Source organism: Nocardia grenadensis, from assembly GCF_050942415.1.
Lineage (GTDB): Bacteria > Actinomycetota > Actinomycetes > Mycobacteriales > Mycobacteriaceae > Nocardia > Nocardia grenadensis.
On sequence record NZ_CP192054.1, the window covers coordinates 2002645 to 2060002 of the forward strand.

At 68.2% G+C, this 57358-nt stretch carries 50 protein-coding genes, 1 tRNA gene and 1 pseudogene; 37 read left to right on the forward strand and 15 right to left on the reverse strand.

Annotated features, from left to right (window positions below):
* Nucleotides 1-142: 142 nt before the first annotated feature.
* Complete coding sequence (locus ACQPYS_RS09020) at nt 143-1711, reverse strand: serine/threonine-protein kinase (protein ID WP_433492285.1); 1569 nt, start codon at nt 1709-1711, stop codon at nt 143-145.
* 289 nt (nt 1712-2000) lie between these two features.
* Between ACQPYS_RS09020 and priA the strand changes: the two genes are divergently transcribed.
* From priA to hisI, 4 genes are all read left to right on the forward strand, one after another.
* Nucleotides 2001-2732, forward strand: a complete 732-nt coding sequence (priA, locus tag ACQPYS_RS09025; RefSeq protein WP_063036425.1) for a bifunctional 1-(5-phosphoribosyl)-5-((5-phosphoribosylamino)methylideneamino)imidazole-4-carboxamide isomerase/phosphoribosylanthranilate isomerase PriA — start codon at nt 2001-2003, stop codon at nt 2730-2732.
* A 25-nt stretch (nt 2733-2757) separates the two neighbouring features.
* On the forward strand, nt 2758-3624 hold the full coding sequence (locus tag ACQPYS_RS09030; protein WP_084480813.1) for an inositol monophosphatase family protein: 867 nt from the start codon (nt 2758-2760) through the stop codon (nt 3622-3624).
* Nucleotides 3625-3688: 64 nt separating this feature from the next.
* Nucleotides 3689-4462 (forward strand): imidazole glycerol phosphate synthase subunit HisF, encoded by a 774-nt coding sequence (gene hisF, locus ACQPYS_RS09035; RefSeq protein ID WP_433492286.1) that lies wholly within the window; start codon nt 3689-3691, stop codon nt 4460-4462.
* Nucleotides 4462-4812: a phosphoribosyl-AMP cyclohydrolase gene (hisI, locus tag ACQPYS_RS09040; RefSeq protein ID WP_063036423.1), complete on the forward strand. Its 351-nt coding sequence runs from the start codon at nt 4462-4464 to the stop codon at nt 4810-4812. Before hisF ends, hisI begins: the two co-directional genes overlap by 1 nt.
* Before the next feature lie 9 nt (nt 4813-4821).
* Here the strand turns inward: hisI and ACQPYS_RS09045 are convergent, their stop codons facing one another.
* Entirely contained in the window at nt 4822-5313 is a 492-nt protein-coding gene (locus ACQPYS_RS09045; protein ID WP_063036422.1) for a MarR family winged helix-turn-helix transcriptional regulator, read from the reverse strand.
* Between the two features lie 147 nt (nt 5314-5460).
* Nucleotides 5461-5925: a peroxiredoxin gene (locus ACQPYS_RS09050; protein ID WP_431940906.1), complete on the reverse strand. Its 465-nt coding sequence runs from the start codon at nt 5923-5925 to the stop codon at nt 5461-5463.
* Nucleotides 5926-6003: 78 nt separating this feature from the next.
* Between ACQPYS_RS09050 and ACQPYS_RS09055 the strand changes: the two genes are divergently transcribed.
* From ACQPYS_RS09055 to ACQPYS_RS09095, 9 genes are all read left to right on the forward strand, one after another.
* Complete coding sequence (locus tag ACQPYS_RS09055) at nt 6004-7602, forward strand: anthranilate synthase component I (RefSeq protein ID WP_431940905.1); 1599 nt, start codon at nt 6004-6006, stop codon at nt 7600-7602.
* Nucleotides 7599-8498, forward strand: a complete 900-nt coding sequence (locus ACQPYS_RS09060; RefSeq protein WP_433492287.1) for a TIGR02234 family membrane protein — start codon at nt 7599-7601, stop codon at nt 8496-8498. Before ACQPYS_RS09055 ends, ACQPYS_RS09060 begins: the two co-directional genes overlap by 4 nt.
* A 143-nt stretch (nt 8499-8641) precedes the next feature.
* A complete protein-coding gene (gene trpC / locus ACQPYS_RS09065; protein ID WP_030523755.1) occupies nt 8642-9460 on the forward strand; it encodes an indole-3-glycerol phosphate synthase TrpC in 819 nt (272 codons plus the stop codon).
* Nucleotides 9457-10752 carry a tryptophan synthase subunit beta gene (gene trpB, locus ACQPYS_RS09070; protein WP_157107240.1) on the forward strand — a complete coding sequence of 432 codons (1296 nt, stop codon included), beginning with the start codon at nt 9457-9459 and terminating at the stop codon, nt 10750-10752. The genes trpC and trpB overlap by 4 nt, the downstream gene beginning before the upstream one ends.
* A complete protein-coding gene (gene trpA, locus ACQPYS_RS09075; RefSeq protein ID WP_063036419.1) occupies nt 10749-11549 on the forward strand; it encodes a tryptophan synthase subunit alpha in 801 nt (266 codons plus the stop codon). The genes trpB and trpA overlap by 4 nt, the downstream gene beginning before the upstream one ends.
* 150 nt (nt 11550-11699) lie before the next feature.
* A complete protein-coding gene (gene lgt / locus ACQPYS_RS09080) occupies nt 11700-12926 on the forward strand; it encodes a prolipoprotein diacylglyceryl transferase (protein WP_433493002.1) in 1227 nt (408 codons plus the stop codon).
* A gap of 103 nt (nt 12927-13029) precedes the next feature.
* Nucleotides 13030-13551 (forward strand): TM2 domain-containing protein, encoded by a 522-nt coding sequence (locus ACQPYS_RS09085; protein ID WP_063036418.1) that lies wholly within the window; start codon nt 13030-13032, stop codon nt 13549-13551.
* A gap of 288 nt (nt 13552-13839) precedes the next feature.
* Nucleotides 13840-15258, forward strand: coding sequence for a pyruvate kinase (gene pyk / locus ACQPYS_RS09090; RefSeq protein WP_084480807.1), 1419 nt, complete (start codon nt 13840-13842; stop codon nt 15256-15258).
* 25 nt (nt 15259-15283) lie between these two features.
* Nucleotides 15284-16177 (forward strand): acyl-CoA thioesterase, encoded by an 894-nt coding sequence (locus ACQPYS_RS09095; protein ID WP_433492288.1) that lies wholly within the window; start codon nt 15284-15286, stop codon nt 16175-16177.
* Nucleotides 16178-16196: 19 nt separating this feature from the next.
* Here the strand turns inward: ACQPYS_RS09095 and ACQPYS_RS09100 are convergent, their stop codons facing one another.
* Nucleotides 16197-16565 carry a hypothetical protein gene (locus ACQPYS_RS09100; RefSeq protein ID WP_433492289.1) on the reverse strand — a complete coding sequence of 123 codons (369 nt, stop codon included), beginning with the start codon at nt 16563-16565 and terminating at the stop codon, nt 16197-16199.
* Nucleotides 16566-16823: 258 nt separating this feature from the next.
* Nucleotides 16824-17453, reverse strand: coding sequence for a low molecular weight phosphatase family protein (locus ACQPYS_RS09105; RefSeq protein WP_431940901.1), 630 nt, complete (start codon nt 17451-17453; stop codon nt 16824-16826).
* 232 nt (nt 17454-17685) lie between these two features.
* Between ACQPYS_RS09105 and ACQPYS_RS09110 the strand changes: the two genes are divergently transcribed.
* Together ACQPYS_RS09110 and ACQPYS_RS09115 are read left to right on the forward strand one after the other, a co-directional pair.
* Entirely contained in the window at nt 17686-18861 is a 1176-nt protein-coding gene (locus ACQPYS_RS09110) for an FAD-binding oxidoreductase (RefSeq protein WP_433492290.1), read from the forward strand.
* Nucleotides 18862-19037: 176 nt separating this feature from the next.
* Nucleotides 19038-20402, forward strand: a complete 1365-nt coding sequence (locus ACQPYS_RS09115) for a DUF1214 domain-containing protein (RefSeq protein ID WP_433492291.1) — start codon at nt 19038-19040, stop codon at nt 20400-20402.
* A 152-nt stretch (nt 20403-20554) separates the two neighbouring features.
* Here ACQPYS_RS09115 and ACQPYS_RS09120 read toward each other — a convergent pair.
* Nucleotides 20555-20641 (reverse strand) — tRNA-Leu (locus tag ACQPYS_RS09120).
* 221 nt (nt 20642-20862) lie between these two features.
* On the opposite strand from ACQPYS_RS09120, the gene ACQPYS_RS09125 reads away from it, so the two are divergent.
* The 9 genes from ACQPYS_RS09125 (at nt 20863) to ACQPYS_RS09165 (ending at nt 32442) form a co-directional block, all read left to right on the forward strand.
* Nucleotides 20863-21459 (forward strand): ANTAR domain-containing response regulator, encoded by a 597-nt coding sequence (locus ACQPYS_RS09125; RefSeq protein ID WP_433492292.1) that lies wholly within the window; start codon nt 20863-20865, stop codon nt 21457-21459.
* 242 nt (nt 21460-21701) lie between these two features.
* Nucleotides 21702-22892: a branched-chain amino acid ABC transporter substrate-binding protein gene (locus ACQPYS_RS09130; RefSeq protein ID WP_084480845.1), complete on the forward strand. Its 1191-nt coding sequence runs from the start codon at nt 21702-21704 to the stop codon at nt 22890-22892.
* A gap of 93 nt (nt 22893-22985) precedes the next feature.
* Nucleotides 22986-24023, forward strand: coding sequence for a branched-chain amino acid ABC transporter permease (locus tag ACQPYS_RS09135; protein WP_063036413.1), 1038 nt, complete (start codon nt 22986-22988; stop codon nt 24021-24023).
* Nucleotides 24020-25414 carry a branched-chain amino acid ABC transporter permease gene (locus ACQPYS_RS09140; protein WP_433492293.1) on the forward strand — a complete coding sequence of 465 codons (1395 nt, stop codon included), beginning with the start codon at nt 24020-24022 and terminating at the stop codon, nt 25412-25414. The genes ACQPYS_RS09135 and ACQPYS_RS09140 overlap by 4 nt, the downstream gene beginning before the upstream one ends.
* A gap of 95 nt (nt 25415-25509) precedes the next feature.
* On the forward strand, nt 25510-26457 hold the full coding sequence (locus tag ACQPYS_RS09145; protein WP_433493003.1) for an ABC transporter ATP-binding protein: 948 nt from the start codon (nt 25510-25512) through the stop codon (nt 26455-26457).
* On the forward strand, nt 26454-27215 hold the full coding sequence (locus tag ACQPYS_RS09150) for an ABC transporter ATP-binding protein (RefSeq protein WP_063036411.1): 762 nt from the start codon (nt 26454-26456) through the stop codon (nt 27213-27215). Before ACQPYS_RS09145 ends, ACQPYS_RS09150 begins: the two co-directional genes overlap by 4 nt.
* 151 nt (nt 27216-27366) lie before the next feature.
* Entirely contained in the window at nt 27367-30108 is a 2742-nt protein-coding gene (polA, locus tag ACQPYS_RS09155; RefSeq protein ID WP_431940897.1) for a DNA polymerase I, read from the forward strand.
* 362 nt (nt 30109-30470) lie between these two features.
* Nucleotides 30471-31298 (forward strand): MspA family porin, encoded by an 828-nt coding sequence (locus ACQPYS_RS09160; protein ID WP_433492294.1) that lies wholly within the window; start codon nt 30471-30473, stop codon nt 31296-31298.
* 703 nt (nt 31299-32001) lie between these two features.
* Entirely contained in the window at nt 32002-32442 is a 441-nt protein-coding gene (locus ACQPYS_RS09165) for an alpha-isopropylmalate synthase regulatory domain-containing protein (RefSeq protein ID WP_063036408.1), read from the forward strand.
* 88 nt (nt 32443-32530) lie between these two features.
* On the opposite strand, the gene trxA is transcribed toward ACQPYS_RS09165, so the two are convergent.
* Nucleotides 32531-32914: a thioredoxin gene (gene trxA / locus ACQPYS_RS09170; protein ID WP_063036407.1), complete on the reverse strand. Its 384-nt coding sequence runs from the start codon at nt 32912-32914 to the stop codon at nt 32531-32533.
* Between the two features lie 122 nt (nt 32915-33036).
* Nucleotides 33037-33570, reverse strand: coding sequence for a 2'-5' RNA ligase family protein (locus ACQPYS_RS09175; protein ID WP_431940895.1), 534 nt, complete (start codon nt 33568-33570; stop codon nt 33037-33039).
* Between the two features lie 205 nt (nt 33571-33775).
* Between ACQPYS_RS09175 and ACQPYS_RS09180 the strand changes: the two genes are divergently transcribed.
* The 3 genes from ACQPYS_RS09180 to ACQPYS_RS09190 are packed head-to-tail and all read left to right on the forward strand — an operon-like array spanning nt 33776 to nt 36341.
* Nucleotides 33776-34657 carry an ABC transporter substrate-binding protein gene (locus tag ACQPYS_RS09180; RefSeq protein WP_433493004.1) on the forward strand — a complete coding sequence of 294 codons (882 nt, stop codon included), beginning with the start codon at nt 33776-33778 and terminating at the stop codon, nt 34655-34657.
* Nucleotides 34654-35574 (forward strand): amino acid ABC transporter permease, encoded by a 921-nt coding sequence (locus ACQPYS_RS09185; RefSeq protein WP_431940894.1) that lies wholly within the window; start codon nt 34654-34656, stop codon nt 35572-35574. Before ACQPYS_RS09180 ends, ACQPYS_RS09185 begins: the two co-directional genes overlap by 4 nt.
* Entirely contained in the window at nt 35571-36341 is a 771-nt protein-coding gene (locus ACQPYS_RS09190; RefSeq protein WP_063036404.1) for an amino acid ABC transporter ATP-binding protein, read from the forward strand. Before ACQPYS_RS09185 ends, ACQPYS_RS09190 begins: the two co-directional genes overlap by 4 nt.
* Before the next feature lie 29 nt (nt 36342-36370).
* Here the strand turns inward: ACQPYS_RS09190 and ACQPYS_RS09195 are convergent.
* Nucleotides 36371-37455, reverse strand: a pseudogene (locus tag ACQPYS_RS09195) (isocitrate/isopropylmalate dehydrogenase family protein).
* 130 nt (nt 37456-37585) lie between these two features.
* Here ACQPYS_RS09195 and ACQPYS_RS09200 point away from each other — a divergent pair.
* Nucleotides 37586-38470: an SPFH domain-containing protein gene (locus ACQPYS_RS09200; RefSeq protein ID WP_063036403.1), complete on the forward strand. Its 885-nt coding sequence runs from the start codon at nt 37586-37588 to the stop codon at nt 38468-38470.
* A complete protein-coding gene (locus ACQPYS_RS09205) occupies nt 38470-38643 on the forward strand; it encodes a hypothetical protein (protein ID WP_169811905.1) in 174 nt (57 codons plus the stop codon). Before ACQPYS_RS09200 ends, ACQPYS_RS09205 begins: the two co-directional genes overlap by 1 nt.
* Nucleotides 38644-38770: 127 nt before the next feature.
* On the opposite strand, the gene ACQPYS_RS09210 is transcribed toward ACQPYS_RS09205, so the two are convergent.
* Nucleotides 38771-39640, reverse strand: a complete 870-nt coding sequence (locus ACQPYS_RS09210) for a class I SAM-dependent methyltransferase (RefSeq protein ID WP_431941438.1) — start codon at nt 39638-39640, stop codon at nt 38771-38773.
* Nucleotides 39641-39807: 167 nt separating this feature from the next.
* On the opposite strand from ACQPYS_RS09210, the gene rpsA reads away from it, so the two are divergent.
* The gene (gene rpsA / locus ACQPYS_RS09215; RefSeq protein ID WP_063036401.1) at nt 39808-41274 is read left to right on the forward strand and encodes a 30S ribosomal protein S1; all 1467 of its coding nucleotides are present in this window, start codon (nt 39808-39810) and stop codon (nt 41272-41274) included.
* Nucleotides 41275-41447: 173 nt separating this feature from the next.
* Here rpsA and ACQPYS_RS09220 read toward each other — a convergent pair whose 3' ends face one another.
* Nucleotides 41448-41660: a hypothetical protein gene (locus ACQPYS_RS09220; RefSeq protein ID WP_084480794.1), complete on the reverse strand. Its 213-nt coding sequence runs from the start codon at nt 41658-41660 to the stop codon at nt 41448-41450.
* Between the two features lie 181 nt (nt 41661-41841).
* Here ACQPYS_RS09220 and coaE point away from each other — a divergent pair, with 181 nt between their 5' ends.
* A complete protein-coding gene (gene coaE / locus ACQPYS_RS09225) occupies nt 41842-43044 on the forward strand; it encodes a dephospho-CoA kinase (protein WP_433492295.1) in 1203 nt (400 codons plus the stop codon).
* A gap of 82 nt (nt 43045-43126) precedes the next feature.
* On the opposite strand, the gene ACQPYS_RS09230 is transcribed toward coaE, so the two are convergent.
* A complete protein-coding gene (locus tag ACQPYS_RS09230) occupies nt 43127-43651 on the reverse strand; it encodes a DUF402 domain-containing protein (protein ID WP_063036399.1) in 525 nt (174 codons plus the stop codon).
* 135 nt (nt 43652-43786) lie between these two features.
* Here ACQPYS_RS09230 and uvrB point away from each other — a divergent pair, with 135 nt between their 5' ends.
* Entirely contained in the window at nt 43787-45979 is a 2193-nt protein-coding gene (gene uvrB / locus ACQPYS_RS09235; RefSeq protein WP_431941440.1) for an excinuclease ABC subunit UvrB, read from the forward strand.
* Between the two features lie 29 nt (nt 45980-46008).
* On the opposite strand, the gene ACQPYS_RS09240 is transcribed toward uvrB, so the two are convergent.
* Nucleotides 46009-46479, reverse strand: a complete 471-nt coding sequence (locus tag ACQPYS_RS09240) for a VOC family protein (protein ID WP_431941441.1) — start codon at nt 46477-46479, stop codon at nt 46009-46011.
* A 91-nt stretch (nt 46480-46570) separates the two neighbouring features.
* Here ACQPYS_RS09240 and ACQPYS_RS09245 point away from each other — a divergent pair, with 91 nt between their 5' ends.
* From ACQPYS_RS09245 to ACQPYS_RS09255, 3 genes are all read left to right on the forward strand, one after another.
* Complete coding sequence (locus ACQPYS_RS09245) at nt 46571-47449, forward strand: DUF6597 domain-containing transcriptional factor (RefSeq protein WP_433492296.1); 879 nt, start codon at nt 46571-46573, stop codon at nt 47447-47449.
* Between the two features lie 57 nt (nt 47450-47506).
* Entirely contained in the window at nt 47507-47920 is a 414-nt protein-coding gene (locus ACQPYS_RS09250; protein ID WP_433492297.1) for a DoxX family protein, read from the forward strand.
* Nucleotides 47921-48252: 332 nt separating this feature from the next.
* Nucleotides 48253-48705 carry a universal stress protein gene (locus ACQPYS_RS09255; protein ID WP_063036397.1) on the forward strand — a complete coding sequence of 151 codons (453 nt, stop codon included), beginning with the start codon at nt 48253-48255 and terminating at the stop codon, nt 48703-48705.
* A 78-nt stretch (nt 48706-48783) separates the two neighbouring features.
* Here ACQPYS_RS09255 and ACQPYS_RS09260 read toward each other — a convergent pair whose 3' ends face one another.
* Both ACQPYS_RS09260 and ACQPYS_RS09265 read right to left on the reverse strand, forming a co-directional pair.
* Complete coding sequence (locus ACQPYS_RS09260; protein WP_433492298.1) at nt 48784-51114, reverse strand: HelD family protein; 2331 nt, start codon at nt 51112-51114, stop codon at nt 48784-48786.
* Nucleotides 51115-51240: 126 nt separating this feature from the next.
* Nucleotides 51241-52572, reverse strand: a complete 1332-nt coding sequence (locus ACQPYS_RS09265; protein WP_431941444.1) for a diguanylate cyclase domain-containing protein — start codon at nt 52570-52572, stop codon at nt 51241-51243.
* Between the two features lie 155 nt (nt 52573-52727).
* On the opposite strand from ACQPYS_RS09265, the gene ACQPYS_RS09270 reads away from it, so the two are divergent.
* Together ACQPYS_RS09270 and uvrA are read left to right on the forward strand one after the other, a co-directional pair.
* Nucleotides 52728-53900 carry a beta-ketoacyl synthase N-terminal-like domain-containing protein gene (locus ACQPYS_RS09270; protein WP_245664561.1) on the forward strand — a complete coding sequence of 391 codons (1173 nt, stop codon included), beginning with the start codon at nt 52728-52730 and terminating at the stop codon, nt 53898-53900.
* Nucleotides 53901-54273: 373 nt separating this feature from the next.
* Nucleotides 54274-57279 carry an excinuclease ABC subunit UvrA gene (gene uvrA, locus ACQPYS_RS09275; protein WP_433492299.1) on the forward strand — a complete coding sequence of 1002 codons (3006 nt, stop codon included), beginning with the start codon at nt 54274-54276 and terminating at the stop codon, nt 57277-57279.
* Nucleotides 57280-57358 lie beyond the last annotated feature (79 nt).

Below are 57358 nucleotides of genomic sequence, written 5' to 3' on the forward strand. Positions count from 1 at the left end.
ACGGGGTCGGCCGAGCGGGCGGCGGATGTCCTGCTGGTGTACGAGCAGATCGGCGAGACCGAGGCGGGCCACCGGCGCGATACCGAGCCGGGGCCGCGGCGAACTCCGCCAGCAGATCCGGTGTCCCGGAGCCGGCTGGCCGTCAGCGGGTATCGCTGTCGATCAGCAGATTGCCGCCGGAGCTGATGATCCGCAGGGTCGGGGTACGGGTCTGGCCGCCGTAACTGAGGTTGTTCACCCGCATATCCACCGAACCGTCGGGGTTGTTGCCCTTGAACGCCTCGATCCGGCTGAAGTTCTGCACCGTGCGGGTCGACCAGTACTGCTGGAAGTCCTGCTGGCTCCCGTACACCTGCTGGGCGGCGGGGGTCAGCAGCGACCAGGACCCGGTGGGATCCAGATAGAACTGCTCGATCAGCTGTCCGGCCTGCACCCATTCCACCGAGCCGGTGCTGGCCGTGGCACCCACCGTGGGACCGCTGGCCGCCGGGGTATCGGGCGAGTTCGAGACGGTGGCGCTGGTCGTGGTGTCCGCCCGAGCCGAACCGTTGTCACCGGAATCGGTGGAGTTGAAGAACAGCACACCGCCGACGACCGCGGCCCCGGCGATACCGCCGATGACCACTGCGCGTTTGACTCCGCCGTTACCGCCCGATTTCCCCGCGACCGGCTGGGTGCTCGTGGGCGGGTGGTTCGCCGGCCGGCGCGGCGGCCGCGACTCCTGCGCGTTGCGCCCGGCCGACCGCGGTTCCGGGCGGCGCCGCGGCGGGGCCTCCTCCGCCGGGCCGCCGTAGCGGCCGGGAGCCGACGATTCCATGGTGCTGACCGCGGCACCGCCGTGGCCGTTGCCGCCATTGCGATCGAAGGCTTCGCGCGCCGGTACGAAACCGCCGTGCTCGGCCGCGGAGTTCTCGAACCCGGCGAACCGGGTCAGCGCTTCCCGGGCCTCGCGCATGGTCGGCCGGTCCCGCGGATCCGAGCTGAGCAGATCCAGCACGAAATCGGTGGCGGGGCCCGCGTTCTGCGGTTCGCTCACCTGGCCGTTGGCCGCCGCGTAGAGCACCTTGAGCGGGTTGCCGGACCCGAACGGCGGCTCGCCTTCCAGCGCATGGAAAAGCGTGGCGCCCAGGGCGAACACGTCCGCGGCCGGTGTCGGATCGGCACCGCGCGCCACCTCCGGCGCGAGATACGCGGCGGTTCCGCAGATCAGGCCGGTTTCGGTGAGCGTGACATCGCCGGTGGCCCGGGAGATACCGAAGTCGGTGATCTTCACGGTGCCGTGATCGTCGAGCAGTACGTTGCCCGGTTTCACATCGCGGTGCACGATGCCGGCCTGGTGCGCCGCGATGAGCGCCGAGGCCACCTGTTCGCCGATCCGGGCGACCTGCGGTAGCGGAAGCGGTCCCTGCGCCGACAGCACCTGCGCCAGACTGCGGGATTGCATGTACTCCATCACCAGGCACGGATCGCCGCCGTGCTCGGTGATATCGAAGACCACGATGGCATTCGGATGCTGGAACCGGGCCGCGTTGCGGGCCTCCCGGGTCGCTCGCTGCCGGAGCACATCGCGCTCCGCGGGCGGCAGACTGGGTTTGATGTGGATCTGCTTGATCGCCACCGACCGTTGCAGACGCTCGTCGACGGCACGCCAGACCACGCCTGTGCCGCCGCTACCAATCTGCTCGACCAGGCGGTAGTGATCCGCGATCAACTGACCGGTATCGATGGCGCCTACTCCGAACCTTCTCGAAATCGTGACATGCCGCGTCCTTGACCACTCACGCGTTCGGGACGAGTGTAGCGGGCACCTCGACCGCCCCAGTGGGTGCTGTCACCTTAGCGCGCGGCCGATCGTCCGAGTGCGTCGGCCTGCGGGCGCTGGCCCGCGTCGCCGCGCGGGCCGGGCGAACACACGGCTAACCGGTCCGTCGTCTTCTCCGCCCGGTCGTGCGCGGACTGCGGATGGGGCGCGCCCGGCCGTACCTACTAGGCTGTTCCGAGTGAGTCTTGTGCTGCTGCCCGCTGTCGATGTCGCCAATGGAGAGGCCGTCCGCCTGGTACAGGGCGCGGCGGGCAGCGAAACCAGTTACGGTTCGCCCCGCGACGCGGCTCTGGCGTGGCAGGAGGACGGCGCCGAATGGGTCCATCTGGTCGATCTGGATGCCGCGTTCGGCCGTGGGTCCAATCGTGAACTGCTCGCCCGGGTCGTCGGCGAACTCGATGTCGCCGTCGAACTGTCCGGCGGGATCCGCGACGACGAATCGCTGAAGGCCGCGATGGCCACCGGATGCGCCCGGGTCAACCTCGGGACCGCCGCCCTCGAGGACCCGCAGTGGTGTGCGTCGGCCATCGCGGAGTACGGCGAGCGGGTCGCGGTCGGGCTGGATGTGCAGAAGGTCGACGGGGAGTACCGGCTGCGCGGGCGCGGCTGGGTCAGCGACGGCGGCGATCTGTGGGAGGTGCTCGAACGCCTGGAACGCGACGGCTGCTCCCGGTACGTCGTCACCGATGTCACCAAGGACGGCACCCTCACCGGACCGAATCTGGACCTGCTGCGCGAGGTGTGCATGGCCACCGACGCGCCGGTGATCGCCTCCGGCGGGGTGTCCGCTCTGGCCGACCTCACCGCGATCGCCGACCTGGTGCCCGACGGTGTGGAGGGAGCGATCGTGGGCAAGGCCCTGTACGCGGGCCGGTTCACCCTCCCCGAGGCGCTGGCCGCCGTCCGGTGAACCGCGACGATCGGGGGCCGAGACGATGACCGGAACAGACAGCGAACTGACCACTCTGCTGGCCACCGCCGCCGAGATCCTCGACGGGGTGAGCGGCCGTTTCCTCGAAGGCCGGGGCGCGCCCAGCGCGGTGGCCAAGGGGTCACGGGATTTCGCGACCGAACTGGATCTGGAACTCGAACGCACCGTCTCCGCCCGGCTCGTCGACCGGACCGGGATCGAGGTGCACGGCGAGGAGTTCGGCGGGCCCGCGCTCACCAGCGGTACCGCCTGGGTACTGGACCCCATCGACGGCACCTTCAACTACTCGAACGGGCACCCGCTCACCGGCACCCTGCTGGCGCTGGTGCGGGACGGGGAGCCGGTCCTGGGCCTGGCCTGGTTCCCGCCGCTGGGCCGCCGGTACGCAGCGGTCGCGGGTGGCCCGCTGCTGCTCGACGGCAAGCCGCAGCCGCCGCTGGCGCCGGCCGTGCTCGACGAGGCGATGATCGGTTTCGGGGCCTTCAACATCGAATCCACCGGGCGGGTACCGGGCCTGTTCCGGCATCGGGTGCTCGGGGCATTGAGCGCGCTGTCCTCGCGGGTGCGGATGCACGGGTCCACCGGTATCGATCTGGCCTTCACCGCCGAGGGCACGCTGGGCGGGGCGATCGTCTTCGGGCATCACCCGTGGGACAACGCGGCCGGGGCGCTCATGGTGCGCTGCGCGGGCGGCGTGGTCACCGACCTCGAAGGTGTGGACTGGACCATCGAATCCGGTTCGGTGCTGGCGGCCGCGCCGGGCGTGCACGCCGAACTGCTGGATATGATCGCCGCGACCCGGGGCAGCGGGTACACCGCCGTCTCGGACCGGGTCGATACGGCCGGCCCGCGCGGGGAGGGGAACCCATGACGCGATACCTCCGCCATCGCTGCGGCCGCCGCGGACCGCACCCCACAGCTTCGATGAGGAACCCATGACGCTTGCAACTCGGGTGATCCCCTGCCTGGACGTGGATGCCGGGCGGGTGGTCAAGGGCGTGAACTTCCAGAACCTGCGCGATGCCGGTGACCCGGTGGAGCTGGCGGCCGCCTACGACGCCCAGGGCGCCGACGAGCTCACCTTCCTCGACGTCACCGCCTCCAGCGGCGACCGCGGCACCATGCTCGACGTGGTGACCCGTACCGCCGAGCAGATCTTCATCCCGCTCACCGTCGGCGGCGGGGTCCGCACCGTCGAGGATGTGGACCGGCTGCTGCGCGCGGGAGCCGACAAGGTCTCGGTCAATACCGCCGCCATCGCACGTCCCGAGGTGCTGCGCGAGATGTCGCAGCGATTCGGGTCGCAGTGCATCGTGCTGTCGGTGGACGCCCGGACCGTGCCCGCGGGGGAGCCGGCCACTCCGTCGGGCTGGGAGGTCACTACGCACGGCGGGCGGCGCGGCACCGGTATCGACGCGGTCGAATGGGCGATCCGCGGCGCCGAACTCGGAGTGGGGGAGATCCTGCTCAATTCGATGGACGCCGACGGCACCAAGGCCGGTTTCGATCTGCGGATGATCGGCGCGGTGCGGGCCGCGGTCTCGATCCCGGTCATCGCCTCCGGTGGCGCGGGTGCGGTGGAACATTTCGCCCCGGCTGTGCAGGCCGGCGCGGACGCCGTCCTGGCCGCGAGCGTATTCCACTTCGGCGATCTGACCATCCCGCAGGTCAAGGACGCCATGCGGGCGGCGGATCTGGTGGTGCGGTGATGGACGAGATCCTCGATCCGGCGATCGCCGCCCGGCTCACACGTAACGAGGCCGGGCTGGTGGCCGCGGTCGCCCAGGAACGCGCCACCGGCGATGTGCTGATGATGGCCTGGATGGACGACCGGGCCCTGGCACGCACCCTGGCGACCCGCCGCGCCACCTACTATTCGCGGTCCCGGCAGCAGTACTGGGTGAAGGGCGAGACCTCGGGACACACCCAGTATGTGCACGAGGTGCGGCTGGACTGTGACGGCGACACCGTGCTGCTGATCGTCGACCAGGTGGGCGCGGCCTGCCATACCGGTACACACACCTGCTTCGACACCGACGTCCTGCAGGCCCGGGAGTAGACCGGCGGATCAGCGCCGCGAATCCGAGGTGGTGGGCCGGCCGGACCGCCCGAGCACCGTGCCCAGATGGGTGGTGAGGGTTTCGCCCAGATCGGCCAGGGCGGCGGTCTGTTCGGCGTCCAGGGCCTCGAACACCAGCCGGTGCACCACATCCATATAGCCGGGCGCCGCCTCCACGACCTTCTGCTGCCCCTCGTCGGTGAGCAGGGCCACCACCCCGCGCCGTCCGGTGGCCGCCGTGCGGGTCGCCCACCCCATGCGCTCGAGCTTGGACACCACATGCGACAGCCTGGATAGCGATGAGTTAGCTCTTTGCGCGAGTTCGCTCATCTGCAGCCGCCGGTCCGGCGCCTCCGAGAGGAGGGTGAGTACCCAGTACTCGAAATGAGTGACACCGGATTCGCGCTGCAGGTCCGTGTCCAGGGCCCCCGGCAGGCGGTTCAACAGTGCGACCACTGCGCGCCAGGCGCGTCCTTCGACCGGGTTCAGCCAATCCGTCACTTGTCCGCCTTCTCTCCACCCCGGCGACGATTGCGGCAGTGGTCGCTCGGCTATGGAGAGTTTGCCACGACTTCGCTCGGTCGTGTGGCATCTCGGAAACGAAGGTGAGTTCATTCACAGGGCCCCCGCGCCGGGCCCCGCGGCGGATCAGGCGCCGGTATGGCCGCGGAGGAACTCCAGCGCCTTGTCCGCGTGCACATTCGCGCGCAGTTCGCTGCTGATCACGGTCAGGAGCCGGCGGTCGGTACCGATTACGAAGGTATGCCGTTTCACCGGCATCAGTTTGCCCAGCAGGCCGCGTTTGACGCCGTATTCCTCGGCGACCGTGCCGTCGGCATCGGAGAGCAGCGGGTATTCCAGCCGCTGCGATCCCGCGAACCCGGCCTGCACATCCACCGCGTCGGCGCTGATCCCGGCGCAACTCGCGCCGAGCGCGGCGAATTCGGCGGTGAGATCGCGGAAATGGCAGGCCTCGGCGGTGCACACCGGGGTGTTCGCGGCGGGGTAGAAGAACAGGACCAGTGGCCCGTCGGCCAGCAGGGCGGCCAGGGAGCGGAGCGTGCCGCTCTGATCCGGGAGTTCGAACGAGGGCGCGAGCGAGCCGATCTTCATACCGGGACAGTACCCGTGGCGGCGGGTCACGCGGGGTGCGTCGTGACGCCGCGGACCGGAACTGGAAAGATGGGGCAAATGCACGGCGCGCCCACTCCCGCGACTACCTCCCGCGAACGATTCCTCGAACTCGCCGCCGAACACCGGGTCGTCCCCGTGACCCGGAAGGTGCTGGCGGATTCGGAGACCCCGCTGTCGGCCTACCGCAAACTCGCCGGTGACCGCGCGGGCACCTTCCTGTTCGAATCCGCGGAGAACGGCCGATCGTGGTCGCGCTGGTCGTTCATCGGCGCGGGCAGCCCGTCCGCGCTCACCGCCGTGGACGGCGCCGCCACCTGGCTCGGCGCCACGCCGGCGGGGGCGCCCTCGGGTGGCGATCCGCTCGCGGCGCTGCACGAGACCCTGGAACTGCTGCGCACCGAACGGCTGCCCGGTCTGCCGCCGCTCACCGGCGGCATGGTCGGTTATCTCGGCTACGACGCGGTGCGCCGCATGGAACGGCTGCCCGAGCACGCGCTCGACGATCTGCGGCTGCCGGAGATGGTGCTGCTGCTGGCCACCGATCTGGCCGCGTTCGATCACCACGAGGGCGCGATCACCCTCATCGCCAATGCGGTGAACTGGAACGGCACCTCCGAGAACGTCGACGCGGCCTACGACGACGCCGTCGCCCGGCTGGACCGGATGACCGCCGCGCTCGGCGCGCCCGCCCCCTCCACGGTGTCGGTGTTCGATCAGCCCGACCCGCAGTTCCGGCGGGCCCGCACCCCGGACGAGTTCGGGGCAGGCGTACGTCGCCTGGTCTCCGAGATCGAGGCCGGTGAGGCATTCCAGGTGGTGCTGTCGCAGCGGTTCGAGATGGACTACGGCGGCGCGCCGATCGATCTGTACCGCATGCTGCGCGCGGCCAATCCGAGCCCTTACATGTTCCTGCTGCACATCCCGGACGGCGACGGCAACACCGCGTTCTCCATCGTCGGATCCAGCCCTGAGGCGCTGGTGGCGGTGCAGGACGGGGTCGCGACCACGCATCCGATCGCGGGTACCCGGTGGCGCGGCGCCACCGAGGAGGACGATCTGCTGCTCGAGAAAGGTCTGCTGGCCGACGAGAAGGAGAACGCCGAACATCTCATGCTGGTCGATCTCGGCCGTAACGATCTGGGCCGGGTGTGCGTCCCGGGCACGGTGCGCGTCACCGAATACCGGCACGTCGAGCGGTACAGCCACGTGATGCACCTGGTCTCCACGGTCACCGGCCGGCTCGCCCCGGGCAAGATCGCCCTGGACGCGGTACGCGCGTGTTTCCCGGCGGGCACGCTCTCCGGGGCGCCCAAGGTCCGCGCCATGCAATTGATCGAGGAACTCGAACCCACCCGGCGCGGCGTGTACGGCGGGGTCGTCGGCTACCTCGATTTCGCCGGTGACGCCGATACCGCGATCGCCATCCGCACCGCGCTGCTCAAAGACGGTATCGCCTATGTGCAGGCCGGTGCCGGTGTGGTGGCCGACTCCGAGGCCGAGTACGAGGACACCGAATCCCGGAACAAGGCGATGGCCGTGCTGCGCGCGGTCGCCGCCGCCGGAACGGTGCGTGCCTTCGACGAGGGCACCGATGCCGACCCGCGCCGGGACGGGGATCGCGCATCCGCCGCCGCGGTGCCCGGCGGGGGCGTATGACGGCGCCCGGCGATCCGGCCGCCGGCTCCGGTCCCGGCGACACGCGTGGTGCCGTCCCGGGCGGTGCCGAAACCGGCGCGCCCCGGCCGGGGCCCGTCGACCGGGGCGACGCGGAACTACCCGCCACCGAGCCGGCCGGACCCGCTCCGGGCAGCCGGTACCCGGTGCCCGCGATCGGGTTGCTCGCCGTGGCCGCGGCCGCGCTGTGGGGGTCCTCGCGACTGACCTGGGTCTCCGTCACCTCGGCGGATGGACTCACCGAACCGCGCACCGACGAATTGAACGGTGGCGTCTGGTTCGGCGCGCTGACGCCGCTGGCGCTGGTGCTGCTGGCCGCGATCGCCGCGATCCTGGCGACCCGCGGGTGGGTGCGCCGGGTGGTGGGGGTCCTGGTGGCGTTGATCGCCGCGGTGACCGCTGTTCCGGCGCTGGCGCTGCTCACCGGATCCGGGGCCACCGAGCAGCGGGCGGCGACGCTGGCCGAACTGCCCGGCCGGGCGCAGGTCCAGGAGTTGGTGACGGCACCGGGGGCCGCCGTGCTCGCGCTGGCCGGGGCGGCGGCCGCGTTCGGCGCCGGACTGCTGCTGGCCCGGATGCCGACCGGCGCGAAACCGCTCTCCGGCAAATACGACGCACCCGCCGCCCGCAAGGCGGCGGCGACGCGGGCGGTCCAGGAGGGTACGGCGGTCGGGCCCCTGCCGGAACGAGTGCTCTGGGATGCCCTCGACGCCGGTGCCGACCCGACCGATACCGCGGCGGCACCGGGCGACACACCGGACACGCGCGGTACCCATCCCGAGATGCCGGGAAACATTTCCGGTGCGTCCGGCGGCGGCGAGAACCGCCCTGGTACGGCCGGGAAAGCGGATTCGAGGGAATCCGGCGACGTCCATTAGCAGGTCGGCCGGGGCGGTGTGATCCGCCCCCGGCGTCACGGCGCCGCGCGCTTCCATTTACTCTTGTTCAGCATCGGTGAGACATCGCCTGGGGGAATCCTGCAGGCAATAACTCGCGTCTCCCCAGAAAGGATTCGAGCCAGATGACGGTACTCGACTCGATTCTCGACGGGGTCCGCTCGGATGTAGCCGCTCGGGAAGCGGTGCTGGACTTCCCGGCAGTGAAGGCCGCGGCCGCCGCCGCGGCCCCGCCGCTCGATGCGAAGGCCGCCCTTCTCGAAGACGGTATCGGCGTGATCGCCGAGGTGAAGCGGGCCAGCCCCTCCAAGGGGGCGCTCGCCGAGATCATCGATCCGGCCAGTCTCGCCAAGGCCTACGAGGACGGTGGGGCGCGCGTGATCAGCGTGCTCACCGAAGGGCGCCGGTTCCACGGATCGCTCGACGATCTGGACGCGGTTCGGGCCAGTGTGAACATCCCGGTGCTGCGCAAGGATTTCGTCGTGGGTCCCTACCAGATCCACGAGGCCCGTGCCCACGGCGCCGATGTGATCCTGTTGATCGTCGCGGCGCTGGAGCAGGACACCCTGGCCTCGCTCATCGACCGCACCGAATCGCTCGGGATGACCGCGCTGGTCGAGGTGCACACCGAGGAGGAGGCCGATCGGGCGCTCACCGCGGGTGCGACGGTCATCGGGGTCAATGCTCGGAACCTCAAAACTCTCGAGGTCGATCGGGACTGCTTCTCCCGGATCGCCCCCGGCCTGCCCACCGAGGTCATCCGGATCGCCGAATCCGGGGTCCGCGGGACCGCCGATCTGCTCGCCTACGCCGGCGCCGGCGCGGACGCGGTACTGGTCGGGGAGGGGCTGGTCACCAGTGGTGATCCGCGCGCGGCGGTATCCGAACTGGTCACCGCGGGCACGCACCCCTCCTGCCCCAAACCGGCCCGGCGGGGGCGATGATGCCCGCGGGCGGCCCCTCGTCCACCAGTGCTCCGCTGCCCGCCGCCAGCCGGGGGGTCGCACAGCGTAGCGAGCACGAACCCGACGAGGGCGGCCATTTCGGCGTCTACGGCGGCCGGCATGTGCCCGAGGCGCTGATGGCCGTGATCGAGGAGGTCACCGCCGAATACGACAAGGCACGGCTGGACCCGGACTTCCTCGCCGAACTGGACCGGCTGCAGCGCGACTACACCGGCCGGCCCTCGCCGGTCTTCGAATGCGTGAACCTGGCCGAGCATGCCGGGGGTGCGCGGATCCTGCTCAAACGCGAGGATCTGAACCACACCGGCTCCCACAAGATCAACAATGTGCTGGGCCAGGCACTGCTCGCCAAGCGGATGGGCAAGACCCGGATCATCGCCGAAACGGGCGCCGGGCAGCACGGTGTCGCCACTGCTACCGCGTGCGCGCTGCTGGGCCTGAAGTGCATCGTCTATATGGGCGCGGTGGATACCGCGCGGCAGGCGCTCAATGTGGCCCGGATGCGGTTGCTCGGTGCCGAGGTCATCTCGGTGACCCTGGGCTCGAAGACGCTCAAGGACGCGATCAACGAGGCGCTGCGTGACTGGGTCACCAATGCCGACGACACCTACTACTGCTTCGGTACCGCCGCCGGACCCCACCCCTTCCCGGTGATGGTTCGCGATTTTCAGCGGGTCGTCGGACTCGAGGCCCGCGCCCAGGTGCAGTCGCTGACCGGGCGCCTCCCCGATGCGGTGACCGCCTGTGTGGGCGGTGGCTCCAATGCCATCGGGATCTTCCACGCCTTCATCGACGACCCCGGGGTCCGGCTGATCGGCTACGAAGCGGCCGGTGACGGTGTGGAGACCGGACGGCACGCGGCCACTTTCGCCGGCGGCTCGCCGGGTGCCTTCCAGGGCGCCTACTCGTACCTGCTGCAGGACGAGGACGGCCAGACCATCGACTCGCATTCCATCTCCGCCGGGCTGGACTACCCCGGGGTCGGCCCGGAGCACGCCTTCCTGAAGGATATCGGCCGCGCCGAGTATCTCCCGGTCACCGATACCGCCGCGATGGACGCCCTCCTGCTGCTGAGCCGCGCCGAGGGCATCATCCCGGCCATCGAATCGGCGCACGCGGTCGCCGGGGCGATCGAACTCGGCCGGGAACTCGGCGAGGGTGCGATCATCCTGGTGAACCTGTCCGGTCGCGGGGACAAGGATATGGACACCGCCGCCCGCTGGTTCGGGCTCTTCGACGATCCGGATACCGGCAAGGAGAACGGTCAGTGAGTTCCGATTCCCGACTCGGCCCCACCTTCGCCGCCTGCCGGGCCGAAAACCGGGCCGCGCTCATCGGATATCTGCCCGCCGGATACCCGGATCTCGAAGGATCGCGCCGGGTCGTGCGCGCGATGGTCGAATCCGGTTGCGATATCGTCGAAGTCGGCGTCGCCTACTCCGATCCGGTGATGGACGGGCCCACCATCCAGGCCGCGGCCGATCAGGCGCTGCGCGGCGGGGTCCGGGTGCGCGATGTGTTCTCCGTGGTCGAGTCCGTGACGAGCGCGGGCGCGCAGGCCGTGGTGATGACCTACTGGAACCCGGTGCTCAAGTACGGTGTGGACCGTTTCGCCCGCGATCTGGCCGCGGCCGGCGGCGCCGGGCTGATCACCCCGAACCTGATCCCGGAGGAGGCCGGTGATTGGTTCGCTGCCTCCGAGGCCCATCATCTCGACCGGATCTTCCTGGTCGCCCCGTCCTCTACCGAGGAGCGGCTGGCGTCCACGCTCGAGGCCGGCTCCGGTTTCGTCTATGCCGCGTCGACCATGGGTGTCACCGGCGCCCGGGACGCCGTCTCGACGATGGCGCCCGCCCTGTGTGCCCGGATCCGCGAGCACAGCGAGATTCCGATCGGTGTGGGCCTGGGAGTGCGCTCCGGCGCGCAAGCCGCCGAGATCGCCGCGTACGCCGACGGCGTGATCGTCGGGTCCGCCCTCGTCACGGCGGCCGCGCAGGGTCTGGACGCGGTCCGCGCCCTGACCGGCGAGCTGGCCGGCGGGGTCCGCGGGGCGGCTGTCGCGTCCTGATCGGCGTGCGGCCCGGGACACACGGGTGGAGCCCGTACTTGCCTGGATAACCGGCTCGACTACGGTTGCCCCGTGACCGTTATCGCCGCACCGGAAACCGTCGCGACCGCCGGAACCCCCGGCGGCGCCGTACCGCACGCCGCCGATCTACTGGCCTATCTGCCCAGTCCGCCGCAGGGTGTCTGGGAAATCGGGCCGTTCCCGCTGCGGGCGTATGCGATCTGCATCATCATCGGCATCATCGTCGCCATCTGGTGGGGCGAGAAACGCTGGCAGGCCCGCGGCGGCGAAGCCGGCACCGTGCTGGATGTCGCGGTCTTCGCCGTCCCGTTCGGGCTGATCGGTGGACGCCTCTACCACGTCGCCACCGACTGGCAGAAGTACTTCGGCGCCGACGGCAACCCGATGGACGCGCTGAAGATCTATCAGGGCGGGCTCGGCATCTGGGGCGCGGTCTTCTTCGGCGCCATCGGTGCGTGGATCGCCTGCCGGATCTACAAGATCCCGTTGCCCGCCCTCGGCGACGCCGTCGCCCCGGCGATTCTGCTGGCACAGGCCATCGGGCGGCTCGGCAACTACTTCAACCAGGAGCTCTACGGCCGGGAAACCGATCTGCCGTGGGGCCTGGAGATCTATCTCCGGTTCGATGATTCCGGCCGGCTCGACATGATGAACGGTGTCTCCTCCGGCGAGGTGTATTCGATCGTGCATCCCACGTTCCTCTACGAGCTGATCTGGAACGTGCTGGTGGTCGTCGCGCTGGTGCTGATCGATCGGCGTTTCCGTATCGGCCACGGCCGGCTGTTCGCTCTGTACGTGGCCGGCTACTGCTTCGGCCGGTTCTTCGTCGAACTCATGCGGGACGACGAGGCCACCCAGATCGCGGGTATCCGGATCAACTCGTTCACCTCTGGTTTGGTGTTCCTCGCCGCGATCGCCTATGTCCTGTTCGCGACCAAGGGCCGTGAAACCCCTGAGCAGCTGAGCCCGGTCGCGGCCCCCCGGCCGTGGCCGTGGCAGCTGGGTGCCATGCGGGCGGCGGCAGCCGCCGGCGGGGCGGGTCCGGCGGACGGGCCCATCGACGCGGCGGACGAGGACCGCACGGGTGACGCGGCCGACGCCGTCGCGCCGGAGGAGGCCGCGGATACCGGAACCGCCGGTGCCGCATCGCCTTCCGAGCCGATGGTCGACAACGAAGCGTCCGGCGAGCCCGGGAAGACCGACTCGGGCAGCGCGGACTCCGGTGCGGCGGAGGCGAAGCCCGATTCCGGCGCGACCGCGGCGGAATCGGCGGCGACCGCGACCGAGTCATCCGATGATTCTGTGGCGGAGCAGGACGGCGAAGCGGCCGAATCCGCTGCCCCGCGAGGCAAATAGGACTCCGTTCGGCGGTCGGTGCGGGCGTCTGGCAGCATCTTGTCGCAGGGGAGGCGACATCAGGTTGTCTTCCGCTGCCGGGGGCACCGACCAAGGAGGAACGATGACCGATCCGTATCAGCAGGGCGGGCCGCAGTACGGCCCACCGGGAACCGGGCCGGACCTGAGTAAATCGCCCGGTGCGCCGGGCTACCCGTCGCAGCCACAACCGCAGCCCTACCAGTCCTACCCGTCGCAGCCGCAGCCGTATCCGTCGCAGCCGTACCCGCCGCAGGGCGGCCAGTACGGTGCCCCTCCCGGCTACGGCCAGCCGCCGGCGGGCTACGGCCCTCCGATGGGCCCCGGCGGATACAACCCGATGGACCCCGAGGCGCCCTACGGCCGGGATATGAACGGTGTGCCATACTCGGACAAGCAGAAACTGACAGCCGGCCTGCTGCAGATCTTCCTGGGCGCGTTCGGTGCGGGCCGCTTCTACATCGGCGATACCGGTATCGCGATCGCCCAGATCGCGGTCACTTGGCTCACCTGCGGTTTCGGCGGGATCTGGCCGCTCATCGACGGCATCATGATGCTCACCGGCAGCGTGCAGGATCCGCAGGGACGCCCGCTGCGCGAGAACTGACCCGTCACACACTTTCCACAGACCCCCGGCACCCCGGGGGTCTGTTCCGTTTCCCGGGCGGCTCGCGTATCGCGATGCGGCGGGGCCGCGGCCCCGCCCGGGATGCACCCGCGGGTAGGCCGATTCCGGGTGCCGTAGCGTGGGGTTCACCATTCTGTAGCAATGCAGTTAAATCCATATGGCAGACTTAGCTTCCCAGGTCTGCCCGCTGATTCGCCGTATGCTGTGGCCGGCGGATCGCCCGGGGGCGGACGGAACGGGACAACTCGGCAGGATTAGGCTCGACACGTGATGCGACGGACGAAGATTGTGTGCACCCTCGGCCCGGCCACTGCCACCGAGGAACGTATTCGAGAGCTCGTCGAGAGTGGTATGGATGTCGCCCGGCTCAATTTCAGCCACGGTGAGCATTCCGATCACGCCGAAAACTACAAGAAGGTGCGGCAGGCCTGCGACGATCTCGGCCGCGCCGTCGGCATACTCGCCGATCTGCAAGGCCCCAAGATCCGGTTGGGTCGCTTCGCCGAGGACAAGACGGTCTGGGCGACCGGTGAGACGGTGCGTATCACCGTCGACGATATCGTCGGCAGTCACGACCGCGTCTCCACCACCTACAAGCAGCTCGCCGACGACGCCAAATCCGGCGACCGGCTGCTGGTCGACGACGGCAAGGTCGGGCTCGAGGTCATTCGCGTCGAGGGCAACGACGTGGTCTGCGAAGTGACCGAGGGCGGCCCGGTCAGCAACAACAAGGGTGTTTCGCTGCCGGGTATGGATGTCTCGGTGCCCGCGCTGTCCGACAAGGACATCGAAGATCTGGAATTCGCCCTCAACCTGGGCGTGGACTTCATCGCACTGTCGTTCGTGCGCTCGCCCTCGGATATCGAACTCGTCCACGATGTGATGGACCGGGTCGGCCGCCGGGTGCCGGTGATCGGCAAATTGGAGAAGCCCGAGGCCATCGACAATCTCGAGGCCGTGGTTCTGGCGTTCGACGCGGTGATGGTGGCCCGCGGCGACCTCGGTGTGGAACTGCCGCTCGAGCAGGTGCCGATCGTGCAGAAGCGGGCGATCCAGATGGCGCGGGAGAACGCCAAACCGGTCATCGTGGCCACTCAGATGCTCGAATCGATGATCGAGAACTCCCGGCCCACCCGCGCGGAGGCCTCGGATGTGGCGAACGCGGTGCTCGACGGCGCGGATGCGGTCATGCTGTCCGGGGAGACCTCGGTCGGTAAGTACCCGATCGAAACCGTGCGCACCATGGCCCGCATCGTGCACGCGGTGGAGACCGAATCCACCAATGTCCCGCCGCTCACCCACACCCCGCGGACCAAACGCGGAGTGATCTCCTACGCGGCCCGCGATATCGGGGAACGTCTCAACGCCAAGGCGCTGGTGGCCTTCACCCAGTCCGGTGACACGGTGCGCCGGCTGGCCCGGTTGCACACGCCGCTGCCGCTGCTCGCGTTCACCCCCCTTCCGGAAGTGCGCAGCCAGCTGGCGCTGACATGGGGTACCGAAACCTTCATCGTGCCCACCGTGGACAGCACCGACGCCATGATCAAACAGGTCGATCAGGCGCTGCTGAGCATGAACCGATACCGCAAGGGCGACCTCGTGGTCATCGTCGCGGGCTCTCCCCCCGGTACCGTCGGTTCCACCAACCTGATCCATGTGCACCGCATCGGCGAGGAGGACCACTGATGACCGAGGATCGCGGAGCCGCCCGGTGAGCGCGCCGGTCGACGAAACGGAGACGGACAACCACACCGATCTCGACACCCTGCTGGAACTGCTGGATCTCGACGAGGTGTCCGAGGACGTCTTCCTCGGGCACCACCCGGAGAAGGTGTCCAGCCGGACCTTCGGCGGCCAGCTCGTCTCCCAGGCGGTGATCGCGGCGGGCCGGACCGCCGGACATCGCCCGATCCACGCGCTGAACGCTCATTTCGTGCGTGGCGGCGATGTGAAGAAGCCGATCAAGTACCACGTGGAGCGGCATCGCGACGGCCGGGCATTCGCCAACCGCACGGTCACCGCCACCCAGGACGGCCAGGAACTGTTCGTCATGCTGGCCTCGTTCCAGGAATGGGGTAAAGGCCTCGAGCACGCGCACGAGCGGCCCGAGGTGCCCGATCCGGAGACCCTGCCGCGGATCCAGGAGAGTTTCGCCGGCTTCGAGGACAAACTCGAGATGTTCGTGAACGCCCCGCATCCGATCGATATGCGGTACACGAACGATCCGGCCTGGATTCTCAAGGGCACCGGGGCAAAGCTCAACCACAACCGGGTGTGGATGCGTGCCGACGGCACCCTGCCCGACGATCCGCTGATCCATGTCGCGGCACTGAGCTATTCCTCCGACACCACCGTGCTCGATTCGATCCTCACCACGCACGGTCTGTCGTGGGGCCTGGACCGGATCGTGGCCGCCACGGTGAACCATTCCATCTGGTTCCACCGGCCGTTCCGTTTCGACGACTGGGCGCTGTACGCCACCGAGTCCCCGGTCGCCGCGGGATCGCGTGGGCTGGCCACCGGCCGGTTCTACTCCCGCACGGGTGACCTGCTGGCCACCACCGTGCAGGAGGGCGTGATCCGGCACTTCCCGGCCCGCCGCTGAGTGGACGCGAACTGCCGGGTCAGAGCCGCTCCGGCAGCAGCGGCTCCCATTCGAGGTCGGTGCGCTGTTCGGCCCTGAAGGTGAACGGTGCGCCGGGGCCGTGCGCGTCCAGGCCGCGGAGCAGCCGGTGTTCGAGGGCGGCGAGATAGCCGTCGGTGAGTTCGGCCGGATCGCCGGCCAGACTCAGCGCGATCTCGAAGGTGGCGTGCCCCTGCGGTTGCGCCCCCGGATTCGCGGTGCGCCAGCGATTGTCGAACTCGCGGTGCCGGGAATCGTCCTCGGCGACGGGCAGGGTGAAGCGCCACGCGCAGATATCACCGTCGCCCAGATGCTCGTCCAGTTCCGCTCTGACGGTGTCGACGAGATCGTCCAGGATTTCCGGTGTCACATAAACATGAAGCGAAACATCCGAAATGCGTTTCGGCATGCCTGATTCCTGTCGTGTGTCGAAACTCAGGGATCGGATTCTTCGGATCGGTGGTCCGGTTGGCGAGTGTAGTGCCCGGACCATGGAAAGTCAGGACCCGTGTCGTATTCGTAGCCGTCCGCGGACGGCGGCGGTCCGGCCGGGGCCTCGCGGCGCTCGATATGCCGCTGTCCGGTGGGGGCCCGCGCGCCGCTCAGACCGCTATCCGGGCTCGAGTTCTCATGCGTACCAGCCGGTGTGCTGGGCCGCGACCAGCGGTGAGAGCCGGGGCGTGGCGGCATTCGGCTGGACCACCACCGCCGGCCGGCCCCACTGCCGATCTCCGGGCGTGGCGGTGGGGGCCAGGGCGACCAGCAGCGGTACCAGCGCATCAGCGATCCGGTCACCGACCTCGCAGTACGCCTCGGCCGACAGGCCCACGGGGTCGGCGATGTTCTCCCGCCCGACCCGGGACAGGTTGTGCCGGTGGCGATGCAGGTCTGCCACGGTGCGGGCGCCGGTGACGCGGGCGACCCGGTAGGCCTCGAGCAGGGTGAAGGTTCGTGAGTTCGAACGGGCCGCCGTGTCGCCCACTTCGTCGCGAATGTTCTCGGTCATGGTGAGTACGAGATCCGCGCGGTCGATATGCTCGGGCCTGAGTTTGCGAGCACGGAAACCGCCGGGATCCCCACCGAGCCCGGTGATGGCCTCGGCCGCCCGCGGTTCCACCGGAAACCCCACCAGGGCCCGGGTGCCGGCACTTTCGGCGGTGATGCCGGTGAGTCGGTATTCGACCGCGATGGAACGGGTGAGCCGTTCGGCGATCGCCGATCGGCACACGTTTCCATTGCAGACGAACAGGATATGCATAGCGCAAAGGTAATTCGCGCTGCCTGCGTCGAGCACCGGTCTCTGTGCAATCTCACAGCACTTCGGGTGTTAATTCATCCGCGTGTAGCGTGCCGTACACGAATCCCGCCCGAGTTTTCCGTGTGGTACAGAAAATGTTTCAGACGAATCCACCAGCTGCGAGGTTCCCATAGACGAGTTCGCTACCGACTTCGGCGGCAGTCGGCGCATTACCCCGCGCGTCGTGCACCGTATGCCCACCGCGTTCCCCTCCGCCGTGCTCGGGGCCGGTCGCCCATTGACGCTGCGTGGCGCCGGACATTCCTGCGACGGGCAGACCGTCGCCGGAAACGAGCTCCTCGTCACCTACGATCCGGCCGGTACCGAACACCAGGTCCGGGAAGTCGGCGAAGACGCGGTCGAAGTGCCGGCCGGAACCAGCTGGCGTCTGGTGGAGCGATATCTGAATGCCCGCGGACGGACTGTTCCTGTCCTGACCGATCACCTTCCGGTGAGTGTGGGCGGAACCCTGTCGGTAGGTGGTCTGGGCGCCACCTCGCTGCGGTACGGCATGCAGGTGGACCAGGTGGAGCGGATCCAGTTGACCGACGGCGCCGGGGTCAGCCGGTGGTGTTCGCGCACCGAACATTCCGAGCTCTTTCGCTTCGCGCTGGGCGGACTGGGCACTCTCGGTTTGATCGAGCGAGCCGTGCTGCGCACAGTGCCCTTGCCGCGGACCCCCCGTCTGCACCGCCGATCGTATCCTCGGCTCGACGACCTCGTCGCGTACACCGAGCAGATCGCCGCGCGCGACGATGTCGACAGCTTCTGTGCTTCGCTACGGCGGGGCGAGCTCTCCTCGACCATCGGGCTGCCCGACGCCTTTTCTCGATCCCGTGGCGATCGGTGGGCGACGGTCCGTCACACGGCGCGTGCGGAGCTTGCTCATGGGCGTCCGGTCGCGCCACCCGACGGCTGGGTCCGCATGTGGTCGGACTATGTGGTGCCCGCCGGGCGGCTCGCGCCGCTGGTCGGGGTACTACGATCGCGCGTACCGCTGGCTCGCCTTCCCGTCATGCTGTACTTCCTCGTCCTGCGTCGTCCGGCCGATGCGACGGCCTTCGCCTTCGCCCCGATCGGTGCCGCCGAGGTCTCCATCGGAATGGGCGTGTACATGTCGGTGCGCCGGACCCCGGCCGCGGTCGAGTCCGCCCGGCGGGTGTTCGGCGCCCTGCTGGAAGCATGCGCGGAACTGGGTGGGCGGCCCTATCTCTACGGCGTGCACGATTTCGAGGGTTCGCTCGTCGAGCGGCTCTACGGACCGGATCCGGCGCGGCTCGCGCAGTTGCGATCCGCCTACGGCCTGGAGCATGTCAACGCACATCTGCCCCTCGTCCGCGCCGCGGTGTCTGCGGCAGGGCAGCGGTGAGAGTGGCGTGCAAAAGCGGTACCAGGTCCGACGGTGAGCCGGCCGGTGCACTTCGAGCGGCGTACGAGCAGTCACCCGGTTCACCCGATCCGGGTGACTCGGGGTTCCCGATCCGCGGCGTACGGTCGGCGCAGTACGCCCGGAGAAACTGCCGACCGAGGGAGAGGAGACCGCTGGTGGCCGATTCCGGCGCCCCGGTTCGTGGTGTGACTCCGGCGTACGCGCGGACGGTGGCGCGGACGGCGTACCTGTGGGGCTGGCCGCTGGTCAATATGCACAATCGCCGCGTCGCGATGAATCAGCTCGCCGAGCCCGGGCTGATGGCCGGGGTTGTGCCCGCCGGCCCGCCCGGCACGCTGAGCATGCTGGGCGATTACCTCCGGCCCGAGGAACGGCTGGTCGCGTGCCCGGATCAGGACGTGGTCCACGGGTTCGGAGTATTGGACGCGCGGCTGGAGCCCGCGGTGGTGCAGGTGCCCGAATTCGGTGACCGGTTCTGGGTGTATCGGGCGGTGGATCAGCGCACCGATTCGTTCGCCCGGTTCGGTGCCGTGTACCGGACCGCGCCCGGGTTCTACCTGCTCGCCCATGAATCGTGGACGGGTACGGTGCCCGCCGGAATCACCGAGGTCTTCCGCTACGACACCCGCTGCGCGGCGGTGCTCCCCCGGGTCTTCCTCGACGACACCGCGCGTGACCGTGCGCTGATCGCGCCGCTGGTGGACCGGATCACCATGTATCCGCTGTCGGAGTTCGACGGGAGGGTTCGAATCGCCGACCGGTCGTCGGCGCCCGCCTTCGGCGCCGGTTCCGTGACCCGCGGCCGGCATGAGCGGCAGTGGGTGGATCCGGAACAGTTCTTCTGCGTCCTCGGTGAGGTGCTCGACGAGGTGCCGGCGCGGCCGGGCGAGCAGGGCCTGTACGCGCGGTTTCGCGCAGTGCTCGCCGCGGCCGCGCACGGTCGCGCGATCGCGGAGGTGCTACGCGAGGCGGCGGTCGATACCGATGCGGTGGTGGGAGAGCTGTTCGAATTCCGCAATATCGGGATCCCGGTGGCCGCGCACTGGACCACTCCGCACAACGGCGCGGCGTTCGGGGCCGACTACCTGTCCCGGACCGCGCTGGCGAAAACGGATATCTTCGCCGGCCCCCTGAACGAAACCGCCTATTTCTACCAGGATCTCGATGCCGTCGGCGATCGCCTGCACGGTGGCCGCGCCTACACGGTGCACTTTCCTGCCGGGCAGCTGCCACCGGTCCGGGGTATCTGGTCGTTGACGGTCTACAACAGCCGGCACTTCCTCCACTCGAACGAACTGGACCGGTATTCGCTGGGAACCAGGAATCAGGACCTCACCCACGGCGACGACGGGTCACTCACCCTCATCGTCGGTGGCGCGGGCCCCAGCGATCCGAAACAGCTCGCCAACTGGCTACCCGCGCCTGATGGCCACTTCTCGCTCGTCCTGCGCGCCTACTGGCCCGTATCCGGCATTCTCGATGGCAGCTGGTCGCCGCCCGCGGTCACGCCGCAGATCTGACCGCCCTTCCCGGCACCGGCGGGTCTGTCACCGTGTGGTGGCCGCATCTCCCCGCCCCTTATCGCGGTAGCAACCTGGTAGGCAGCTGCGGACCACCGCGGACCGTGCGTGATGGAGGGGAATGAGCCGGATTAGGAATTACCGTCCGACCTTGGTGCCGAGTGTGGGACTCGAACCCACACGTCCTTTCGGACAACGGTTTTTGAGACCGTCGCGTCTGCCAGTTCCGCCAACTCGGCGCACCGGGTGCATATAGTATCCGCTGCTCGCCCGGAACACCCAATCGCGGGGGCCGCGATCACGGCGGAACCCGGTTACGCAGGGTATATGCACCGTCTATGACGGTGAAAGGTAGTCTTTACACCACCCGATCGCGTGACGGCGGATCGACGGCCGTGCCCCGGCCGGGATCCGTCGTCCGTGCTCTCGGGACGAGGCATCGGAACCAGAGGGGTCGTTTATGAGCACAGGTGCGGACGCCGCGGCGAAACGCGTGGTCGTCGCCGAAGACGAGGCGTTGATCCGGATGGATCTGGTCGAGATGCTGACCGAAGAGGGCTACCAGGTGGTGGGGGAGGCCGGGGACGGTCAGCAGGCGGTGGACCTCGCGGTGGAGCATCGGCCGGATCTGGTCATCATGGATGTGAAGATGCCGCGCCGGGACGGGATCGACGCCGCGGCCGAGATCGCCTCCAAACGTGTTGCCCCCGTGGTCATCCTGACCGCGTTCAGTCAGCGCGATCTGGTGGAGCGGGCGCGCGACGCCGGTGCGATGGCCTACCTCGTGAAACCGTTCACCAAATCCGATCTCGTTCCGGCGATCGAACTGGCGGCCAGCCGCTTCCACGAGATCACCGCGCTGGAGAGCGAGGTCGCCGGCCTGTCCGAGCGGTTGGAGACACGTAAACTCGTCGAACGGGCCAAGGGCGTGCTCATGCAGACGCAGGGGCTCAGTGAACCGCAGGCCTTCAAGTGGATCCAGCGCACTGCCATGGACCGTCGCACCACGATGAAGGCGGTGGCCGAGGTCGTTCTGGAGAACCTTACCCCGCAGTGAGCCCGCGGCGGGCGCGTACCGGCCTTAACAACCCGGAAACACAAGCCGGAAAATAATTTGCGACGACATCATCCCGATGATCCGAATGTGACACGGGATCAACATGCCGGAGTTATGTTTCTCACGAGTCGGAGTCTTCGGCTCCCTCGGCCGGCCGAGGTTGATGAGGAACATAGGGGTAGATCGTGCTCGGTTCGATATGGCTGTCGGGTGCCCCCCGACGCGGACGCACGGTACGCGGAATACTGAGTGTCGGGGCTGCCGCCGTGCTGGTCCTGACCGGTTGCGGTGACAAGACCACAGACAACACGGAGACGTCGGGAGCGGGGGGACTGTCCATCCAGCCGCTGATGCAGATCGACTCGGCGGGTAGGGAAGTTCCGGCCGCCGATACCGGCGCCGCGGCCGATCCGGCCGGGAACGGGGCGGCGACCTGCCCACCGACCACCACCATCGCCATGGCCGGCGCGCTGACCGGCCCCGACGCGGCGCTGGGCATCAATATCGTCAATGGCGTAAAACTGGCCCTCGACCAGCACAACAAGGCGAATCCGGGCTGCCGGATCAAGCTGAAGGAATACGACACCGAGGGCGATCCGCAGAAGGCCAGCCAGGTGATCCCGCAGATCGTGAACGATCCGTCGGTGCTCGGCGTGGTCGGTCCGGCGTTCTCCGGGGAGACCAAGGCCACCGGTCAGATCCTCAGCGATGCCGGCCTGGTCGCGGTCTCCTCTTCGGCCACCAATGCCACCCTGACCAAGAACGGCTGGAAGACCTTCTTCCGCGGCCTCGCCAATGACGACGTGCAGGGCCCGTCGGTGGCGAAGTACCTGGTCGGCACGGCCGGCTACAAGAAGGTGTGCGTGGTCCGGGACAACACCGATTACGGAGTGGGCCTGGCCCAGAGCATCACCGCCGGCCTGGGCGCGGCCGCCGATCCGGCCTGCGCGGCCAGTATCAAGAAGGGCGACAAGGACTTCTCCGCCACCGTCACCAAGATCTCCGGCGCCCAGCCGGACGCGATCTTCTACTCCGGGTATTACGCCGAGGCGGCACCGCTGGTACAGCAGTTGCGGTCCGGTGGAGTGGACGCGACCTTCGTCTCCGCCGACGGCACCAACGATCCGCAGTTCGTCTCCCAGGCGGGCGGCTCCTCGGAGGGCGCGCTGCTGTCGTGCCCGTGCGGTCCCGGTCCGGACGAGTTCGCGCGGGCCTACGAGGAACTGAACGGCCAGGCGCCGGGCGTGTACTCGGTGGAGGGCTACGACCTGGCCACCATCCTCGCGGCCGGTATCGATGCCGGCAAACTCACCCGCCCCGACCTGCTGGAGTTCGTCCGCGGGTACAGCGGTGACGGCCTGGCCCGGCACTACCAGTGGAATGCCGACGGGGAACTGTCCGCCGCGCTGATCTGGGTCTACAAGGTCGGCTAACGGCCGGCGGGCGGTACGCGCCCCGGCATTCGCCGGGGCGCGTACCGCCCGCTGCTCGGGTGAGGGTCCGATGACGATGAGGGCGGATTTCCAATGACAGCATCCTTGCCGGCCGCCGCGGCCGTTCTCGCGCAGGGATCGATCGACTTCAACTACCAGGGTGTTATCGATCAGTTCTGGCGGCTCACGGTCGACGGTTTGTCCTACGGTGCGATATATGCGCTGGTGGCGGTGGGGTACACCCTGGTCTACGGGGTACTCCGGTTGATCAATTTCGCGCATTCCGAGGTGTTCATGCTCGGTATGTTCGGACAGTACGTGGGCCTGATGCTGCTGGGGTTCGCGCCCAGCGGCAATGTCTACAGCCAGGGCGTGATCCTCACGGTGACCTATATGGGCCTGGCGATGATCTTCGGAATGGCGGTGTCGGGCGCGGCCGCGGTCGGATTGGAGCGCGCGGCCTATCGGCCGCTGCGCCGCCGCGGTGCCAAACCGTTGACCTTCCTGATCACCGCGATCGGAATGTCCTTCGTACTCCAGGAATTCGTGCACTTCGTGCTGCCGAAGCTGTGGCCGGACCTGGGCGGTACCAATGCGCAGCAGCCGATCATGCTGGTCGAACCGACGGTGCAGTTCACCATCGGCGGCGCCGACGTCACCAATGTGACGTTGGTGATCGTGGTGTCGGCGGTGACACTGGCGGTCCTGGCCGAGGTGCTCATCAACCGCACCCGGTTCGGACGCGGTATCCGCGCGGTGGCCCAGGATCCCGATACCGCCACACTGATGGGGGTTTCGCGGGAACGGGTCATCATGTTGACGTTCCTCATCGGCGGTCTGCTGGCCGGTGCCGCCGCGATGCTGTACGTGATGAAGATCCCCAACGCCATCATCTTCTCCGGCGGGTTCGTGCTCGGTATCAAGGCGTTCAGCGCCGCGGTGCTGGGTGGTATCGGGAACCTGCGCGGTGCCCTGCTCGGTGGTCTGCTGCTCGGTCTGGTCGAGAGCTACGGCCAGATGCTGTTCGGCACCGAATGGCGGGATGTGGTGGCGTTCGTGGTGCTGGTGCTGGTGTTGTTCTTCCGGCCCACCGGCATTCTCGGCGAAAGTCTCGGGAGGGCCCGCACATGAGCACGGTGCAGATCGAGAAAACCGCGGGGCACGGCCTGGGCGACGAGATCCGTGCCTGGTGGGCCGGGCTGAGCCGCCCGGCGCAGTGGGCGGTGGGTATCCCCGCCCTCACGGTGCTGGCGCTGCTGCCACTGTTCCCGCCGCCGCTGCTGGACACGCCGGGGACCAGTTTCGGCGGGGTCATGGCACAGTTCGCCATGTACGCCCTGATCGCCATCGGCCTGAACGTGGTGGTCGGCCAGGCCGGGTTGCTGGATCTCGGCTATGTCGGCTTCTACGCGGTCGGCGCCTATACCGTCGGCCTACTGACCAGCCCGAACAGTCCGTGGAACCAGACCGACGGCGGTTGGCTGCACTCCGATTGGGCGTGGCTGGCCTGTGTTCCGCTGGCCATTCTCGTCACCGCGGTCTCCGGGTTGATCCTCGGTTCGCCGACACTGCGGCTGCGCGGGGACTATCTGGCCATCGTGACCCTCGGCTTCGGTGAGATCGTCCGGCTGCTGGCCGACAACCTGGGTGAACTCACCAACGGCAGCCTGGGCCTGTCCGGGATCGCCTATCCGCATATCGGCGAATCGGAAGCCCGGCCCAACGGTGTGTTCTCGGCCGGTAACGTCGGCGATCCGAACAGTTCCGACCTGGTCGACCGCGCCAATTCCGGGACCTGGTGGTACTGGGTCGGCATGCTCGCCGTGGTGGCGGTGCTGCTGGTGGTCGGCAACCTGGAACGCAGCCGGGTCGGCCGGGCGTGGGTGGCGATCCGCGAGGACGAGGATGCCGCGGAGATCATGGGTGTACCCACCTTCAAGTTCAAACTGTGGGCGTTCATGATCGGCGCCGGGATCGGCGGCCTGTCCGGCGCCCTGTTCGCGGGACAGGTGCAGTTCATCAACCCGACCGGCTTCAACATCATCAACTCGATGCTGTTCCTGTGCGCGGTGGTGATCGGCGGCCAGGGCAATAAACTCGGCGTGATCGTCGGGGCCTTCCTGGTGGTGTACCTGCCGAACCGGTTGATGTCGGTGGAGATCACCGATGACGAGACCACCGGATACGTCCAGCTCGTGGTCGCGCTCGTGATGGTCGCGGCACTGCTGGTGGGCTGGCGGCTGCGGGCCCGCGAGCTGGCCGGCCCGTGGCGCTGGGTGTATCTCGCGGTGACCGTGCCGGCGGCGGTGTACGCCGTGCTGCTGCTGAGCGGTGTGCTCGTGTTCTACTCCGGCGGCGCGCAGAGTCTCGGTGACCTCAAATATCTCTACTTCGGAATCGCACTGGTGGTGATGATGATCCTGCGACCCCAGGGCCTGTTCCCGGTCCGGCAGAAACTGCTCGCCTACGGCCGGCAGATCGTGCGGGCCGTCCGCCGGCCCATCGCGGAGGTGACGTCGTGACCGGGCCGAACGCGGGGGACGCGCTGTTCGACAACGAGGATCTGGCCGCCGGATACGCGGCCGGGCAACCGGTCGAATCGTCCGGTGAGGTCGACGTGACCGCTGTCGATCCGGCGCTGGCCGACGCCGCGACGGTGGCCGAGGTGGTGGCCGCGCACCGGGAGATCCGGACCGAGGTCGGGGCGCCGCTGCTGCGTACCGAGAACCTCACCGTGAAGTTCGGTGGGCTCACCGCCCTCGAGGCGGTGAGTTTCGAGATCCGGCGCGGCGAGATCCTGGGCCTCATCGGCCCCAACGGTGCCGGGAAGACGACCTGTTTCAACGCGATCACCGGGGTGTACCGGCCCGCGGCCGGCGCGGTGTACTTCGACGGGCAACCGCTCACCAAGAGCAAACGTAACGCGATCACCCGGCTCGGGATCGCCCGGACATTCCAGAACGTGCGGCTCTTCGGCGAGATGACCGCGCTGGAGAACGTGGTGGTGGGCACTGACGCCCGGCATCGGACCTCGGTGCCGGGGGCGATCCTGCGGACGCGGCGGCATCGCCGGGAGGAACGCGACGCGCTCGAACGCGGGATGGCACTGCTGGAATTCGTGGGGATCGCCCCGCGCGCGGTGGAGAAGGCCCGCAATCTCTCCTACGGCGATCAACGGCGCCTCGAGATCGCGCGGGCGCTGGCGACCGAACCGAAACTGCTGTGTCTGGACGAGCCGGCCGCCGGGTTCAATCCGAGCGAGAAATCCGCGCTCATGGACCTGATCCGCAAGATCCGCGACGATGGGTTCACCGTGTTGCTGATCGAGCACGATATGCGGCTGGTGATGGGGGTCACCGATCGGATCGTGGTGCTGGAGTTCGGGCGCAAGATCGCCGACGGCCTGCCCGAGCAGATCCGTACCGATCCCGCGGTCATCGCCGCCTACCTGGGCGTACCGGATGAGGAACTGACGGCGGCTGATCTCGCGACCTCTACGGCGGCGGTACGGGCGGAGCAGGACGCGGCGGGTGACGCCGGGCACGGAGCGGAGGAGCGGGGATGACCACGGCACCGGACCAGTTCACGCCGGATACCGGCACCGAGCCGCTGCTCGAGGTCACCGATATGGTCGTCGGCTATGGCAGAATTCAAGCCCTGCACGGTATTTCGCTGCGGGTCGCCCCCGGGGAACTGGTTACCCTGCTGGGTGCGAACGGCGCCGGGAAGACCACCACCATGCGCGCCCTGTCGGGATTGTTGCCGTTGACCCGGGGGCAGATCAGGTTCGAGGGACGCGATATCAGCCGGTTGAAGGCGCACCACCGGGTGATCGCCGGGCTGGTGCAGGCGCCCGAGGGCCGGGGCGTGTTCCCGGGGATGACCGTGCAGGAGAACCTGGATATGGGGTGCTACGCCCGGCCCTTCGCGAAGAAGACCGAGTACGACGCCGCCCTGGACCGGGTTTTCGAACTGTTCCCGCGCTTGCTGGAACGGCGTAAGCAGGCCGGCGGCACGCTCTCGGGCGGCGAACAGCAGATGCTCGCCATCGGGCGGGCGCTGATGGCCCGGCCGCGGTTGCTGCTGCTGGACGAACCGTCCATGGGCCTGGCGCCGATGGTGATCCAGCAGATCTTCCGGATCATCGCCGAGATCAACGCCACCGGTACCACCGTGCTGCTGGTGGAGCAGAACGCCCGGCAGGCGCTGGCCCGCAGCGATCGTGCCTACATCGTGGAAACGGGAGAAATCACCAAGACCGGGCGCGGCCGCGAGCTGCTCGACGACCCCGCGGTACAGGCCGCTTATCTGGGTGTCGGCTGAGGCCGGCTCGGTAGGGGTGGCGCCGACTCGGGACGGCCCGGTAGTGAGTCGTCGGCGGGGGCCTTCCGCTCCGGGCGGCCCGGGCCCGGGCCGGGGCCGACCTGGTACGGGTGTGGGCGGGTGTCGGTGGGGGTCCCTAGACTCTCGGGGTGTGACCTCACCGACCACTGCGCAGCCGACGACCTCCGCCTCCGCCGCCCCGGGTTCCTCGGGAGAGCGGCCCACGCTGCTGCTACTGGACGGGCATTCGCTGGCCTACCGGGCCTTCTTCGCGCTTCCCGCGGAGAATTTCCAGACGGTCACCGGGCAGACCACCAATGCGGTGTACGGGTTCACCGCCATGCTCATCAATCTGCTGCGCGACGAGAAACCGACCCATGTGGCCGCCGCCTTCGATGTCTCCCGGCAGACCTTCCGGGTGGAGGCCTACCCCGCGTACAAGGCGAACCGGTCGGCGACTCCCGACGAATTCCGCGGGCAGGTCGAGCTCACCAAAGAGGTGCTGGGTGCGCTCGGTATCCCGGTGATGGCGATCGAGGGCTATGAGGCCGACGACATCATCGCCACGCTCACCGCTCAGGCCGTGCCGCAGGGGTACCGGGTGCTGGTGGTCACCGGCGACCGTGACTCGATCCAGCTGGTGTGCGACGACGTGACGGTGCTATACCCCCGCAAAGGGGTCTCCGATCTCACCCGCTTCACCCCGGAGGAGGTCGAGAAGAAATACGGTCTCACCCCGGCGCAGTACCCGGATTACGCGGCGCTGCGCGGTGACCCCAGCGACAATCTCCCCGGTATCCCGGGCGTGGGGGAGAAGACCGCCGCCAAATGGATCCGCGAGTACGGGGATCTGAACACGCTCGTCGACAAGGTGGACGAGGTGCGCGGCAAGGTGGGTGACGCGTTGCGCGCCAATCTCAGCAGTGTGGTGCTCAACCGGCAGCTCACCGAGATGGTTCGCGACGTCCCGCTGCCCTACACCCCCGATCAGCTGGCCCAGGGGGCCTGGAACCGGGAGCGGATCCACCAGCTGTTCGACGATCTGGAATTCCGGGTACTGCGTGACCGGCTTTTCGAAACCCTGGCCCCGCCCACCGTGGAGGCCGAATCGGGTTTCGAGATCAGCGGGGGCACGCTGGAGCCCGGCAGTGTCGCGGACTGGCTCGCCGAGCACGCGAAATCCGGTGCCCGGCACGGTATTTCGTTGTCCGGTACCAGCACGCCGGCGGCCGGTGACGTGCGAGCCCTCGCCATCGCCGCCGCGGACGGCGAATCCGGCTATATCGATATCACCGCCCTCACCGCCGAGGACGAATCGGCGCTCGGTGCCTGGCTCACCGATACGTCGCATCGCAAGGCCCTGCACGAGGCCAAGGGTGCGCTGCACGCGCTGCGCGGTCGTGGCTGGACCCTGGGCGGTCTGAGCAGCGATACCGCCCTGGCCGCCTATCTGGTCCGGCCGGGGCAGCGCAGCTTCAACCTCGATGATCTGTCGCTGCGGTACCTGCATCGGGAACTGCGCACCGAGACCGAGGCCGCGCCGCAGCTCTCCCTGCTCGACGCCGAGGACGCGGTGGACGCCGAACTCGCGCAGAACGAGATGCTGCGGGCCCGCGCGGTCGCCGATCTGGCCGACGCCCTGGACGAAGAACTCGCCAAGATCGAATCCACGCCGTTGCTCGACGAGATGGAACTGCCGCTGCTCGGGGTACTCGCCGAACTCGAGGACGCCGGTATCGCCGTCGACACCGATCAGCTCGGCGAATTGCAGCGGCAATTCGCGGACAAGGTCGCCGAGGCCGCGAATGCCGCCTACGACGTGATCGGCAAGCAGATCAATCTCGGGTCGCCGAAACAGCTGCAGGTGGTGCTGTTCGACGAACTCGATATGCCGAAGACCAAACGCACCAAGACCGGCTATACCACCGACGCGGACGCACTGGAATCGCTCTACGAGAAGACCGAGCATCCTTTCCTGCAGCATCTGCTCGCCCATCGCGACGCCACCCGCCTCAAGGTCACCGTGGACGGCCTGCTGAAATCCGTGGCCGACGACGGCCGGATTCACACCACCTTCAACCAGACCATCGCCGCCACCGGGCGGCTCTCGTCCACCGAGCCCAATCTGCAGAACATTCCCATCCGCACCGATACCGGCCGGATGATCCGCGACACCTTCGTGGTCGGCCCGGGCTACGAATCGCTGATGACCGCCGACTACAGCCAGATCGAGATGCGGATCATGGCCCATCTCTCCGGCGACGAGGGCCTGATCGAGGCCTTCAACTCCGGCGAGGATCTGCACAGTTTCGTCGCCTCCAAGGCGTTCGACATCCCGATCTCCGAGGTCTCCCCGGAGGTTCGCCGCCGGATCAAGGCGATGTCCTACGGTCTCGCGTACGGCCTCAGCTCCTACGGTCTGTCCGCCCAGCTGAAGATCAGCACCCAGGAGGCGAAGGAGCAGATGGACATCTACTTCGCCCGGTTCGGCGGTATCCGCGACTATCTGCACGCCGTAGTGGAGCAGGCCCGCAAGGTGGGCTATACGCAGACCCTCTTCGGCCGCCGCCGTTACCTGCCCGACCTCGACCACAGCAACCGCCAGCGCCGCGAGGCCGCCGAGCGGATGGCGCTCAACGCCCCGATCCAGGGCACTGCCGCCGATATCATCAAGGTCGCCATGATCAATGTGCACAGCGCGCTCGCCGAGTCCGGGCTGCGTTCGCGGATGCTGCTGCAGATCCACGACGAACTCGTCTTCGAGGTCGCGCCGGGCGAGCGGGAACAGTTGCAGGAGCTGGCCCGGGAGCAGATGGCCTCGGCCATCGAACTCTCTGTCCCGCTCAGTGTTTCGGTCGGTGTCGGGCGCAGCTGGGATGCGGCGGCCCACTGAATTACCCGGCGGCAACTGTCCGTGGCGCCCGCCGGAGGCGATGACCGGGGGCGGGCCGTGTCGTGCTGTTCGAAGCGAACACAGGGGCGTGACCGATTCCTGCCGCGAGGTCCCGTCCGCCCGAGCCGATCCGGCTCCCGGAATCGAGATCCACGGCGATATGCGCCGACCAGTGAAGTAGTCGGCGCGTGGCCTGTGCCCGGCACCGGGCACAACTGTTTATGATGCTCCGCGAGTACCGCTCACCGATTCACCGGCGAATCTCGGGTGCGGTACGGATATTGCTTCCGGGGTAACCGCCTGGAAATCGGGTTCGCCTGTGCGATCCGGGTTTCGTGAGGGTCGGCGGTGTCCGAGTTCGTGTGAGTTTTCGATCCGAACATGAGGACTGGAGCACGATGAACCGCAAGTATTCATCCTTTATGGCCACGCTCGCCGCGGTGATATCGGTCGTCACCGGAGCTGTCTCCACTGCCGATGCTGTGGCGCGGGCAGCGCCGGGAGAAATCGATTCCGGCGGGCTGCGTGTGGTTGCGTCCGCGAATTCCAGTACTTCCGAACAGTCCGGTGACACGGCGATGGGCGTGCCCTTCGCGCACGCGATCAAGGTATCCGGGGACTTCTCGGTCGCTGCCGACGGCGTCGCACCGCTGCGCAGCGGTGAAATCGTCGCCGGCTATCTGCTCGGCTGCGCCGTCGATATAGCCAACGGCATCTCGGTCGCCATCGCGCCGAGTATCGGTGCCTCCACCGAGGTCGCACCTCAGGTGGGTGTCGATTTCGGGGTCGATCTCGCCCCCGGTGCGGTCGAACCGCCTGTGGTCGAGCCGGCCCCCGAAGGGAACGGACCACCTATGGTCGATCCCTGGCTCGATGTGCTGACTCCGCCCGAGGTCGGCGTCAGTGCCGGTGTGGGTGCTGCTTTGGCTCAGGCCTTCGGTGTCCAGAGCGGCCTCGCGGGCGAGCTCGCGGTCAATTTGGCGCCCGGCACGGTGACGACCGCCGTGATCGGCGCGGCGGAACTCGACGAGGAGTCGACCTTCCCCTACACCTTCGCGCACAGCAATACGCCGTTGCAGGTGAACGGCTGTCTGTCCCCGGCCTCGGCCATGCCGTTCGTTACCGTGCGCGCCGATACCACCGGTGGCACTGTACAGACGACGGGTTACGGCACCACGTTCACGTTCTGACCGGACACCGACAGCGTCCGCCGCGTCCGTCTGTCGGCGCTCGGCGTGCGCGGTACGGGATGCGGCGAGTGGTGAAGGTCACCCGCGCCAGTCGGCGCGGGACGCGGGGTCGGCCGCTCGCCGCCCGGGTGCCGTGAAGTTGTCGCGTCGGGCCGGCTGTGTGCTCATCGCCGAGGGCGGGCCGGATGCGTAGGGCGCGGACGGAGGATCCGGGACCCCGGACTCGGAACCTCCGGGCCGCGCCGGAAAGCGCCGGTCCGGCGGTGGAAGGAGTGAGTACGACCTCGGGTCCCGGCGTCACGTGGTCGGTGGCCGACGTCCGCGTTGCCAGCGGCGCGGACGTCGGATCGGTCACCGGCACCCGGTGGCGATTCTCGGGCTGCCTGCCGGTGACCAGGGAGAACAGTAGTCGGCGGTAGGCGAAACGGCGGGCGAAGATGGTTGCCATCTTCCCCGGAAGTCTTTATTCTCGACCCCGTGCAAATCCCTGCCGGCTGCCTGTGCGCCGCGCCGATGTTCGCAGATCGCGACGGTGCGGTGCTCCTCTCGCGTACCGCGGAGTCGGCTCGTCGGCTACTTGCCGTAGTAGTAACCCGCCGTAGCGGGGTCTGATTCGGACCGGCCCCCTCGCTGCGGGCCCCCCTTTTCTGCTTTTGCTGGTCCCCCAAACCTGCCGACCATCTCTGGGAAGACCTACGTGCTCATGACCACATTGACTCTGGAAAATAACGCCCTGACCACGGCCGCCCCGCGCAGCCTGCGTACCGAATGCGCGGAACTGACGGCCGACCAGTTCCACGACCGTTACGGCGAATGCGCCGGTCCGATCCGGCTCGCGGGCTGGTCGTCCACCGGTGCGCGCGGTGGCGCCTTCACCGCGACCCTCGAATTCGCGGGCTGGTCCCGTTCGGTCGTGGCGGCGGGCAGCCCCATCGCCGCTATGACCTCGGCACTCTACGAAGCCGGCTACCCCGTCGAGATTCTGCGGTTCCATCAGCGTCGCACGGCGGTGGGTACCGCGACCTTCGTGCAATGTGAATGCGACGGCCGCCGCGGCTGGGGCGCCGCTCTCGCCACCGACGGCGCGGAATCCTCGGTGCGGGCGATGATCGCCAGCGTGAACCGCCTGGGGGCGCTGCGCTAGCGGGCTACCGGCCGCATCTGTAGCACAACGCAACGGCGGGCTCCACACCATCCCCGGAAAGTGTGGAGCCCGCCGTCGTTCGTCAATCCTATTCGGCTGCTTCGCCGTTGGCCGCCTGCTGCTCGGCGAGTTGCTTACGAACCTCGTCCATATCCAATGCCTTCACCTGGGAGACCAGATCCTCCAGCGCCGCCGGCGGCAACGCCCCGGGCTGCGCGAAGACGAGCACACCCTCGCGGAAGGCCATGATGGTCGGGATGGACTGGATATTGGCGGCCGCGGCCAGGCCCTGTTCCGCCTCGGTGTCGACCTTGCCGTGCACGACATCGGGATGTTTCTCCGACGACGCATCGTAGGTCGGGGCGAAGCTGCGGCACGGTCCGCACCAGGAAGCCCAGAAATCGACGAGTACGACGTCGTTACTGGTGACTACGTCATCGAAATTCTGCTGCGTCAGTGTCTGGGTGGCCATGACGTCCTCTCGTGGTCGGTTTCAGGCTGTAACGCCGGCCCCGGCCGCGGTGTTCCACGGCGGTGTCGTACGCCACCGGCCCCCACCCTACGTGCCGGGGCCGGGGTGCGCTCCGGCTCCGGTCAGCCGTGTTCGGCGACCGACCATGCCCGGCGCCGGTCGCCGTCCCAGCGCCGGACACCCACCACGGTCGCGGTGGTATCGCGGTCGGCCGCGACGGCGGCCACCGCGTCACCGATCCGCTGCGGGAGGACCCGTCGCGCCAGCGTGACATGCGGTGTCCACTGGTTCGGGCGCAGATTGGCCGGGATATCGGGACACGGCTCGATCACCTGGTGGATGCGGCGATGCCAGGCCAGCAGTTGTTCGGACGGGACCACCGCCCGTACCAGGATCGGTCGTCGTGCCCCGAACACCAGCACTCCGCCGAGACGTACCGGGAAGGGCCGGAACGGCAACCGGTCGAGCTCCTGCTCGATCCGCGGCCAGATCTGCCGGGCCACCGCCACGGTGATATGCGGCCGGTGGTTTTCGGTAGCGCCGTCGTGTCTGCTCTGTCCCAACCCCGGTAGCCCCGCTTCGGCGAGCAGTTCCCACTGCCGCCGGATACGTTGCTCGGCCGCCTCGTCGAGCAGTAATTCCACCGACTGCACCATGATCTGCAGACGGTAGCGGGTCGGGCGCCGGAGTACGGGCGGTGGTCTTCCCGGGCGCCGCGCCCGGAGATCAATCCTGTGTTACTCGGGGTGTGCCGCGAGCCGGGGTCGCCTACTGTGCCTGACAAGGTCGATGAGCGGCCGAGGGTCCGCAATTGTTGGCGAGCGGCAGGTGGTGGCGGTGGTGTATCGATCCGATGCCCGGGTGCGGCGGATTCTGTGCGGGCTGGCCGGTATCGCGCTGCTGGCCGGGTGCGTGACCAATGTCGAGGACACCGGGCCCGTCCCGCCCAAGATCACGGTGCGAGCGGTGGACGCGCTGGCCGCGCGGGTGCCGGCCGATATCGCCGCCGCCGGGGAGGTGGTGGTCGGGGTCAATGTGCCGTATCAGCCGAACGAGTACCGCGACCGGCACGGCACGATCGTCGGTTTCGATGTGGATCTGATGGACGCGGTGACCGCGGTGCTCGGACTGCGGGCCCGCTACGCCGAATCGGCGTTCGAGAAGATCATTCCCGCCGTTCAGGCCGGTACCTACGATATCGGCATGTCCTCTATCACCGATTCGGTGGAGCGGGAGAAACAGGTCGATTTCGTCACCTACTTCAGCGCGGGGGTGCAGTGGGCACAGCGCACCGGCCGGCACGTCGACCCTACGAACGCCTGTGGTAAGCGCGTCGCGGTCCAGGCGACGACGGTGGAGCACATCGAGGAGGTCCCGGCCAAGAGCGAAGCCTGTGTCGCCGCGGGCCGGGACCCGATCATCATCGACGCGTTCGACGAACAGAGCGCGGTGACCAATGCGCTGGTACTCGGCCAGGTCGACGCCATGTCCGCGGATTCCCCGGTCACCGCGTACGCGATCGAACAGACCGGCGGCAAGATCGAACCGGCCGGCCCGATCTTCGACGCGGCGCCCTACGGGTGGGCCGTCGCGAAAGGGGCGCCGCTGGCGCCGGTACTGCGCGACGCGCTGCAACACCTCATCGACACCGGGCAGTACCGGCAGATCACCCTGAACTGGGGAGTCCAGGAGGGCGCCCTGCGCACCTCCGTGATCAACGGTGCGAGGGAGTCGACGCGATGACCGCAGATCCGAGTGGGACCGCCCGGCCCGAACCCATCGCCGCGGTGCCGTTGCGGCGGCCCGGCCGCTGGGTGGCCGCCGCGCTGATCCTGGCGCTGGCCGGATTGTTCGTCTACGGCGCGGCCACCAATCCCGCGTACCGCTGGGATGTGTACTGGCAGTATCTGCGCGATACCCGGATCGCGGCGGGTGCGGTGGTCACCCTGGAGCTCACCGTGCTCGCGATGGTCATCGCCGTCGTACTCGGTACCACGCTGGCGGTGATGCGGCTGTCGCCGAACCCCGTACTGCGGGCGAGTGCCTGGGTCTACCTGTGGATTTTCCGCGGGACCCCGGTATACGTACAACTGGTCTTCTGGGGGCTGGTCCCGTCGCTGTACCAGAACGTCGCGTTCGGCGTGCCCTTCGGCCCGCGCCTGGTAGAGGTCGATGTGCAGAGCTTGCAGGCCGGGTTCGCGTTCGCGGTGATCGGGCTGGGGCTCAACGAGGCCGCGTATATGGCCGAGATCGTCCGGGCCGGTATCAACTCGGTGGGGGACGGCCAGCGCGAAGCGTCCATCGCGCTGGGTATGTCCTGGTCACAGACCATGCGACGGACCGTGCTGCCGCAGGCCATGCGGGTGATCATCCCGCCGACCGGCAATGAACTCATCAGCATGCTGAAGACCACCGCGCTGGTCACGGCCATACCGCTCAGTACCGACCTGTTCGGCCGGGCCCGCGATATCTACGGGGTGAACTTCCTGCCCATCCCGCTGCTACTGGTCACCGCCACCTGGTACCTGGCGATCACCAGTGTGCTGATGATCGGCCAGTACTACCTGGAGAAATACTATTCGCGGGGCATATCCCGGCAACTGACCGCGAAACAACTCCAGGAACTGGCCGACGCGCGCGGAGAGGTACGGGCGAAATGAGTGGGACGGAACCCATGGTCCGCGCCGACCGGGTCTGCAAGAGTTTCGGGGCGCTACGGGTCCTCGAGGGCATCTCGCTGGACGTGCGGCACGGCGAGGTGCTGTGCCTGATCGGACCCTCGGGCTCGGGAAAATCCACCTTCCTGCGGTGTATCAACCATCTGGAGCAAATCGACGCGGGCCGGTTGTATGTGGACGGTGAACTGGTCGGCTACCGCGAGAAAGGCGGCAAACTCTACGAGCTGCATCCGCGCGACGCGGCCCGCCAGCGGCGGGAGATCGGTATGGTCTTCCAGCATTTCAATCTGTTCCCGCATCGCACTGTGCTCGCCAACATCATCGAGGCACCCGTCCAGGTCAAAAAGGTCCGCCGGGCCGACGCGGTGGCGCGTGCGGAGGAGCTGCTGGACCGGGTCGGGCTGGCCGACAAGGCCAATGCCTATCCGGCGCAGCTGTCCGGGGGTCAGCAGCAGCGGGTGGCGATCGCCCGGGCGCTGGCGATGGACCCGAAACTCATGTTGTTCGACGAGCCCACCTCCGCGCTGGATCCGGAGCTGGTCGGTGAGGTTCTCACGGTCATGCGTGAGCTCGCGGCGTCCGGTATGACGATGATCGTGGTGACCCACGAAATGGGTTTCGCGCGCGAGGTGGCCGATCGGCTGGTGTTCATGGACGCGGGAGTCGTGGTCGAGGCCGGCCCGCCCGATGACGTGCTGACGAATCCGGCGCAAGACCGCACCAGGGCGTTCCTGTCCCGGTTGCTGTAGTTGCCGTTCGGGCCGAGTGGCCTCCGCGCCTACCGGAAGTGGACCCGTGCGGTGACCTGTTCGGTGAATTCACCGGTCGAGGCCTGGCCGCCCAGGTCGGCGGTGGCGATACCGGCGGCGAAGGTTGCCGCGACGGCGTGTTCGATCCGCTCCGCGGCCCGGGTGAGGACCGGCCGGTCGTGCCGGTCGGCCAGCCGGCGCAGCAGCATGGCCGCGGACAGTTGCAGGGCCACCGGGTTGGCACGATTGTGCCCGGCCAGCTCGGGGGCCGCGCCGTGGACGGCCTGTGCCATCGCCCGATCGGCCGAACAGTTCAGGGACGCGGCGGTACCCAGTGATCCGCCGAGCTGCGCGGCCAGATCGGACAGGATGTCACCGAACAGGTTCTCGGTGACCAGGACATCGAAATCACGGGGGACCGGACCAGATGGGCGGCGGCGGCGTCGACGTGCTCGTCCGTCACCGTCACATCGGGGTACTCGCGCGCCACGGCATAGCAGGTGTCGCGGAACAATCCCATGGTCAGCGGCAGCGCATTCGCTTTGTGCACGATGGTCACCCGGCCGCGCCGCGCGGTGGCCAGCCGGAAGGCCTCGTGCGCGATCCGTTCGGATGCCGCCCGGGTCACCAGGCCGACCGACAGGGCGATATCCGGGGTGGGGCAGAACTCCCCGGACCCGACCGCCATGTTCCGGTCGGCATAGAAGCCCTCGCTGTTCTCCCGGACGACCACCAGGTCTATATCCGGTGCGACCGCCGCGACACCGGGAAACGCTTTCACGGGCCGGATATTGGCGTGCAGGCCGAAATGGCGCCGGATCGCGCCACCGGGCGCGATGCGGTGTTCCGGGGGATAGGAGGCATTGTCGTGCGGGCCGAGGATCCAGCCGTCGGTGTCGCGTAGGCCGGTCAGGGTGGATTCCGGGAGGGCGGTACCGAATTCGTCGAGGGCCCGGCGGCCCATCGGCAACGGGACCCAGTCGACCCCGGCCGCACCGGCGGCGGACAGCGCCTCGTCGACCACCCGCCGCGCCGAACCCACCACCTCGGGACCGATTCCGTCGCCCTCGATCACGCCGAGGCGTAGCCGCTCACCCTGTGCCGTCTGGTCCATCCGCACATCGTCGCAGGCCATCGGCGGCGTCGGTCGTGGGGCCGGGCGGTCCGCGATTCGTATCGTGCGGATCCGGCCCGGTCGCCGTCGTGCTATCTTGGTGATATCACTTTGATAGAGGGAGGATGTCATGACATTCCGAAACGCCACGCGGGTCAACGGGTTCGTCGTGCTATTGATCTGGCTGGTGCTCACCATCGCGCTGGCGGCGGTGGCGATAGCGGGATTCGCGGCATTCGCGCAGCATCAGAACGCCGCGGGATTGGCGGGGGCGATCGTCGCGTGTGTGCTGGGGGTGATCCTGCTGCTCGGCATCACCGGCCTGACGGTGGTGAACCCGAACGAGGCCAAGGTCGTCCAGTTCTTCGGCCGCTATATCGGCTCGGTGAGCGAACCCGGATTCTTCTCGGTCCTACCGCTGACCGATCGCCGCAGTATCTCGCTGCGGGTCCGGAACTTCGAGACCCAGAAACTGAAGGTCAACGACGCCGACGGTAACCCGGTGGAGATCGCGGCGGTGGTCGTCTACAAGGTGGTCGACAGTTTCAAGGCCGCTTTCGCCGTGGACGACTACGAGGAATACGTGGAAACCCAGTCCGAGGCCGCGGTCCGGCACCTGGCCACCACCCACCCCTACGACGCCCACGACGTCGACCGCACCAGCCTGCGTGACGGCGCCGAGGTCGCCGAGGAACTCACGGTGGAACTGCGCGACCGCACCGAGACCGCCGGAATCGAGGTGATCGAGGCGCGGATCACCCACCTCGCGTACGCGCCGGAGATCGCGCAGGCGATGCTGGTCCGTCAGCAGGCGGCGCAGGTGGTGGCCGCCCGGACGCAGATCGTCGAGGGCGCGGTGGGGATGGTCGGCCTGGCACTGAACCGGCTCACCGCCGAGGGCATGGTCGAACTGGACGAGGAACGCAAGGCCACCATGGTCTCGAACCTCCTGGTGGTGCTGTGCGGTGACCGGCCGACGCAGCCGGTGGTCAATGCGGGATCGCTGTACAACTGATGGCCGAACGCAAGAAGGTCCTGCTCCGGCTCGACCCCGCGGTCCACGACGCGATCGCCAAATGGGCGGCCGACGATCTGCGCAGCGTCAACGCGCAGATCGAATTCGCCCTCCGGCGCGCGCTGGAGCAGGCCGGGCGCGCGCCGCGGCCGGCCCGCGGCGACGAATCCTGACCGGACCCGACTCCCGGCTCGCCTTCGCGCGAGCCGGGAGATGTTTGTGTCCGTCACCGCTGGAGTGCCCCGCGACGGCAGGACCCCGCCCACTCCACTCTTCGAGAGCGGGCTGCTAGGCCGTCGGTCACTGAGGGTTGCCGGGTTTATGGCTCACGAATATCGCCGTCCCCGGAAACAACTGCCCACGCAGCGGGCTCCACTGGCCCCATTCCCGGTCCAGCCATTCCGGCCACTCGGGTTCGACGATATCGTCGAGTACCAATCCGGCCCCGACTATTTCCCGGACCCGGTCACCGATGGTGCGATGGTGTTCCGCGTAGGTGCACCGCCCCTCGCTGTCGATCTCGGTGTACGGCGTGCGGTCGAAGTAGGGGATCACGGCTTCGAGGCCGTCCGGGCCGGGATCGTCGCGGAAGATCCACCGCATCGGATGGTTCACCGCGAATACCCAGCGCCCGCCGGGCCGCAACACCCGGGCGACCTCCCGCATCACCAGGGCCGAGTCGGCGACGAAGGGGACCGCGCCGAAGGCCGAACAGGCCAGGTCGAAGGATTCGTCCGCGAATGGCAGGGCCTCGGCGCCCGCCTGCACCAGCGGCACCCGCGGTCCGCCCCGGGCCATGGCGGCAAGCCCCCGTGACAGCATTCCCCGCGAGATATCGAGTCCGACGGGGTGGGCGCCCTGGCCGGCCAGCCAGCGGGCGCACGGCGCCGACCCGCAGCCCACCTCGAGAATCCGTGTGCCGGTGACCTCGCCGAGGAAGTGCATATCGCCTTCGTGCAGGCCCTCCGGGCACCAGACGAATTCGCCGCCGATGCTCTCGGTACCGAGGAAATCTCCGTGCGTATCGTGGTACTGGCCGGCGTCGGCGTCCCACCAGCGCCGGTTCGCGCGTTCGCTCTCGGCCGAGCCGATCCGGAGGCGTGCCGCACCCGCGGTGCCCAGCAGTTCGGTGGCCTGAGCGTGGCGATCTTGAACGAGGTCGTCGGACACGATACGAAGCCTATAGATCCGCTGCGGGGGGTCGTTTGCCCGCCCGGTTCCGGGTCGCGTACGCTGAACGCGCAAGTGATCACACCTGGAGCCGCTGGGTGTATCGCAGCGTACCGAAAGTCTCAATGTCCGCAACCGATCACAATCCGTCCGGAGCAAACCGCCACATGCCCACCACCGTCACCTCGCCGCAGGTAGCCGTCAACGATATCGGCTCCGCCGAGGATTTCCTCGCCGCCATCGACGCCACGATCAAGTACTTCAACGACGGCGATATCGTCGAAGGAACCATCGTCAAAGTCGACCGCGACGAGGTCCTGCTCGACATCGGTTACAAGACCGAAGGCGTCATTCCGTCTCGCGAGCTCTCCATCAAACACGATGTCGACCCGAACGAGGTCGTTTCCGTGGGCGATGAGGTGGAGGCTCTTGTCCTCACCAAGGAGGACAAAGAGGGTCGCCTGATCCTGTCCAAGAAACGGGCGCAGTACGAGCGCGCCTGGGGCACGATCGAGGAGCTCAAGGAGAAGGACGAGGCCGTTCGCGGCACCGTGATCGAGGTCGTCAAGGGCGGTCTGATCCTCGATATCGGGCTGCGCGGCTTCCTGCCCGCCTCGCTGGTCGAGATGCGCCGGGTCCGTGATCTGCAGCCGTATGTCGGCAAGGAGATCGAGGCCAAGATCATCGAGCTGGACAAGAACCGCAACAACGTGGTCCTGTCCCGCCGTGCCTGGCTGGAGCAGACCCAGTCCGAGGTGCGCAGCGAATTCCTGCACCAGCTGCAGAAGGGCCAGGTCCGCAAGGGTGTGGTCTCCTCCATCGTCAACTTCGGCGCCTTCGTCGATCTCGGCGGTGTCGACGGTCTGGTGCACGTCTCCGAGCTCTCCTGGAAGCACATCGATCACCCGTCCGAGGTGGTCGAGGTGGGCAACGAGGTCACCGTCGAGGTGCTCGACGTCGACCTGGACCGCGAGCGCGTCTCGCTGTCGCTGAAGGCCACCCAGGAAGATCCGTGGCGGCAGTTCGCCCGCACCCACGCCATCGGCCAGATCGTGCCCGGCAAGGTCACCAAGCTGGTGCCGTTCGGTGCGTTCGTGCGCGTCGAAGAGGGCATCGAGGGCCTGGTGCACATCTCCGAGCTGGCCGAGCGCCACGTCGAGGTCCCGGACCAGGTCGTGGTCGTGGGCGACGACGCGATGGTCAAGGTCATCGACATCGACCTGGAGCGTCGCCGGATCTCGCTGAGCCTCAAGCAGGCCAACGAGGACTACAGCTCCGAGTTCGATCCGTCGAAGTACGGCATGGCCGACAGCTACGACGAGCAGGGCAACTACATCTTCCCCGAGGGCTTCGATCCCGAGACCAACGAATGGCTCGAGGGCTTCGACAAGCAGCGCGAAGAGTGGGAAGGCCGCTACGCCGAGGCGGAGCGTCGGCACAAGATGCACACTGCGCAGATGGAGAAGATGGCGGCCGACGCCGCGGCCGAGGCCGCGGGCGGCGGCGGTTCGTCGAACTACTCCTCCGAGAGCGGCGCGCAGTCCAGCGTCAGCCAGCAGGAGTCGGCCGGCGGTTCGCTCGCCAGCGACGCCCAGCTCGCGGCCCTGCGGGAGAAGCTGTCCGGTAACGCCTGAGGCGACTACCGCTAGCGGATAGCCGAACGTAGGAAGACCCCGGCCCCATAAGGGGGCCGGGGTCTTTCGCGTATGCGTCGTCTGCCAGGGGGCCTCAACCCCGTGGCGCCGGAGGCGCCGCATATACAACAGTGGCCCGGTCCGAGGACCGGGCCACCGTTGTCCGTCGGGTACTAACCTGCCGGGACCGGGACCCAGCGCGGCCAGACGATCGACGGACGCGGGCGATGAGCGGCGAGACTGTGGCGGGGCGCGATGGTGAAAAGGCTGAGCCAGGGGCGGCGGTTCTTCGCCAGATACGCCGCCACGGCCGGAATGGTGAGACAGTGCACCCGCCCCGGCGCCCCCAGCCGGTGCCGGCCTGTGCGGTAGTACCTGATGCGCATGCTCGTTCCTTTGCTATCCGTAACAGGAGCGGTGAATCGGGGCGTGCACTCAGGCCGAACACTAACGCAGGCACTGGCGTAATCAGGACATTTGCGCCGTTCCGCCACGCCTGGGCGTGTCGAGCGGTAGTGCGCGAAACCTCGTCGCCGGGCCGGCACGGGCGGATGCGAGACTGAGCGAATGCTACGAATCGGCCTCACCGGCGGTATGGGAGCGGGCAAATCTACGGTTGCGCGAGCGCTCGTGGCCCGGGGCGCGGTACTCATCGACTCCGATGTCATCGCCCGGGAAGTGGTCGCGGTCGGCACGCCGGGGCTGGCCGCCCTGGTCGAGGCGTTCGGCTCGGATATTCTGGCCGCCGACGGCAGCCTGGATCGTCCGGCGCTGGCGGCCAGGGCGTTTCGCGACGACGAATCACGCGCCACCCTGAACTCCATCACTCATCCGCTGGTCGGGCAGCGCACGGCCGAACTCTTCGCCGCCGCCGCGCCGGACGCCATTGTGGTCCAGGACGTTCCGCTGCTGGTGGAGAACCATATGGCGCCCTTCATGAACCTGGTGCTGGTGGTGGATGTCGCCGCCGAGACCCGGATCCGCCGCCTGGTCGAATACCGCGGCGTACCCGAGGACGATGCGCGGGCGCGGATCGCGGCGCAGGCGACCGACGAGCAGCGCCGGGCCGCCGCCGATGTGCTGCTGGACAACAACGGCCCGGCCGGAGAGGTCGAAGCCGCGGTGGCGCGGCTGTGGGATGAGCGGTTGGTCCCGTTCGAAGCGAATATGCGTTCCGCTAGCGCGGTACGTCCGGCACCCCGGCTCGCGGACCCGGATCCGGACTGGGCCGCGCAGGCGCAGCGGCTGATCGCGCGGTTGCGGGTGGCCGCCGGTGCCGCCGCGGTGCGGATCGACCATATCGGTTCCACCGCGGTGCCCGGCCTGCCTGCGAAAGATCTCCTCGACCTGCAGATCACCGTGCCGGATCTCGCCGCGGCCGATGGTATCCGCGACGCGCTGGCCGCCGCGGGCTTCCCGGCGATCCCGCAGCACACCCACGACAGTCCGAAGCCCGGCGCCGGGGCCGCGGCGGATAAGGGGAGCTGGGCGAAACGCGTGCACGGCAGCGCCGACCCCGGGCGCCCCGCATACGTCCATCTACGGGTCGCCGGCGGGCCCGGGCAGGTGTTCGCGCTCGCCTTCCGCGACTGGCTGCGCGCCGAACCGGCCGCGCGGGCGGAATACGCCGAGGTGAAGCAGAAGGCGGCGGCCGCGGCCGATGGGCTCGATCGAGACGAGGCCGCCGCGGCCTACCAGGCGGTCGAGGAACCCTGGTTCGATGCCGTGTACCACCGGGTGCTCGCCTGGCGGGCCGCGCATCCGGAGTAGCGGTAGCGGACGTGCCCGGATGGGCGCGCCCGCTTCGCGGAGCGGGCGCCGGCCGGGCTGCCGCGTGGTGCCGACCGGTGGATCACCGCCAGGTGAGCGGCATATCCAGCGAGGCAGTCCAGGCCAGGAAGTCGTGGCCGTGGGCGGCGATACCGTCGATGGCCCGGGTGGCCGTGGCCACCGCACGCTCCGCGGCGTGGGCGTCCAGCAGGCCCACGGCGTGCGCGGCCAGGAGTTCGTCGACGTCGAGGAGTTCGGTCTCCCGTCCGGTGCGGACCACCAGGTCGAGATAATGGTCCTCCGAGCGCCATTTCTTCGGCGCGACCTCACCGAATTCGCCGATATCGAGGTAGTAGTCCTGGTCGCGCCGATGGGCCGGATGGAAATGGAAGACGGTCGCGCGCAGGTTCAGCTCTGGGAGCAGCCACGACTCCATGTAGTGGAATTGCGGGTGGTCGGCGGTCCGCGCCATGTACAGCCCCCAGGGTTCGAGATGGTAACGCTCCACATCGCGGACGAAACCCTTCGGATCGGTATTCGTCAGTTCCGCGATATCGAAGTACTCCACCTTCGGCCGGTGGACGTCCACGGTCGGTGCCTCGGTCACAGCTGTCGAATCTACCCACTGGGCCGCCGGGGCGCGTACAGCCCGCCGCCCGGCCGCCCGGCCCGGCCGCTAGGCGTGGGCTCCGGCACAGGTCGCGGACGGGATTCTGTCGGTGTCCGCGCCTAGTCTTGGGGCATGGCATTCGCAACCGAACTCCGTGCGGCCGGCGTCAGCGGGACCGAGGCCGACGGAGCGACTCCGCTGGCCCGATCGGAGTTCCGTCCGGTCGGGGAGATCGAACGCACCGGTGGGCGGTTCGAGGTGGTCAGCCCGCATCGGCCGGCCGGTGATCAGCCGGCCGCCATCGAGGAACTGGAGCGCCGGATCACCGCGGGTGAGCCCGATGTGGTGCTGCTCGGCGCCACCGGTACCGGTAAATCGGCGACCACGGCGTGGCTCATCGAGCGGCTCCAGCGGCCGACACTGGTGATGGCTCCGAACAAGACACTGGCGGCGCAGCTGGCCAACGAACTACGCGAAATGTTCCCGCATAACGCGGTGGAGTATTTCGTCTCCTATTACGACTACTACCAACCAGAGGCGTATATCGCGCAGACCGATACCTATATCGAGAAGGACAGCTCGATCAACGACGATGTGGAGCGACTGCGCCATTCGGCGACCTCCGCATTGCTGTCGCGCCGGGATGTGGTGGTGGTCGCGTCGGTGTCCTGTATCTACGGTCTGGGCACACCGCAGTCCTATCTGGACCGCTCCGTCCTGCTCGAGGTGGGTTCGGAGGTCGACCGCGACGCCTTTCTGCGGATGCTGGTGGATGTCCAGTACACGCGCAACGATATGTCGTTCACGCGGGGTTCGTTCCGGGTGCGCGGCGATACCGTCGAGATCATTCCCTCCTACGAGGAGCTGGCGGTCCGGATCGAGTTCTTCGGCGACGAGATCGAGGAACTCTACTATCTGCACCCACTCACCGGGGATGTCGTGCGCAAGGTGGATACGGTGCGTATCTTCCCGGCCACGCACTATGTGGCGGGGCCGGAGCGGATGGAACGGGCGGTCGTCGATATCGAGGCCGAACTCGAGGAACGCCTCGCCGAGCTCGAGCGCAAGGGCAAATTGCTCGAGGCGCAGCGCTTGCGGATGCGTACCCAGTACGACCTCGAGATGATCCGGCAGGTCGGATTCTGCTCCGGTATCGAGAACTATTCGCGGCATATCGACGGCCGGCCCGCCGGTTCGGCGCCGGCCACGCTACTGGACTATTTCCCGGACGATTTCCTGCTGGTGATCGACGAATCGCATGTGACCGTGCCGCAGATCGGCGGGATGTACGAGGGGGATATGTCGCGCAAGCGCAACCTCGTGGAATACGGTTTCCGGCTGCCCTCGGCGGTGGACAACCGCCCGCTCACCTGGGAGGAGTTCGCCGAACGGATCGGGCAGGCGGTGTATCTGTCGGCGACCCCCGGCGACTACGAACTCGGCCGGACCGGCGGTGAGGTGGTGGAGCAGGTCATCCGTCCCACCGGCCTGGTCGACCCGAAGGTCGAGGTGAAGCCCACCAAGGGGCAGATCGACGATCTGGTGCACGAGATCCGGTTGCGGACCGAGCGCGACGAGCGCGTCCTGGTCACCACGCTCACCAAGAAGATGGCCGAGGACCTGACCGACTATCTGCTCGGTCTCGGTGTGCGGGTGCGTTATCTGCATTCCGAGATCGACACCCTGCGCCGGGTCGAGTTGCTGCGGCAGCTCCGGCTGGGTGAATACGACGTGCTGGTCGGGATCAACCTGCTCCGCGAGGGTCTGGATCTGCCCGAAGTGTCCCTGGTCGCGATTCTGGACGCCGACAAGGAAGGCTTCCTGCGCAGTACGAAGAGCTTGATCCAGACCATCGGCCGGGCCGCCCGCAATGTGTCCGGTGAGGTGCACATGTACGCGGACAAGATCACCGACTCGATGCGGGACGCCATCGACGAGACCGAGCGCCGGCGTGCCAAACAGCTCGCCTACAACGCGGAAATGGGTATCGATCCGCAGCCGCTGCGCAAGAAGATCGCCGATATCCTCGACCAGGTCTATTCGGAGGCCGGTGACGAGGTGGAGGTCGGTGGTTCCGGCCGTAACGCCAGCCGTGGCCGGCGGGCCCAAGGCGAACCCGGCCGGGCGGTCAGCGCGGGCATCGTCGAGGGGCGCGATATCAAATCCATGCCGCGCGCCGAGCTGGCCGATCTGGTCGCCGAGCTCACCGAGCAGATGATGAACGCGGCCCGCGAGCTGCAGTTCGAGCTCGCGGGCCGGCTTCGCGACGAGATCGCCGACCTGAAGAAGGAGCTGCGCGGTATGGACGCGGCCGGATTGCGGTGACCGGCTCCGGACCGCGTCGGCCACCGGGCTCAGGCCTGCGCGGCCATCCATTCGTTCACCCGGCGTTCTGCCTCCTCGCGGGAGACGTCCTCGACCCGGGTCATGACGACCCAGCGATGGCCGAAGGGGTCCTTCAGGGCGCCGTAGCGGTCGCCGGTGACGAACGTGGCCGGGTCCTCGGCCACCCGGGCGCCGTGCTCGCGGGCGCGGGCGATCACCGCGTCGACATCGGGGCAGTAGTGGACCAGCGAGGTGTGTACCCAGTCGCCGCTGGGCGCGAGCACGTTCTGGTCCGGTACCGGGAGTCCGAGCTGAATGGTGGAATCGCCGATCTTCAGTTCGGCGTGCGCGGGTTGCCCGTCGGGCATATCGTTGCGCGAGATCACCTCGGCACCGAATACCGCGGTATAGAAATCGATGGCGGCGTTGCCGTCGGAGACCGCGATGTAGACGGTGATGGAGTGGTAGCCCGCGGGAATGGGATCGACTGTTTCGCTCATGCCCATGACTCTGCCGCGCCGGGGGCGTGGATTCTTGTAAGAAAGCGACAGCTCACGAGACGGACAGTTCCGTGTGCGGAAGGCCACGACCGTGGCTGACGCGGGGTTACCGGCGACCGCCGTGCCCGCGGCCGGTGACCGCAAGGCGATCCTGCACCCCCATGAACAGGAGCGGTACCGCTCGCTGAACCGGCTCGCGGCGGGCGGTGCCGTATCGGACTATGTGGACTGGTACTGGTCGGTGCGCTGGGATGTGCGTGGCCGGGCGTCCTACCGCGCCCAGGTCCTGCCCTATCCCTGTGTACACATCACCTTCGAATGCGACGGCGACCACCGCGCAGGTTTCGTCAACGGCGTCTGCACCCGGAAGTACGTCCGCGAACTCAGCGGCCGGGGGGAGACCTTCGGTGTCCGGTTCCGGCCCGGCGGGTTCGGGGCATTCACCGGGCTCGATGTCGGCGCGTTCCGGGATCGCGCCGTACCGCTGGCCGAGGTACTCCCCGGTACCGGCGACCTCGTCGACCGGGTACTCGCCGAACCAGGCGACCCCGGCCGCCGCCACGTGGTCGAGGAATATCTCGGCAGCCGGGCGCGCCGGGACGACCCCAGCTACCGGCTCGTGCTGACGATCGCCGCCGCGATGGCCGGCGATCCCGGATTGACCCGGGTCGATCAGGTCACCGAGCGATTCGGAGTACCGGTGCGCACCCTGCAGCGGCTGTTCCGCCGCTATATCGGTGCGGGTCCGAAATGGGTGTTGCGGCGCTATCGATTACAGGACGGAGCCGATCTACTGGCCCGCGGTCGTATCGCGGATCTCGCCGCGCTGGCGGCCGAACTCGGTTATTTCGATCAGGCGCATTTCACCCGTGAGTTCACCGCCGAAGTCGGAATGGCTCCACTGGAATATGCCAAGAATTCGATACGCTCGCGCGATGAGGTGACCTCCAAGGTCATGCCGGCCTCATAATCGCCGGAGCACCTCTCGGGCGAAACGGTACCGTCGGCGACAGATGAGGAGCTCTGCATGGATGTCGTGGTGTTGATCGGCCGCGTGATGTTCGTCATTCTGTTCCTGAGTTCGGCGCTGGGGCATTTCACCCAGACCAAGGCCATGGCGGGTTACGCGAGTGCCAAGGGGGTACCGGTGCCGGAACTGGCGGTACAGGGATCAGGGGTGCTCATGCTGCTGGGCAGTATCAGCATCCTGTTCGGGATCTGGGCCGACCTGGGTGCCCTGCTGCTGCTGATCATGCTGGTCCCCACCATGATCATGATGCACGCCTTCTGGAAGGAAACCGAAGCAGAGGCCACCCAGGCGGAGACGATCCAGTTCAACAAGGACCTCGCTCTCGCCGGTGCCTGCCTGATGTTGTTCGCGTTTTTCGCGCACACCCAGGAATTGGGTCTGACGATTACCGGTCCGCTGTTCTCCCTCTGATCGAGGCCGAATTGGTGCCGGTGCCCGCCGGACGCGGCGAGCGCCGGTACTGTGAGGAAAGTCCCACGGCGCCAAGGACGTTCGCTTTCTTTGTGAACCCTCACAGGTTTACCCCCGCCGACGGCAGAAGTACCAGGTAGACGCGGCGGTCATCGTTCGTTCGAGGCGAAATGGGAAACGTCACCGCCGTCGAACACGTCTGTGATGTACAACGAATCGGGATATTCGGGCCGGTGTTCCGGCTATGGTCTACGCAGTCGCTGCGCCGTCGTCCGACATTCCACGAGGAATCGGTGCAGCCGCGTTTATACCCCGCACAGTTGGAGGAGAGAATGACCGCCTACCGGACCATTGTCGTCGGTACCGACGGCTCGGACTCGTCGTACGTCGCCGTGGAAAAGGCCGCGTCACTGGCCGGAGCCGCGGGCTCGACGTTGATCGTGGCCTGCGCCTACTACCCGACCGACGACCGTGACGTCGCCGCCGCGAGCGATATGCTCAAGGACGAGGCGTACCAGGTGCGTGGTTCGGCGCCCACCAACGAGATCCTGCGCACGGCCCGCGACAAGGCCGTTGCCGCCGGGGCCAAGGAGATCGTCGAGAAGGCCATTGTCGGCGAACCGGTCGACTCCCTGCTCGACCTCGTCAAAGAGACCCAGGCCGATCTGCTCGTTGTCGGTAACCGCGGCCTGAACACCCTGGCCGGCCGGCTGCTGGGCTCTGTGCCCTCCGATGTGGCGCGTAAATCGAAGTCCGATGTGCTGATCGTGCACACCGTCCGCTGATACCGCGATCACGGATCGCCCGCCCCGCCCAGAACTCGGTTTCCGGGCGGGGCGGCGCGTTCCGGCGGCCGGTCGGCGTCACTCGGCCAGTCGGCGCAGTTCCGGGGGAAGGTCGGCGCTGTGCACCACGGTGAGCCGCTGGGTGGCGCGGGTGATCGCGACGTACAGATCGTTACGGCCGCGCGGTGATTCGGCGATCACCGCACCCGGTTCCACCAGATACACCGCGTCGAACTCCAGGCCCTTCGCTTCGGTCACCGTCAGTACGCGCACGTATTCGCTTGCCAGCCCGGATAATTCGTCGACCAGGGCGGCGGGTGTCAGCACCGCGGCGGTGCCCGGTCCTTGTTCGGCGGCGAGCAGGCCGGCCAGGTTCGCCGACAGGTGCGCCGCCGGTAACCGGTGCGCCCGCGGCGGCACCCCCGAATCGCGGACCGAGCGCGGCACCTCGGCGGTGGGGTCGATCGTGGCCAGTACATCCGCCGCCACCGCCATGATCTCCGACGGTGTCCGGTAGTTGACGGTGAGCTCGGTGCGTCTCCACCGTTTGGCCACATACGGTTCCAGCATGTCCGCCCAGGAGCTCGCGCCCGCCGGATCACCGGTCTGCGCGATATCGCCGACCACGGTGATCCACCGGTTCGGGATCCGGCGCATCACCATGCGCCAGGCCATCTCCGACAGTTCCTGTGCTTCGTCCACGATCACATGGCCGTAGGTCCAGGTGCGATCACCCGCGGCGCGTTCGGCGGTGGTCTGGCGGTTGCGCACCTGCTGGCGTTCGGCGAGCTGGCTCGCGTCGATGAGGTCGTAGGCCATCAGGATCTCGGGGTCGAGTTCGTCCTCGAGGTCCTGAGGGGCCGAGCCGGTCAGGATGTCCAGGGCGTCCTGCGCTTCGGCGAGCTGGGCGCGCCAGCGCCGCCGGGCGCGTTCGCGTTCCTCGGCGTCGTCGGTGCCCAGGAGTTCGGCGAGTTCGTCCAGCAGCGGGGCGTCGGCGGCGCTGAACTCGCCGGTACCGGTGCGCAGCAGTTCGGCCCGGTCGGCCGGCTCCAGCACCTTGCCGGCGGCACGCTCCAGGCGGTCCGGGTCGCTGAACAGATCGCCCAGCACCTGCTGCGGAGTGAGCATCGGCCACAACTCGGCGAGCACACGCCCGACCTTCGGGTCGGCGCGCAACTCGTCGCTGATCTCGGACAGGTCCGCCGCGCTGAGCAGGCTGCGGCCATTACCGGACGGATCGGCGCCCATGGTCTGCGCCAGCTGGTCGGTGAGTGCCTCGATCACCATCGACGCGAAGATGGGCCGCGCCAGGTTGTGCGGGCGACGCGAGGAACGGGCCCGGCCGCGGGCCCGGGTGACGATCTTGCGGTCCAGGGTCACCGGATAGCCGTCGAAGCTCAGGGTGATCGGTTCACTCGGCACCTGCTGGCGATCCCGTACGGCGTTCTTCAGGATGTCCAGCACACTCGTCGAGCCCTTCAGCTCGCCGGCGCGCAGTGAGTCGGTGAGCGTGGCCTTCACCCCCGGATACAGATCGCCGATTGTGGACAGCAGCACCCCGGTCTCACCGAGCGACGGCAGCACCTGACCGATGTAGTCCAGGAAGGTGGCGTTGGGGCCGATGATGAGGACGCCGCTCTTGGCCAGTTGCTGGCGATAGGTGTACAGGAGGTAGGCGGCGCGGTGCAGGGCGACCGCGGTCTTACCGGTACCCGGGCCACCCTGCACGACAAGCACACTCTTGTGCTCGGCGCGGATGATCGCGTCCTGTTCGCTCTGGATCGTCTCCACGATGTCGGCCATCTGGCCGGTGCGGGCGGCGTTCAGCGCGGCCAGCAGCGCGCTCTCGCTGCCGACGCCGCCGTCGGAGGTCGTGACCCCGGCCCGGTGCGCGGCCGTGAGATCGAGGTATTCGTCGTTGACCGCGGTCACCCGGCGGTTGCGGGAGCGGATGTGGCGGCGCCGCAGCACCCCGTCCGGTGCCGCGGTGGTGGCCAGGTAGAACGGCCGGGCCAGCGGAGCCCGCCAATCGAGTAGCAGGGGTTCGTAGTCGTTGTCCTCGTCGAGGATGCCCAGCCGGCCGATATAGCGCTGTTCCGGATCGTCGTCCGCGGCGGTGAGATCGATGCGGCCGAAACACAGGCCGTGCTCGGCGGCATCGTATTTGGCCAGGTCCTCGGTATAGAGCTGGGTGAACGACTCGCGTTCGGTGCGGGCCTGCGGGGTCCCCCCGGTCTCCAGCAGGACAGTGCGCAGCCGATTGTCGGCGTAGGCGCGCATACCGTCGAGCCGCTCGTACAGCACCGACAGGTACGCCTGTTCGTGGTCGAGGTCCCGCGTCGCCGTATCCGGGGGCGCCTCGTCGGGAGCCGGTTCGATGGGGCGTTCCTCGGTGCGGTTGTCGGGCAAGTCCTGACTCCTTCTCACCCACGGCGGGACGGGCTCGGCGGGGCACGGCGGGATGGCGTGCACAGAGTTGTCGAGTCTACTGCGGGTTCGTATCGGATGTTGTTCCCGCAGGTCACCTCGGCGCGATCACGAGACGTGCGAGTTGTCGCCGCGCAATCCGCGGCCGCGTGTGCCGTCGCGCCGGCTCGGCGGTTTGGCTTCGTACATGGCCACATCGGCATCGTGCAGGACCGCTTCCGGGGTGCGCGTATCGCCGGGTTCCAGGGTGGTCACCCCGATGGACGCGTTCACCGCGATCCGGTGTCCCCGCGCGACGATCGGTTCGGCCATAGCCGCCCGCAAGCGCCGGACCAGCGGCTCCAACTCGTCGTCGCCGGGACGTCCGGCCAGCAGGACCAGGAATTCGTCACCGCCGAGCCGGCCCACCAGATCGTCGCTGCGCAGGGCGCGCTGTAGCCGATGCGCGACGATCCGCAGCACCGTGTCGCCGATGGCGTGGCCCATTGTGTCGTTGATCGATTTGAAGCCGTCGAGGTCGATGAACATCACCGTGGACACCTGATGCGTGCTGCTGGCCGCGAGCGCGCCGGACAGCTGGGACAGGATCAGCGACCGGTTGGCCAGCCCGGTGAGCGGATCATGGGTGGCCTGGTATTCGAGCTGCCGGCGGCTGGCGAGGTATTCGGTGATATCGGCGAACGAGCACACCGCGGCCGTGCCCTGCTCGTCGGGATTCAGCAGCCGGCTCGACACCGCCAGCCAGCGGCGCTGACCGTCGGGGCGGACCACCGCGAACACGTACGCGGTGACGGTTTCGCCGGTGGCGAGGGTGCGCGCCACCGGATGCCGCTCCTTGGGCATGGGCCGGCCGTTCGAGTCCAGCAGTTCCAAGGGCAGCGTGGTGATATTGGAGCCCACCAGCGGTATCCGGTCGTCGATTCCGAAGATGCGGCGGGTGGCGGGGTTGGCCGAGGCGATGGTGCCGTCCCGGTAGATGACCGCCACCCCTTCCTCGAGCTGGGAGACCACCGTGGTGAAGTGCTGTTCGGCCCGCCGCTGGGCGCGTTCGGCCGCTTTCTGGGCCGTCAGGTCGTGGATCACCACCTGGTAGGCGAGGCGATCGTGCCAGGCGGTGAGCACCGAGACGGTCTCCACCGGAACCTCGCGCCCGTCCAGTGCCAGTAACACCATCTCGGTGGGTTCGGACGCGTTACCCGTCGCGGTCAGGCCGGCGATGCGCTCGTACATGGGCTGGCGGAAATCGGGGTGTACGAAACGGGCGATGTGCTGCCCGAGGACCTCGGCCAGGTTCTTGGCGCCCATGATCCGCAGGCACGCCGGATTGGCGTAGACGACGATGCCGCGTTCGTGCACACAGATGCCGTCGGGGGAGTGCTCGACCAAGGAGCGGTACCGATGCGCGAGTTGCTCGGCGGCGGACGCCCTGCGCTCTCCCATACCAACCCCCATCGTCGGCGGACCCGGACATTCAAACACGGCTCTACTCCGGTATCCACACGCATAAAATCGGACATAGTGGACGTGATCTCGATTGATCACGCCAAGACGTGTTCCCGGCGGTGCCGAGGGCGGGAACCGGCGAGGAGATTGTCATGGCGGGGACCGGATTCAGCAACGATCTTATGTCGATTACCGGGATCGGTGCGGTCACCGGATACGGCTGGGGGCGGGAAACGTTCTGGGAGGGAATCCTGAGCGGGCGCTCCGCGGCCCGGTTCGAACCCGGCTACGGAATCGACCCCGCGAACGGGGGCTGGGCCGCGCTGGTACCCGAGGGCGGCGACCCCGCCTACGGCACCCGGTACGGACGCGCGGTGTTCGCGGCGGTCGACGAGGCGGTGGCCGATGCCCGGGCCCGCGGCTGGGAACCCGGTGCGCGAGTCGGGCTGGTGCACGCGGCCGTGCTCGGCGACGTCCGGCATCACCGGGACTTCGTGGGTCCCGCCGGTGCCGGATTCCGCGGCCGGGACTTTCTGCGGCTGCTGCCGTCCACCCCGATCTCCGTGGTGACGCAGGCGTTCGGGTTCACCGGCCCGGTGATGGGAGTGTCGGCGGCGTGCAGCTCGGCCAATGTCGCGATACTGCAGGCGCGGCTGTGGCTGGCCGCCCGCCTGGTGGACGATGTGGTCTGCGTGGCCTCGGATCTGTCGGCCACCCCGGAACTGGTACGGCAGTTCGCGAAACTCGGTGCCGCCGTGGTCGATGTCGAATCGCTGCAGGGCTGCCGGCCGTTCCAAGAGGACAGCCGGGGATTCAGCGTGGGGGAGGCCGCGGTGGGGTACGTCCTGAGCCGCGGATCCGGCCGGGCCTACGCCCAGGTGCTCGGCGGAGCGATGAACAGCGAAGCCCACCACGTGGTCTCGGTGGAACCGAGCCACGACCGAATCGTGGACTGCGTGCGGGACGCACTGTTCGACGCGGGTGTCGCCGCGGCCGATATCGGGTACCTCAACGCGCACGGTACGGGGACCGCCCAGTGCGACCTGGCCGAACGTGATGTGCTCGCCCGCGTCTTCGACGACCGGCCCGCGGTGTACTCGATGAAGCCACTCGTCGGGCATTGCCAGTCCGCGTCGGGTGCCGTGGAGCTCGCGGCCGCGGCGCTGGGGTACGAGCGCGGGATCGTCCCGGCACCGCCCGCGGTGGCGCCGGCGCATCCCCGGCTGTTGACGGGGCCGGCCCCGGCGGGTCCGGGCCTCACCGCGAAGCTGTCGCTCGGAATGGGCGGGAACAACTCCACGGTGATCCTGGGTCCGGCCGCCTGACGGCCGGGCCGGGGTGGGAGTGGCCGGTGCCACGCCCCCTGGACACCGGGGGTTGGCCTACTCTGGATTGGTGAGCCCGGCCGGCCGGCGCGTGCCGCCGGTTGCCGGCCGCCCCGAAATCATGCCGGGGGCGCCCTCGAGCGAGGCACGGCGGTCGGGTCACGTCCCGTGAACTGCCCGGGACGGCCGTCCGGCGAAACTTGTCGGTGGCCGGTCCTACCATCACCCGCGGGCCCGCCCTGCGGCCCGGGCCGCGGATACCGGCCGGGCGGATCGGGCCGTTCACCGCGCTGTCGCGGACACGGTGTGACCCACACGGTGCGACGGGCGCGGCACCAGCAACGACGAACGATGACGAGAAGGGACCGACCTGGTGGCGGAACGCCTGACTGTGCGCGGAGCTCGGGAGCACAACCTCAAGGGGGTCGACCTCGATCTGCCCCGCGACAGTCTCATCGTCTTCACCGGTTTGTCCGGGTCGGGGAAGTCCAGTCTGGCGTTCGACACGATCTTCGCGGAGGGGCAGCGCCGCTACGTGGAATCATTGTCGGCCTACGCCCGGCAGTTCCTCGGCCAGATGGACAAACCCGATGTGGACTTCATCGAGGGGCTCTCGCCCGCCGTCTCGATCGACCAGAAATCCACCAACCGCAACCCCCGGTCCACGGTCGGCACCATCACCGAGGTCCACGACTATCTGCGGCTGCTGTACGCCCGTGCCGGAGTCCCGCACTGCCCGGTGTGTTCGGAGCTGATCGCCAAACAGACCCCACAGCAGATCGTCGACCAGGTCCTTGCGATGGAACCGGGCGTCCGGTTCCAGGTGCTGGCGCCGGTGGTGCGTACCCGCAAGGGTGAGTTCGTCGACCTCTTCGACCAGTTGCACGCGCAGGGCTACGCCCGGGTCCGGGTGGACGGGGTGGTGTATCCGCTCACCGATCCGCCGAAGCTCAAGAAGCAGGAGAAGCACGATGTCGAGGTGGTGGTGGATCGCCTCGCCGTGAAACCGACGGCCAAACAGCGGCTCACCGATTCCATCGAAACGGCGCTACGTCTCGCCGACGGCATCGTGGTGCTCGATTTCGTGGACCGCGACGAGCACGCGCACGATCGGGAGCGCCGCTTCTCCGAGAAACTGGCCTGCCCGAACGGCCACCCCCTCGATATCGAGGACCTCGAACCGCGCTCGTTCTCCTTCAACTCGCCCTATGGCGCCTGCCCCGACTGCACCGGCCTGGGTATCCGCAAAGAGGTCGACCCCGAACTGGTGGTGCCCGATCCAGAGCTGAGCCTGGCCGACGGGGCGATCGCGCCGTGGTCGCGCGGGCAGAGTGCCGAATACTTCCTGCGGCTGCTGTCCGGGCTGGCGGCGGCCCAGGGCTTCGATCTGGACACCCCCTGGCGGGAGTTGCCGCCGCGAGCACGTAAGGCGGTCCTCGAGGGCAGTTCCGATCAGGTGCACATCGTCTACACCAACCGCTACGGCCGGAAGCGCTCCTACTACGCCGATTTCGAAGGGGTCATGCCGTTCCTGCAGCGGCGGCTGGACTCCACCGAATCCGAGCAGATGAAGGAGCACTACGAGGGCTATATGCGCGATGTGCCGTGCCCGGTCTGCAACGGGGCACGATTGCGCCCGGAGATCCTGGCGGTCACCCTCACCGCGGATGCGGAGCGGAAGTCGATCGCCGAGGTCAGTGAACTGTCCATCCGCGACTGCTCGCGGTTCCTCAACGCGCTGACCCTGGGCGGACGGCAGGCGGCCATCGCCGGCCAGGTGCTCAAAGAGGTGCAGGCGCGGCTGGGCTTCCTGCTCGACGTCGGTCTGGACTATCTGACCCTGTCCCGGGCCGCGGCCACCCTCTCCGGTGGTGAGGCGCAGCGCATCCGGCTGGCGACCCAGATCGGATCGGGTCTGGTCGGGGTGCTCTATGTGCTGGACGAGCCGTCCATCGGTCTGCACCAGCGCGATAACCGGCGCCTCATCGAGACACTCACCCGGTTGAAGAACCTCGGCAACACCCTGATCGTGGTCGAGCACGACGAGGACACCATCCGGGCCTCGGACTGGGTGGTCGATATCGGCCCGCTGGCCGGCGAACACGGCGGCCGGGTGGTGCACAGCGGCACCTACGCCGATCTGCTCACCGACGAGAACTCGCTGACCGGCGCCTATCTGTCCGGCCGGGAGCGGATCGAGATCCCGCTGATGCGGCGCCCGGTGAACAAAAAACGACGGGTCACCGTGGTCGGGGCCACCGAGAACAATCTCCGGGGGATCGATGTGGCTTTCCCACTGGGTGTGCTCACCGCGGTCACCGGCGTTTCCGGTTCCGGGAAGTCCACGCTGGTCAACGACATCCTGGCGACAGTGATGGCCAATAAACTCAACGGCGCCCGGCAGGTGCCGGGCCGGCACACCCGGGTCAACGGGCTCGATCAACTGGACAAGCTGGTGCGGGTGGACCAGTCGCCGATCGGGCGTACGCCGCGGTCCAATCCGGCCACCTACACCGGGGTGTTCGACAAGATCCGCAGCCTGTTCGCCTCCACCACCGAGGCCAAGGTGCGCGGGTACCAACCGGGACGGTTCTCCTTCAATGTGAAGGGCGGCCGGTGCGAGGCTTGCTCCGGCGACGGCACGCTCAAGATCGAGATGAACTTCCTGCCCGATGTGTACGTGCCGTGCGAGGTCTGCCACGGCGCCCGCTACAACCGGGAAACCCTGGAGGTGCACTACAAGGGCAAGACCATTGCCGAGGTTCTCGATATGCCCATCGAGGAGGCCGCCGAGTTCTTCGAGCCGGTCACCTCCATCCACCGCTACCTGTCGACCCTGGTCGATGTGGGGCTGGGGTACGTGCGGCTCGGGCAGAGCGCCACGACGCTGTCCGGTGGTGAGGCGCAGCGCGTGAAACTGGCCGCCGAACTGCAGAAACGCTCCAACGGGCGGACTGTCTACATTCTCGACGAGCCGACCACCGGCCTGCACTTCGAGGACATCCGGAAACTGCTCGCGGTGATCAACGGCCTGGTGGAGAAGGGCAACACGGTGATCGTCATCGAGCACAACCTGGATGTGATCAAGACCGCGGACTGGGTGATCGATATGGGTCCCGAGGGCGGTTCCGGCGGCGGCACAGTGGTCGGTGACGGGACACCCGAGGACATCGCGGCCAACCCGGACAGCTACACCGGCCAGTTCCTGAAGGAGATCCTGGCCGAGCCGTCCGCTCCGGCGAAGAAGGCGGCTCCGGCGGCGCGAAAGGCCGCCTCGTCGGGGAAGAAGAAGGCCGCCGCGACCGAGGAGCCGGTCGCGAAGATCCCGGACCCGCAGAAAGCCAAACGGCTGGCGCGTAAGGCCGCCGCCCTGCGCTGACCGGGGTGCCCCGCTCGGAGTGCTACCGGGCGGGGCCGAACCGGTGGATCGGCCCGGTGCGCGGCCCGCACGCATGGGT

Coding starts and splice junctions, on each gene's coding strand:
- ACQPYS_RS09110 (WP_433492290.1), top strand. CDS start 17,686: ATGCCCACCGCGTTCCCCTCCGCCGTGCTCGGGGCCGGTCGCCCATTG.
- ACQPYS_RS09175 (WP_431940895.1), bottom strand. CDS start 33,570: ATGGTGCAGTCGGTGGAATTACTGCTCGACGAGGCGGCCGAGCAACGT.
- ACQPYS_RS09135 (WP_063036413.1), top strand. CDS start 22,986: ATGACAGCATCCTTGCCGGCCGCCGCGGCCGTTCTCGCGCAGGGATCG.
- ACQPYS_RS09200 (WP_063036403.1), top strand. CDS start 37,586: ATGACATTCCGAAACGCCACGCGGGTCAACGGGTTCGTCGTGCTATTG.
- ACQPYS_RS09250 (WP_433492297.1), top strand. CDS start 47,507: ATGGATGTCGTGGTGTTGATCGGCCGCGTGATGTTCGTCATTCTGTTC.
- ACQPYS_RS09240 (WP_431941441.1), bottom strand. CDS start 46,479: ATGAGCGAAACAGTCGATCCCATTCCCGCGGGCTACCACTCCATCACC.
- ACQPYS_RS09255 (WP_063036397.1), top strand. CDS start 48,253: ATGACCGCCTACCGGACCATTGTCGTCGGTACCGACGGCTCGGACTCG.
- ACQPYS_RS09270 (WP_245664561.1), top strand. CDS start 52,728: ATGGCGGGGACCGGATTCAGCAACGATCTTATGTCGATTACCGGGATC.
- ACQPYS_RS09105 (WP_431940901.1), bottom strand. CDS start 17,453: ATGCATATCCTGTTCGTCTGCAATGGAAACGTGTGCCGATCGGCGATC.
- ACQPYS_RS09125 (WP_433492292.1), top strand. CDS start 20,863: ATGAGCACAGGTGCGGACGCCGCGGCGAAACGCGTGGTCGTCGCCGAA.
- ACQPYS_RS09220 (WP_084480794.1), bottom strand. CDS start 41,660: ATGCGCATCAGGTACTACCGCACAGGCCGGCACCGGCTGGGGGCGCCG.
- ACQPYS_RS09265 (WP_431941444.1), bottom strand. CDS start 52,572: ATGGGAGAGCGCAGGGCGTCCGCCGCCGAGCAACTCGCGCATCGGTAC.
- ACQPYS_RS09050 (WP_431940906.1), bottom strand. CDS start 5,925: ATGAAGATCGGCTCGCTCGCGCCCTCGTTCGAACTCCCGGATCAGAGC.
- ACQPYS_RS09055 (WP_431940905.1), top strand. CDS start 6,004: ATGCACGGCGCGCCCACTCCCGCGACTACCTCCCGCGAACGATTCCTC.
- ACQPYS_RS09030 (WP_084480813.1), top strand. CDS start 2,758: ATGACCGGAACAGACAGCGAACTGACCACTCTGCTGGCCACCGCCGCC.
- coaE (WP_433492295.1), top strand. CDS start 41,842: ATGCTACGAATCGGCCTCACCGGCGGTATGGGAGCGGGCAAATCTACG.
- ACQPYS_RS09060 (WP_433492287.1), top strand. CDS start 7,599: ATGACGGCGCCCGGCGATCCGGCCGCCGGCTCCGGTCCCGGCGACACG.
- hisI (WP_063036423.1), top strand. CDS start 4,462: ATGGACGAGATCCTCGATCCGGCGATCGCCGCCCGGCTCACACGTAAC.
- trpB (WP_157107240.1), top strand. CDS start 9,457: ATGATGCCCGCGGGCGGCCCCTCGTCCACCAGTGCTCCGCTGCCCGCC.
- hisF (WP_433492286.1), top strand. CDS start 3,689: ATGACGCTTGCAACTCGGGTGATCCCCTGCCTGGACGTGGATGCCGGG.
- ACQPYS_RS09165 (WP_063036408.1), top strand. CDS start 32,002: ATGACCACATTGACTCTGGAAAATAACGCCCTGACCACGGCCGCCCCG.
- trpC (WP_030523755.1), top strand. CDS start 8,642: ATGACGGTACTCGACTCGATTCTCGACGGGGTCCGCTCGGATGTAGCC.
- uvrB (WP_431941440.1), top strand. CDS start 43,787: ATGGCATTCGCAACCGAACTCCGTGCGGCCGGCGTCAGCGGGACCGAG.
- ACQPYS_RS09140 (WP_433492293.1), top strand. CDS start 24,020: ATGAGCACGGTGCAGATCGAGAAAACCGCGGGGCACGGCCTGGGCGAC.
- ACQPYS_RS09205 (WP_169811905.1), top strand. CDS start 38,470: ATGGCCGAACGCAAGAAGGTCCTGCTCCGGCTCGACCCCGCGGTCCAC.
- rpsA (WP_063036401.1), top strand. CDS start 39,808: ATGCCCACCACCGTCACCTCGCCGCAGGTAGCCGTCAACGATATCGGC.
- trxA (WP_063036407.1), bottom strand. CDS start 32,914: ATGGCCACCCAGACACTGACGCAGCAGAATTTCGATGACGTAGTCACC.
- ACQPYS_RS09150 (WP_063036411.1), top strand. CDS start 26,454: ATGACCACGGCACCGGACCAGTTCACGCCGGATACCGGCACCGAGCCG.
- ACQPYS_RS09085 (WP_063036418.1), top strand. CDS start 13,030: ATGACCGATCCGTATCAGCAGGGCGGGCCGCAGTACGGCCCACCGGGA.
- ACQPYS_RS09185 (WP_431940894.1), top strand. CDS start 34,654: ATGACCGCAGATCCGAGTGGGACCGCCCGGCCCGAACCCATCGCCGCG.
- ACQPYS_RS09190 (WP_063036404.1), top strand. CDS start 35,571: ATGAGTGGGACGGAACCCATGGTCCGCGCCGACCGGGTCTGCAAGAGT.